This is a genomic window from Lignipirellula cremea (genome assembly GCF_056501455.1).
Window position 1 is genome coordinate 1,445,415 of sequence record NZ_CM151415.1, and the last position, 57,671, is coordinate 1,503,085.

Here is a 57,671-nt window from a genome sequence, read left to right on the forward strand (position 1 = left end):
GCCGACCAGGGCCTGCTGCTCGTGCTCGCGGAGACGGGGGAAGTCGCGCTGCTCGAAGCGAACGCGGAAGAACTGCTCGAACTGGCGAAGCTCCCCGCGCTCGCCGGCAAGACGTGGAACCATCCCGTCGTCGCGCACGGCCTGCTGCTGGTCCGCAACGGCGAAGAGATGGTCTGTTTCGAGCTGCCGGTCGAAGAGACTTCGGCCGTCTCCGTATCGAGCGAGGCGAACGGGCCGTAAGCTGCGACGAATCCGGTTCGTAGATACGAACGAAAAAGCGAGCGACGAATGATCTTCGTCGCTCGCTTCGTTTCTGCGTTACCTCCAACGTGCTTTACAGGCAGAGCAGAAACGCGACCAGGTCCTGCTTTTCTTCCTGGGTCAGCTTCACGCCGGTCACGACGTCGAAAAACTCGACGGTATCTTCGAGCGTCATCAGTCGCCCATCGTGCAGGTAGGGGGGCGAATCCTTGATCCCGCGGAGGGTGAAGGTCTTGATCGGCCCTTCGCCGACATCCCGGTGGCCCGCCACGAGCGTCGGCTCGTAGAACCGGTCGACCTGCAGGTCGTGCATCCGATCGTCCATATAATGCGGCGCCGGATGGCACTCCGCGCAGCGCGCCTTGCCGTGGAACAGCTTCTCGCCGCGAATCTCCTGCTCGGTCGCCTGGGCCGTATCGAGCTTGCCGAAGACGTCCAGCTTCGCGGGCGGGAAGTCGACGATGTTCTGCATCTGCGCCATCAGGGAAACCTGCTCCGTGCGATGCGGCAGATGAACCCCCTTCTTCATCGCGATCACGTGGTCGCCGTCGAAGTAAGCCGTGCGCTGCTCGAACTCCGTGAAGTCCTCCACCGAACGGAGCGACCGCTTCGAGCCGTGAATCTGCTGGTTGAACATGCCCCGCAGACTGGGCGTATCCAGACGGAAGCGATGCGTCTGCGGTCGCACGTCGGGCGTCAGGTGGAACGCGGCGTTCGTGTGGAAGTTCGTATGGCAGTCGAGGCACGTGACCCCCAGCGACGCCTCTTTCACCTTCCGGTCGCCCGTTTGATTGAACTGCTGCTGCGGGAAGGGGGTTAGCAACAGCCGCAGACCCTCCATCTGGACCGGCGTCAGCTTCCCCTTCATCAGCTCGAAGTAGTTCCGGATCGAAAGCGCCTGCCCCTGCGAAACGTCGCCAAGTTCGGGCCGCGTCGTCAGAAAGATCGGCGGAGGAAACTCCGGCGTGAGATGCTTCGGCAGATCGAACGTGACGTCGAAGCGCTTCAGGTCGCGCTGTTCGAGCTTGGCGATGTGATCGATCTGTTCCTGCGGAAAGACCTGGCCTCCCGTCGGATGCTTCGCATGCGGAAGGGGCCGGAAACCCTCGGGCCAGGCGTTCGCCTGCTTGATTTCGTCGGCGGTCATTTCCGCCAGCGAATCCCACGTAACGCCCTCCGGCAGGCGGACTCGCACGCCCTGCTGCACGGCCTTGCGACCGCCCGACATCATCACGTCGGAAGGCTGGTCAGCCAGATCGTAGCGACGTTCGAGGAGCTGCTGCTGGGCCCGCATCACCGCTTCGATCTGGGCCACGTCAGCCTCGAAGACCTCGGCGAAGTCCTTCTCGATCGCGACCGGCATGTAGGTCTCGTTATCGCCGCGATCGTCGGGCGGCGGCTGATCGGCGCCAGGGTTCGCTTTGGGAGGAGCGAGCGGTTCGTTCGCTCGCGGGCCGGGCCGATCCGGCTGGCGAGCAGGGGGCTGCGCCGGATTCCTTGCCGGAGAGCCCGGCTGTCTCGGCTGATTCGATCGCGCGTCTGACGATTCGGGACGCTGCTGCGCGAAGGATGCCGGGGACGGAAGGAACGTGAATGCGGCTGAAGCCGCGAGGAGGAGACCGGCGGTTCCTGGACCGACGGTAAGCGTTCGCCGCTGCATGAGCTGCCCCTTTGCTTTGCGGAGAGTGGCGACTGCGCGACCGGGTCGTCGCGATTCGGCACTCTAGCGAAGCAGACCTCCGGGACGAGCCCCGCCTGTTTCGAGGGTCGAACCTACGGCGCTTCGACCGCTTCCACGCGGATCGTCGCGACGCACGGAGCCGCCAACGGAAGCTCCAGCCGGATCGTCGGGCCGTTCGCAGTTCCCTCGGCGATCGGAAGCAGCGACCCCTTCGCATCGAGAAGGCTCGCGGTCCAACGATAGTCACGATCCGGCGCGAGGCCCGTGAGCTCGACCGCTTGCGTCAGCGCTTCCCCCTTCTGCAGCGTCAGAACGACAGTCGCTCGGGATCCTTCGGCGTCGATGCCCGCCATTGCGACGACGCCCTTCGCCCCGCCCTCCACGGCACGACGCTGCGGCGTTTCGAGCGCCGTCGCGAAGGCCTTCAGACCGAAGTAGGTCGTCGTCGGTCCGCCGAAATGGTCGAAGGCAGAGAAGCCGCCGATCTCGCCGCGGTAGAAGTTCGCCGCATCGACCGGCGCGTCCTGCAGGCGAATCAGCGCCGTCGCCGCGAAGGCAGCCCCTTCGACGCCGGTCGTTCGTTCATACCAGCGCTTCCGCGCCTCGCCCTGCCCCGGCAGCGTCACCGGCGTCCAGTCGCCGTCGGCAAGATAGTTCCACTCGTTGAGGTGGCTCTCCGTCTTCGCGAAGCCGCGCTCGTCGAGTTCACGCCGTATCCCTTTCGCCCGGACGACCAGTTCCTCCGGATCGGCGGCGTAGCAATGCCACGAGAAGAAATCGAGCGGCAGCTTATCCCGCCGGCAGGTATCGAGGAACTCGGCGACGAAGGGCGTCGGGCGGTACTCCCCGTTCTCGATCGTGCCCGTCGCGCCGACCGCGGGGCCGCCTATCTTCAAGTCCGGATACCGCTCCTTCAGCGTCCGCGAAGTGACCGCGTACAAGCGAAGGTAGTCCTCGTCCGTTCCCGACCACATCACGGGCCGGTTCTCGGGTTCGTTCCAGATTTCCCAGTACTGGATGTCGTGGCGAAACCCGTTCGCCCAGCCGTCGTTGTAATGCCGGACGATGCCCAGGCAGGTCGCCGCCCACTTCTCGGGATCGCGCGGCGGATGGACGTGTTCCTTCACGCGACCATGATCGATGCTCTCCCCCAGGCGGAAGACGATCCGGGCGCCGGTCGCCAGCGTCTCCGCGACGTACTGATCGGTCTTCGCGAAGCGATAGCTGGCGAGATCGTTCGGATCGGCGTCGAAGTCCGGAAAGATCGTATGAATGTCGACGACGTCGGGGATCGGCCAGTGGCAGTCATGCAGCCGCACCAGCGGCACGCGAAGCTCCTGATAGAACTTCGTCACGTCGACCATCCCGCCGTCGCAGACCGGTCCGCAGTTGATGCCGTGCAGAGGTCGGATCTCGCCCATCGGCTTCGCGAAGTCGATACGCAACGCCTCGTCGGCGTGCGACGCTGCCGTGCAGAACGCGAACGCCAGTCCGAACTTGATCGCCCATCGAGAGAGACCGCGGAACTTCATGAAAGGGCCGAGAGCAGGCGGACATTTCCGTCGCCCGTCGAATCGGGCGTGTCGCTCGATTATGATCGACGCGTCCCGCCCGGGGCGTCGCGTTCTGCGACCGCCCGACGATCACTCCTCCTCCAGAGAGTCCCTCGCCATGAAGTTCGCCTTTCGTTTCTCGCTCGCCGTCGCCCTCGGCTTCGCTGGCATCGCCGGTTCGGTCTCTGCCCAGGCGCCTGCCGCGCCCGCTGCTCCTGCCGCAGCCGCGACGGTCACTCCCGTGCCGCGCGACGGCAACTGGATGAACCGTCACGAGTCGATGAACGCCCGCGTGAAGCAGGGCGACGTCGATCTGGTCTTCATCGGCGATTCGATCACCGCGGGCTGGGAAGGCGCCGGCAAGGAGGTCTGGGCCAAGCACTACGGCCCCCGCAAGGCCGTCAACCTCGGCATCGGCGGCGACCGGACGCAGCACGTTCTGTGGCGCCTGCAGAACGGCAATCTGGAAGGGATCGAGCCCAAGCTGGCCGTGATCATGATCGGCACGAACAACTCGGGCAACGACTCGCCCGAGGACATCGCCGCCGGGGTCAAGGCGATCGTCGAACTGATCCGTCAGAAGACGCCCGACACCAAGATCCTGCTCCTCGCCACGTTCCCCCGCGGCGAGAAGCCCGAGGATCCGAAGCGCCTGACGAACGAGAAGAGCAACGCGATCGTGAAACAGCTCGCCGACGATCAGCACGTCTTCTTCCTGGACATCGGCGACAAGTTCCTGGAAGCGGACGGCACGCTTTCCAAGGAGATCATGCCCGACCTGCTCCACCTGAACGGCAAGAGCTACGCCATCTGGGCCGAGTCGATCGAGCCGACCGTCGCGAAGCTGATGGGCGAAGGCTGAGCGTCCGATTCTAGAAGCGGACGCTCCGTGCTCCGTAACCTGCTGGGCCTCGCTCGAACTTCTCGGGCGAGGCTCTTTCTTCAGACGTTTCTTTGAGCAAGGTAGAAGCTAGTGCAGCGTCACAGCTTGATTTTGGGGTAGAGAGATTTGAGTTTCGACCGGGCGTCGTCGAGTCTCATCTGCCAGTCGACGCCGCGCTGGGTCGCGTTGACGTCGGTCGACCAGGCGGCGGTTTCGCGGCTCAAGGTTTCGACGTCGGCGAAGCGACGACGCGCGACGCATTGCCGGGTCAGGGCGCTCAACTCGTTCTCCGCGACGTTGAGCCAGCTGCCGTGCTTCGGCGTCTGCCGAAACTCGATCCGGCGAACGATGGCTCTCGCCCTCGCCGGCTCGAACGTTTCGTAGAACGCTCCTTTCGTGTGCGTGCCGAGATTGTCGCAGACGAGCACGATCTTTTCGCAGGACGCGTAGCGTCCTTCCAGCAGCCGGGCGACCTCCGTCGCCCAGTCGACCTTCGTCTTGCGTTCTCGGACCGTCGCCTCGCGCCAGCCGGCCAGCGGCTCGCAGAACAGGAAGACGTTCGCCGTGCCCGCCCGTTCGTATTCGTAATCGACGCGTCGGGGACGCTTCGCCGTCGCGGGGATCGGCCGTCGCGTCTCCTTCAGCAGTTGCACGGGCTGCTCGTCCATACAGACGACCGGACGATTCGGATCGTACGGCTCGGCGTACGTCTCCAGCACGTCCTCCATGCAGGCGACGTATTCGGCGTCTGCGTCAGGCGGGATCACCCAGTACTCGATCTTGCGGTTCGTCATCCCGTTTTTTTCAGCGTGCGACGGAAGGTCTCGCGGCTGATCGAGTCGACGAGTTCCAGTTCCACGAACTTGCGGGCCAGCAGCCGCACCGACCAGTTCGCGTAGCCTGCCGGCGGAGGACCGAGTCGCATCGCGATCAGCTTCGCCTCCTGGGCGCCGTCGAGCAGTTTCTCCGTCGGCGGCTTCTCCCGTTTCGCCCCGTCGAGCGTCTCGCGAAAGCCCCGTTCGACGAGTCGCTGACGAATCCCTTCGACGGTCTGCACGCGACAACCGAAGGCTTCGGCGATCCGAGCGTCGGTCCACCGCGGCCCGTCGGCGTCGGCCTTGAGCAGGATCTGAGCCCGGCGGACCTTCTGACTCGTGCCCTTCAGCTTGCTGACCACCGAACGCAGTTCGTCGCGTTCCTCGTCGGTCAGCCGGACGACGTACTTCTTCTGCATGACGCACCTCCTTGCGCCAAGCAGTTTCCGCCCGCGATCAGAAAACCGCCAACCCCAATTCCTAACGGTGTCGATGCACTAGTAGTCGACCTGGCTTTATTCGTCAGGCGGAGGTTAACCTGATTTCGCGGAGGGAGTCGAGGGATCGTTTTCGATTTTCGCGGAGGCAGGGATGCCGGCAACGAACGAAAAGCTGGAAGTTCGTCTGACGCCTGAGACCCGGGCGGAGCTCGCGGCGTTCGTCCGCAAAGGGGACTCGCCGGCGGCGAAAGTTCGCCGGACGAGGATCCTGCTCCTGTCCGATCGCGAGCACGTCGACGGTCGTCGCACCGACGGCACGATCGCCGAGATCGTGGGGCTCTCCGAGCGGCAGGTCTGCCGGATTCGGCAAGCCTTCGTCCGCGAAGGAAACGTCGCCGCGGCGATCGAACGGAAGGCCCGCTCGGCTCCCGGCGTCCAGCCGATCTTCGACGGTCGCTCCGAAGCGAAGCTCGTTCTGCTGGCCTGCTCGACGCCGCCCGGCGGACGCAAGGCCTGGACGATGCAGCTTCTGGCCGACGAGGCGATGCGGCTGTCGATCGTGACGAAGGTCTCCGAAGAGACGGTTCGCCAGACGCTCAAAAAAACAGGCTGCAGCCCTGGCGGACGCGGCGCTTCTGCATCCCGGAGAAGGATCTCGCCCGCTTCGTCGCCCGCATGGAGAAGCTGCTCGACGTCTACGCCGAATCGTTCGACGACGAGCACGTGCTGATCTGCATGGACGAGGCGGCCAAGCAGATCCTGGCCGACGTCGAGCCGTCGCTGCCGATGACGCCGGGCCAGCCCCGCCGCGAGGACCATCACTACGAGCGCCGCGGCGTGCGGTCGATCTTCTTGTTCTTCGATCCCGTCGGCGGCTGGCGTCGCGTCTCCGGTCGCGACGGTCGAACGCGAGTCGACTGGGCCGAAGAAGTCGCCGAGCTGCTCGAGCGGGACTATCCCCGGGCCGAACTCGTCACGCTGGTCTGCGACAACCTCAACACGCACGACGTCGCGAGCCTGTACCATGCCTTCGACGCCGAGCGGGCGCATCGCCTGGCCCAGCGCCTGCGGATCGTCTACACGCCCAAGAACGGCAGCTGGCTCAACATGGCCGAGTTCGAGCTTTCCGTCCTGACGCGGCAGTGCGTCGGGCGACGCTTCGAAAGCGCGGCCGAGATGGACGAAGCGATGGCCGTCTGGCAGCGCGAACGCAACCGCCTGCGTCAGGCTGCGACCTGGCGCTTCACGACGGACGACGCTCGCGTCAAACTCAAACATCTCTACCCCAACGCCTGACGAATAAGGCTTGGTCGACTACTAGTGACGATTCCGCAGTTGTTCTCGTATGTCGGCTGGCCGGTCTTCACCTTTTCGTTAATCGCGCTCGTGCTGCACACGATCAACCTCCTGATCCCGGGCGTCGATTTCATTCTGCCTTCGAGCCGCATGCCGATCTGGCCCTACGCGGTCGGCGTCCCGCTGATGCTGCTGGGCCTGGTCGTCGGCGTGATCGGCTTCTTCTCCGAGAAGATCCACGAAGCTTGGATCGACCGCCTGGACAACCGCCGCTGAGGCATTGGAGCGAAGCGTCGGTTCTGGCGAACGACGCCGCGAACGGTTAAAAAGCGCTGCGTCTTCTCTCTCGACCCTCGCCCGCCGTCGGACTCTCCCGCCCATGCGTCCCGTCGTTCAGATCTCTCTCGACGTGGTCGAGATCGAGGAGGCGCTCGCCACCGCGGAGATGGCGCTCCGGGCGGGCGTCGACTGGCTGGAAGCGGGGACGCCGCTGATCATCGCTCACGGCATGCACGGCGTCAGGGCGCTGCGGGAACGCTTCCCCGACGTGCCGATCGTCGCCGACCTGAAGACCATGGACGGCGGCTATCTGGAAGCCGAACTGATGGCCGCCGCCGGCGCGACGCACGTCGTCGTCATGGCCCGCGCGCATGAAGAGACCATCCGCGTCGTCGCGAAGGCGGGGCGCGATCTCGGCATCCAGATCATGGGGGACAACCTCGGCTGCCCCGACATGGTGGCCGGAGCGAAGTTCCTCGAAGACCTCGGCTGCGACTACGTCATTCACCACATCGGCTACGACGAACGCCGCGGCATCGCCGCCCGCGGCGAACGGATGCCGAGCCCTCTCGATCAGCTTCGCGAAGTGGTCGCAGCGGTCAACGTGCCGGTCCAGGCCGTCGGCGGACTGACGCTGGAGCAGGCCGTGCGCACGCCGGAGTTCGGCGCGCCGCTGGTCGTGCTGGGCGCCCCGCTGACGATCGACGCCGACGCGTTCAAGACAGCCAGCGGCGACGTCGAAAGCTCCCTGCGGTTGATCTGCGAGAAGGTTCACGCCTACGGGGATGTAGCGGTCCGAAGCGAGAGCGGTCGCTGAGCTTCCCGCACAGCAGGCGCAAATTCGTAGGGCTGGCACCCTCGCCTGCCACGACGTAGGTACCAGCTATCCTGGCAGGCGAGGGCGCCAGCCCTACAGGTCACACTTTCATCTTCGACGGAACTATGTCCCAATCCGCGGTCGTCAACTTCGCGCCTGAAAAGCTCTCGGTCGATCTGCGCGAGGTGCCGACGCCGGACATCGGGCCCGACGACGTTCTGCTCGAAGTCGGCGCCGTCGGCGTCTGCGGATCGGACCTGCATCAATGGCAGTCGTGCCACTCCTGGCCGGTGAACTACCCGGTCGTGCTCGGTCATGAGTTCGCGGGCACGATCGCTGAACTCGGGTCGAACGTGAAGGGCTGGAAGGAAGGCGATCGCGTCGTGAGCGAAACCGCCGCGATCATCGATCCGACCAATCCGCTCAGCCGGCAGGGGCTCTACAACCTCGACCCGACTCGCAAGGGTTTCGGCTACGGCGTGAACGGCGCGATGACGCGGTTCGTGCGCGTGCCGTCGCGAATCCTGCATCGCGTGCCGGACAACCTGCCGCTGGAGATCGCCGCGCTCAGCGAGCCCTGCTGCGTCGCGTTCAGCGCCGTCGTCACCAACGCCCGGATCATGCCGGGCGATCGGATCGTGGTCTTCGGCCCCGGCCCGATCGGCCTCTTATGCGCGGCGATGGCCCGGCTCTGCGGAGCGGAGGTCGCCGTGGTCGGCCTCGAACGCGATCGCAAGCGGCTCGACATTGCCGAAAGCTACGGCTGCACCGCGATCGTGGACGGCCTCGTCGAGTGGTCGAAGGAGATCGACGGCCTGGGCGTCGACGGCGTCGTCGATGCGGCGGGCGTCTCCGCCACGCTCAAGAGCGCGCTCGCGATCGTGCGACCCAACGGCTGGATCAGCAAGGTCGGCTGGGGACCGCAGCCGCTCGACTTCTCGCTCGACCCGCTCGTGCAGAAGAACATCCGCCTGCAGGGAAGCTTCAGCCACAACTGGCCGATCTGGGAGCGCGTCATCCGCCTGCTCTCGACCGGCAAGCTGGACGTCCGTCCGATCGTCGGCGGCGTCTGGCCCCTCGCCGAGTGGCACGACGCGTTCGAGAAGATGCACTCCGGCGAGATCGTTAAAGCGCTGCTGCGCCCCTGATCGCGTCGACCGCCCGGCAGCGGTCAGCGAGGGAGCGCACGACAGACGATCCTGCCCGTGCGATCCTTGCAGAAGATCCGCCCGTCCGACAGCACGACATGCGGCCAGGCGTCGTCCTTGCCGAGTCGCTTGAGCGAGGCGACCTCCCGGTACTCCTTCGGCGAGCGCGTCGCTGCATCAATGAGCGTCAAGTCGCCGCGTCCTGACCAGACGACGATCCGATCGTCGTCCGTCGCGATGCACGATCCTGCGTCGCCGAAGTTTCCGCCCCGCCAGACGGTCTCGCCCGTCGCCAGGTCGAGGCAATGCATCCGTTGCCAGGCCCAGTAGACGTGGCCGTCGTGCACGACCGGCGTGCAGATTTTCGACGCTTCGTCCCGTTCCCAGATCGTCTCGACGCCGCCGAGCCGCACGCGCAGTCGCGCGATCCGCTGCTGATCGTAGGCCGACGTCAGGATAACGCTGTCCTCGTAGACGGCGACCGACGCGACGTTGTTGGCGAACGCGGTCACCCAGGGATACGTCGCGACCGTCTCGCCCGCACGGCCGTCATCCGTCCGCGTGACCAGCAGTCCGTCGAAGTTATGGACCGCGACGCACGGCACGCCTTCTACGGACATCGGAACGGGACCTCCCGTGTGACCGGCAGGCGAGTTCGCCGCAGAGGCCCACTTCTGCTTGCCCGTCCGCTTGTCGAAGGCGATCAGCGTCCCCTGCTTCGCGCCGACTTCGACGACGATCGCATCGCCCAGCACGAGCGGCGAGCCGACGAAGCCGTAGTCGCGATGTCCGCTTCGTTTCACCTGCGGACGCTGCTGGACGTCGAACGCCTCGTGCAGATCGAGGCGCCACAGAAGTTCTCCGTCCGCGGCCTTCCACGCGTGGAGCTGACCGTCGACGCCGAGCGTGAACAGCGAACCCGTCGCCGCGTCGTACCCGGGCGTCGACTGCGGGCCGGAGTAGAGCCCCTGATCGCCGAGCGAGTTCCGCCCGTACCGCGGACCGGCGTAAGCCTTCGACCAGATCGTCTCGCCCGACTTCGCGTCCAGGCAGACGACGCGGTCTTCGCCGTCGCGCCAGCCCATCGTGAAGAGTCGCCCGTCGATGACGATCGGCGACGACGATCCCTCGCCGACTTCGACCGTCCACGCTTCCTGCAGCGGCCATCGTCCGTCCGCGAAGCCGGAGGGCTCCTCGATGACGCCGTTCCGATTCGGGCCGCGAAAGTGGGGCCAGTCTTCGGCCAGCGCGGCGGAACCAAGGGCGCAGGCAAGCCAGCCGGCGATCGCGAGGCGCATCGCAATCCCTCCGATCGAGCGCGTCATCATTCGCCGTCCTCGGCCTGAAGCTTCTCGATCCCCGCGGCGTCGTGCAGCGCCTGCATCTCTTCCGCGGTCAGCGCCCGGTCGAAGACGGCCAGGCCGCCGAAGCGTCCGATCGTCGCTTCGCCCAGCATGGAGCCGACCGCGTACCGGGCGCCGACGGTGAAGTCCGACCCGCCGCACGGCTTCGTCGCGGCATGCTTTTCCGCGTCGTACTGGAAGATGCCGCGACCGTGATAGTAGGGGTTCATCCCCCGGTCGCCGCCGTCGGGTCCTTCGTTCGTGAAGTACCGATCGGTTCGCCTGTCGGCCTTCGGATCGAGCTCTCGCGGTTCCGCGACGCCGTTCACGTAGGCCGTGATCCATTTCGAATCATAAGTGAAACCGAGGGTGCACCATTCCTCTTCGGGAACTTCCGACACGCTGGCCGCATAGTCGCAGCACCAGGGAAAGGCCGAGCCGTCCGCGCGGCGGGTCACGCCCCCTTCGCTCGAAATGTGGGGGACCAGTTGCCGGTTGCCGCCGTACGTCGGCATGTTCATCAATAACGCGTACTGCCGCGTGCCGCTGTCGTCGTTGGCGCCTTTCCCTTCGGTCCACATCCCGGCGATCGTCCGGCTCTGCTTCAGGTTCACGATCCGCACGACGGCGAACATGCTGACCTGGGCCGTCGGTCCCGCGATGTTCAGATCGCCGGTTTCTGCGTACGGGATGCGGAAGTACTTCTTCCCGTCCAGTTCGGCGGAGAAGCCGGAGAAGGGACCGCCTTCGACGCGCGCGATCGAACCTCCGACCTCCTTCAGCGGATGGGACTCCTTCGTGCCGGTCGAGACGTGGGGCTGGCCCGGCTCTTCGGCGAACGTCCAGAATCCGACGAGGCCGGGCGTGCGCGTGACGACCTCCGCGTCGCCCGTCGGTTCGGCGCCGAAGCTGACGAGCGTCGGCAACAGGCCGGTCAGGAGAACAGCGGCCGACCTGAGCGCTTTCGAGAGAGACATCGGTTCGCTTTCGATCGATTCGAGAGGGTTATCGACGACCGACCAGCTTAGTCAAAACGGGATCGATCAGGTCGCGTCGCGCCAAGCCGTCGCGCCATTCCTGCGGGATGCCGCGCTCGCCCCAGTACGCTCCGGCGAGTTGTCCGCAGACGGCGCCGGTCGTGTCCGCGTCATCGCCTAAGTTCACCGCCCGCAGCACGGCCTCGCGGAAATCGGCGGCGTCGTGGAACGCCCAGAGCGCGGCCTCCAGACTGCGGACGACGTAGCCGCTGCCGACGATCTCAGGCGGGGACTTCCGGCGGAACGAACCGTTCGCGACTTCGTCGATCTCTTCGTCCAGCGGCTCGATCGCGCGCAAGCGCTGTAGCGGCTCCCAGTCAGGCGAAAGCACGGCCTCGCGCGGAATTCCCTGCATCAGTCCGGCCAGCACGACGGCGAAGTATCTGCACGCCGAAACGCACTGCGGACTCGCATGCGTCGGCAGACTCGATTCGCCCGCGCGCAGCGCCAGCGTTTCGAGATCCGCAGGAAAGTCGTCGACATACGCGATCGGCACGGGCGCAAGCCGCATGATCGAACCGTTGCCTGCCGAGCGTCGATCGGTTGCCCCGGACGATCGGGCGTCGCCGCTGACGGCGAAGCGTGAAAGCGCCGATGCCGTGGCGTTGCCGATGTCGAAGCAGCGCCCGTTGACGGAGTACCGACCCGTCCGGCGCCAGGCGAGATACCGCGCAGCCTGATCGTTCAAATCCCAGCCCGCCTCGACGATGCTGTCGGCGAGAGCGAGCGCCAGCGACGTATCGTCTGTCCATTCGCCCGGCGCCAGATCGTGCGGGCCGCCGTCGCGATAGTCGACCACCGGTTCGAAACGTCCCGGCTGCCGGAATTCCACCGCGGCCCCGAGCGCATCCCCTACGGCCAGACCCAGCAGGCAGCCGCGGCGCCGATCGAGCGTGTCGCTAATCGTTCTACTCCTCGATCCGATAGAGATGCTTCGTCGTCCTGACGATCAGCGCGTCGCCATGAACCGCAGGCGAGGCGAGGCAGCCGTTCTCCAGTTCGTTTCGCGAAAGAAGTTCGTACTCGTCCTTCGCGGCGACAACGAACGCCTGGCCTTCATGATTGAATAGGTAGAGCCTGCCGTCGGCGTAGAGGACGCTCGCGGAGAACTGACCCTCCAGGCGATCGGACCAGACCTCTTCGCCCGACTCGGCGTCCAGGCAGGAGACCACGCCGCCGTCCGAGACGTTGTAGATGCGATTTCCCACGAGGGCCTGCGACGGCTTCGACCCGACGTTCTTCTTCTGTTCCCAGAGAACCTTCGCCTTGCCCTCTTCAATCTGACTCGCGTCGACCTTGTGCAGTTCGGCCTTGCCGAAGCCCGTGTTGATGTAGATCGTTCCGTCGTCGTCCAGCAGGGCCTGCGCGGTCGCCGAGAAGCCGGAATAGATCACGCGCCACAACTCTTCGCCCGTGCGGGGATCGTAGGCGATCGTCGCGCGCGAGGTCGGGCTCACCATCTCCACCCGTCCATTGCGGGTCACGAAGATCGGCGTCGAAAAGGCTTTCTTGAAGTCGCCGTTCTCGTTGCCATAGTCGATCTCCCGATCCTTCTTCCAGACCGTCTCGCCCGTCTTCTTGTCGAAGGCGACGACGTACTGCAGATCGAACCCGTCGTAGGTGCAGATCAGCAGGTTCTCGAAGACGACCGGCGACGAACCGGGGCCGCGATAGTGATCGCAGGGGAGATCGTTCCGCTTCCACAGCACGTCGAACGTCTCGGTGTCGATCGCCGCCGTGCCGTACGAGCCGAAGTGGACGTAGACCCGGCCCTCCTCGACGACCGGCGTCGGCGAGGCGTAGCTGTTCATGGGATGGCAAAACGCCGGCTCGGCGACCTCGAACAGGTCGATCTTCTTGAGAAGCTCGCCTGTCTCGACGTCGACGCAGACGGCGTAGAATTTCTTCCCGTCCTCGTCGGCGGAACCGACCCAGACCTGATCGTTCCAGATCACGGGGCTCGACCAGCCCTTGCCGGGGATCGCCGTCTTCCAAGCGACGTTATCGCCTTCGCCCCACGCGAAGGGCAGCTTGGCGTCGTCCGCCCGGTTGTCCTGGTTCGGCCCGCGGAACTGCGGCCAGTTCACCGGCTCGGCAGCGAACGCGGGAAAGGCGGCGAGGGCGAAAGAGACCGCGGTCGCGAGCGCGACGGACGCGGGGTTCGATCGACGAAGAGACATCGGCGGGAACTGTCAGGCAGGAAGGCGGAGGAATAGACTGGGTCGCTTCGGTCGGGATCCTGAGGACCGGCGACCCGTTCGGCGACCGACTCATTCTACTCCTTCGACGCGCGGAGCGACCCTCCTTTCGCATGGCCGCGAATCTGACGCCCCAGTACCGCAAGGCCGAGGAGGCGTACCGCCGTGCGGAGTCGCCGCTCGACGAATTGCGGTGCCTGGAGGTCATGCTGCGGGAGATGCCCAAGCACAAGGGCACCGACCGGTTGCAGGCCGATCTGAAAACGAAGATCAGCCGCGCGCGGGCCGACGCGGAAGCTGCCGCGAAAGCGCCGAAGAAAACGACCGGCTTCCGCCTGCCGCGTCAGGGGGCGGGACGCGTCGTCCTGATCGGCGGACCGAACGGGGGCAAGAGCTCGCTGCTCGCCGCCCTCACCCGCGCGACGCCGGAGATCGCCCCCTATCCGTTCACGACCCGTCAGCCGCTGCCCGGCATGCTGGAGCATGACGACGTCCCGGTGCAGATCGTCGACACGCCGCCGGTGACGGAGGACGTCCTCGACGCCGACGTGGTGACGCTGGTCCGCGGCGCCGATCTGATCCTGTTCGTCGTCGGCCTGTTCGATGACGACGGAATCGACGCCGCCCTTGCCGCCCTCGCCCGCTTCGCGATCAGCAAGACCCGCCTCGCGATCGAGAGTCGGTTGGACGAGCACGACGTCGGCGTGACGTTCACGCGAGCGTTCCTCGTGCGCAACGGAATCGACGATCCGCAGTTCGCCTCGCGAGCTGAGGTCTTTGCGGAACTCTGTCCGACGACGTTCCGCAGCTTGGACGTCTCCGCATCGACCGGCGAGGGGCTGGAGGCGCTGAAGACGGCGATCGTCGAGTCGCTCGACGTCGTACGGGTCTACACGAAGTCGCCCGTTCGCAAGGAGCCCGATGCGAAGCCCGTCGTCGTCAAACGGGGCGGCACGCTGCTCGACGTCGCCGAAGCGCTCCACCATGACCTGGCCGCGAAACTCAAATCCGCCCGCGTCTGGAGCGCCACCCGTCCCGGCATGATGACCGTCGGCGCCGACTACCTCGTGGAAGATCGCGACGTGGTCGAACTGCATACGAAGGGGTAGCACGTTCAGCGCCGCTGCCGACGGCGTTCCTCATCACGGTCGTGCCGCTCAGTATTTCGGAGTTATAGGATCCTTGATGACCGCGTTTAGAATCGTTCTCGGTATCGTCGCCGCGCTCGCGACGGCGTTCGCCCTGTTGATCACGGTCGAGGGCTTCAGCGCCGTCGTGCATCCCTTGCCGTCGGACTTTCAGGGAACGACGGAGGAAGTCTGCGCACATGTGGCACGGTATCCCGCCTGGGTCCTGGCGACGGTCGTCCCGATGTGGGGCTTCACCGCGTTCGCCAGCGTCTGGGTCGCCGGACGCATCGGCAACCGCTGGGGCGGGCTCTTCGTCGGAGCGCTGTTGTTCGCGGGCGCGGTCTTCAACCTCGCGATGCTCCCCTACCCCCTCTGGTTCAAGGTCGTCATTCCGATCGCGCTGCTGGTCGCTGTCGCGCTCGGCGTCGTGGCGACCCCTCGTAAGAAACCGGTCGAGACTCCTTTACAATCGTCGACATGACTACCGCTGAAATCCTCGCAAGGCTCGAGTCGCTCGGCGACCCAGCCCGCCGGGCGCACAACGCGAAGGCGGGCGCCCCGGACAATCAGTTCGGCGTGAAGCTAGGCGACCTTCGCACGATCGCCAAGGAGATCAAGTCGGACCACGCGCTCGCGCTCGAGCTCTGGGCGACCGGCAACGTCGAAGCCCAGCTTCTCGCCACGCTGATCGCCAAGCCCCAGGCGCTCTCGGCGGACGAACTCGACCGGCTGACCCGTTCCACCACCTGTACTCAGGTCGCCGACTGGTTGAACGCTTACGTCGTCGCGCAGCACCCTGACAAGGAAGCGCTGCGCGGGAAGTGGATGAAGGCGAAGGATCGATGGGCCGCACGAGCAGGCTGGAACCTGACCGCCAGCCGCATCAACAAGGGCGTCGTCGACGATCTCGACCTGCCGGCGCTGCTCGACCGCATCGAGCAGGAGATGCCCAAGGCCAAGCCGGAGGTCCAATGGACGATGAACAACACCCTCGCCGCGATCGGAATCCACCACGCCGACCTTCGCGCACGCGCCGTCGCGATCGGCGAGCGAATCGGCCTCTATCGCGACTGGCCCGTCTCCAAAGGGTGCATCATCCCCTTCGTGCCGGTATGGGTCGAAGCCATGGTGAAACGGCAGGGGTGAGACGCACCGCGAGTCGCGCGAATCACGTCGTCGCCGCACCCTGCTTCGCCTCGATGATCTTGTCGAGCTCTTCGCGAAGCTTGGGGAGGATGGCGTCGTAGGGGTAGGCGCCGAGGGAGGCTTCGCCCTTCTTCAGGTTTACGAAGTTGGGCCCGCACCAGAGGCCCAGGTCGGCGTCGTCGGTCTCGCCCGGGCCGTTCACCCGGCAGCCCATCACGGCGATGGTGATCGCGTAGTCGGAGGCGTACCGCGTCATCTCCTTGACCGCCTGGGCCAGGTCGACGAAGGCTTCGTTCTCGACCCGCGAGCAACTGGGGCAGGAGATGATGTTCAGCGTCGACAGGCCGTAGTCGACGACCGAACGAACGCGGCCTTCGCGCACGTCTTCGAGGATCTTGCGACCCGCCTCGATCTCTTCGGGCTTGCGAGGATTGGGGACCGTCAGCGAGACGCGAATCGTGTCGCCGATCCCCCGGCTGATCAGTTGCTCGAACGCGATGCGGGTCTTGATGATCCCGTCGGGCGGCATGCCCGCTTCCGTGACGCCCAGGTGCAGCGGCACGTCGGGACGGACCTCGGCGAAGCGACGATTGACCTCGACGACTTTCCGCGGGTCGGAGTCCTTCAGGCTGACGGCGAATCGCGTGAAGCCGAGCGAATCGAGCAGATCGCAGTGCTCCCAGGCGCTCTCCAGCATGGGGCTGATCGAGTCGTCGTGGTCGAACTTCTCCTTTTTCGCCGGATCGACGCTGCCGCAGTTCACGCCGACGCGGATCGCACAGTCGTGCTCCGCCGCGACGCCGGCGAGGTACCGGACCTTCTCCTGCCAGGGCTTCTCGCGCTCATGGTGATAAAGGTGGCCGGGGTTGTAGCGGATCTTGTCGACGTGCGGCGCGACGAGCTCCGCCAGGCGATAGTTCTCCTGCAGATCGACGGAGAGGTTGGCCTTCGTCCGCTTGCGGATCTCGGCCAGCGCCTGGGCGTCCTTCTTGCTGTCGACGGCCACGCGGACCACGTCAGCGCCGGCGGCATGCAGGGCCTCGATCTGGCCGACCGTCGCGTCGACGTCCTGCGTATGCGTCGCCGTCATGCTCTGCACGGCGATCGGATGGGCCGCCCCGATCGAGATCGAGCCGATGCGAACGGAACGGGTCGGATTGCGACGGATTTCCACAGAGCTTTCCTGAGCGCGGCCAGATCGAAAGAGCGCTTCCAAGGATCGTGGCAAAACAGGCGAATAGTACAGCGATGCGCCAAAATCGGTGACATCAGCGGGGTGCCACTGGCTCCGCCAGTGCCGGACCTGGCGTCCCGGTCGGCCATGTTGGACGATCGATCCAGATTCGGCACTGGCGGAGCCAGTGGCACCCGAACCTCTCCAGCAACCCGCACACCTTGCAGGTCCGTGTTGTAACAGGAACGGGTCGCCTCCATTTTCAGTCACCGCAGCCTCAGGGGCAACGTCACTGTCGCGGCGGAGCGGGAGGCGCGGCGGTCGGTCGCAGGGCGGGCGTTCCCGGCGGAGGAGCCGCGCCGGCGGAACCGCCGAAGTTACCGGAGGACATCGCGAGATAGTTCCAGAGGCCGCGCACGACCTCTACCGTGTTCTGGGGCGGGCCGTCCGGCGCGAACGCCGCCTGGGAGTAGACGTTCGCGAAGGGCACGACCGACGCGTGCGTCGCCGGCTCGCGAAGCGCCAGGCGGGAGGCGAATTCGCCCGGAGTTTCTCCCTGGCCGCGAGGAAACTGTCGCTCGCGCGACCAGGCGTCGAGCGCCTCCAGCGAATAGGCCAGCAGGTCGCGGAGATTCCACTGCGCTGCGGCGCCTGAGCGGAACGGATCGACGTATGCCGAGAAAGGTCGAGCGGGCCGAGCGGCGACTGCGCCCGGGCCATCTGAGGCCAGCGCCGCCGGATCGCCCCATCGCAGGACGCGGGCGAACCACTCCTGAAGTTGCCGCCACCACTGCTCGAGCCCGGCGAAGATCATCTCGCGGTAGCGCCAGACCAGGTAGGCAGCGCCCAGGAACGCCGCGATCCAGATCACGAACATCAGCAGCCAGCGCAGCGTCGCGAAGAACTTCTCCCACGTCACGGTCTGGAGAAAACGATCCTGCTGCTCCTGCTGAGCCTCGGCGTAATCGCGAAAAACCTTGGAGTAGGGATCGCCCTGCTCGGCAGGCGGCGCCGCGGCAGCGCCGTCCGGAGAAGGTTCCGCCGGGGAAGCTTCTCCCGACTCCGAACGTTCGCCGGAAGAGCCGCTCTCGGGCGACGCGGGGTCCGCCTGCGATCCCGCGGCGGACCCCGGGCGCTGGGGTTCCGATGGCTGACCGTTCGAGTCGCCGCCTCCTGATTCGCTGCCCTCGGAACCGCCCGAGGTCGATCCGGAGGAGCCGCTTTGCGTGCCTGCTCCTCCGCTCCCCTCGCCTTGTCGCCCGGGGGTCGTTCCGCCTGGAGCGCCGCCCCCTTCGCCTTTCTCGGCAGGTTGGCCTTCGCCCGAGGAATTGCCCGCGGCAGAATCCTCGGAACTCTGGCCGCCCTGCCCTTCAATATCCTGCGGATCCTGCTCGCCTCCGGAGGATCGTGAATCGGCTTCGCCCCTGGTTCCGTCCCACGGCATGGCCCAGTCGGAGGGGTCGAGCCAATCGCTCCCCGCGGCGAACAGTTCGCTCCGCAGCGGTTCGACCAGTCCCGGACGCGGCAGGATCATCGCGACGAGCAATACGCCGACGAGCATCAGCGTGGCGCTCGTGACCCAGACGCCGCTCATCCGCTCCGGCATCTGGATCATCCGCTGCCGCAGGTAGCGGCGCAGATTCAGAAACGTCGCCGTCGCGAGCAACGTCAGTGCGCAGCCCAAGTGCAGGGCCAGCAGAAAGTGGGCGTAGGTCCGGCTCTCCGGCGGCAGAAACCAGGACGACAGGCCCATCGCCATCAGCGTGAAGGGCGTCGCGTACAGGATCGACAGCCCGGGCGTCTCGTCCACCCGTTTGCCGCGAATCCGTGCCATCAAGCGCGAGAACGGCGTCGCCGGCCCCTCGTTTTCCGCATCGATCGCCGCCTGCACGGAGGCGTTCGCGGCAGCTTCGCTGGATTCGCCAGCGCCGTCCGCCCTGCGTGCCTTCGCGTCGCGCTGCTTCTGCGTCGTCCCGGCGAAGATCCGCCCGACGAGGCCCATCGCGCTCGCCTCGTCACGGTCGTCGAGAATGGTCGTGTTCTTCGCCAGACGAAAGGCCAGAAACGCCATCACGAAAATCAGCAGAAACGCGAACGGCGATCCGGAGAGCAAGCCGACGACGACCATCGTCGACGCGATGAGCGGAATCGCGAGATACTCCGCCGCGCTTGCTCCCTCGATCAGCGAGATCCGTGCGCAGGCGACGATGCCCATGTTGTAGAAGGCGAACGCCCAGAGCAGGCGGAGCTTGTGTTCGCCGTCGTAATGGGCCTCCAGCAGGTAGAACGTGAACGAATCGAGCAGCAGCATGATCAACGCCGGGTTGATCAGCCAAAACACGTAATCGGTCAGGGTGGTCGGAAGCCGGCGGTTCATCGCATCGCGCATGCGGGCCAGGAGCGGCGAAGATCAAGATTCAGAAATCCTGCTCTCAAGATACAGCGTTTCGCGGCGAAATTATTTATGCTTCGAGAGTGATCTGCCCCCCATTCGGGAGAGGGACCCCCGTGGACATGGAAATCGCCTGCGGTAAGTGTTCTCGTCGGATGGTCTACCGTGGCGGGCCGGGAAAGAAAACGAAGCCCTGCCCTGCGTGCGGCTCCGCGATCGAATTCGTGGTCGAAGAAGATAGCCCCGTCCTGCTGGAGGCCGGGCCTTCCCCGCGACCTTCGACGTCCATCGCAATCGATTCCCGTGCGAGCGCGACGCCGGTCGAGACCAAGCCGCCGTTTCCCGAGCCCCCTGCGACTCGGGGAAAGTCTTCGTCCGCATTTTGGGTGATCGTCCCTGCGGTCGCCGCCGTGATCGCGGCGGGAGGTTTGTTGACGTGCGGCGGCCTGCTCTTCGTCCTGTCGTCCGGCGGCGACTCCGGAGCCGACGAGTACGGCCCCGCCTATAACTCCTTCTCGTCGACGAGCGATCCGTACGGTTCCTCTTTCGGGTCCGACTACAGCTCGGCGAGCTATTCGACGCCGATCGACACCTACTCCGCGCCCGAGCCTTACGTCCCGACGTCCTATTCGCCGGACCCGTACGCGGTCGCTCCCACTTACGTCGAACCGACGTATACGGACCCGACGTACACCGAACCGACCTACGTCGAGCCGGCGACTGCCGAAACGGAGGCGCCCTCGTTCGACACGCCGTTGTGGAATTTCGCGGATCCGGCTTCGGAGCTCGTCGCCGCCATCGAGCGAGACGAGGAGCAACTGGTCGAGATCGACGCCGCGATTCTAGGATGCCGCGTCGGCAGAGGAATCGGCAACGTCGAAGCTCAGGGCGGAGAGACCCCCGGCAATCAGTTGCTCGGCATCCTCTTCTCAGTCGGCGCCGAGGCGGCGGAACAACAACTTCTCACGGAGCGTGCGGCCGTCCAGGCTCGCATCGACTCCAATCGCGCGGAGCTCGTGCGAATTCGGGGCTACTGAACACGAGACGAAGCGGGAGAGCGGGCGATATCCGGCTATTGCAACTAAGTCTCAACTGACTTAGATTGCGGCATTCGTCCGATATCGCCCTTAGCATCCGCTCCGTGACCTCCCCCCCTCCCGCCACGCTCGCTGATCTGCCTCGAGACGCCACGGCTCGCATCGCCGGCGTCGAAGGCAACGACGCGGTGTCCCGTCGCCTGCGCGATATGGGACTTCTCGCGGGGCAGATCGTCCGCCGGGCAGGAACGGCGCCCCTCGGCGATCCTTCGATCTACTTCGTTCGCGGATTCCGGCTCGCCCTTCGTCGCACCGAGGCCTGCCGGGTGCTTCTGGAGCCGGACTCGTCCGAGTCCGATCTCGCCGATCGCGCAGTTCAGCGAGCGCACGATCCGCGAGAAGCCGCGGCCTCCTGAACGCGAACGAAGGCCTCTCGCTGCCTGCTTCCGGCGGACTTCCCCCACCTGCCTGCCATGTCTCTCGCCGCCGAGCCATCTTCTCCGTTGCGCGAGCGCAAGGGGAGCGTTCGCATCGCCGTGGTCGGCAATCCGAACACGGGCAAGAGTACGCTCTTCAACGCTCTGGCCGGAATGAACGCGAGGGTCGGGAACTACCCCGGCGTCACCGTCGAGAAGAAGATCGGCTACGCCCGCTGGGACGACCTCCGCGTCGAGCTGGTCGATCTGCCCGGCACCTATAGCCTGTCGCCGCGATCGAAGGACGAACTGATCGCGGTCGAGGTCCTGCTCGGCATGCTGCCGGGCGAAGGGGACGTCGATCTGGCGCTTTGCGTCGCGGACGCCAGCAATCTCGAACGCCACCTGTTTCTGTTCAGCCAGATTCTGGACACCGGCAAGCCGGCGATCCTGATCCTGAACATGGCGGACAGCGCCGAAGCAGCCGGCATCAGCATCGACGCCAAGGCGCTGGAGGGCGCGGTCGGAGCGCCCGTCGTCTTCACCTCCGCGAATACCGGGCGGGGTCTGGACGACCTGCAGCAGGCCGTGCGGCGAACGCTGACCGAGCGCCGCATTGCCGCGCCTTCGGCCCTGCCCCGGCAGATCGTGGAAGAGACCGAGCGCCTGCGCGCCGCACAATCTGAATCGAATCGGGCCGAATCGAATCGGGCCGAATCGAATCGGGCCGACACGCCGTACTATCTGTTCGAGCGGGCGATCCTCGACGAAAAGGGCGAGACCGAACGCTTCCTCGCCTCGCGCCTCGGCGCCCCGTTCGAGGAGGACCTGCGCGCCGCCCGAGCGCGACTGACGCAGGCGGGCTTCGACCTCGGATCGATCGAGGCCCAGTCGCGCTACGCCTGGGCACAGAAGATCGTCGCGCAGGTCGTGTCCCGCGACGAACGCCCCGCGAGCAGGCTGACCGATCGTCTCGACGGGTTGTTGACCCATTGGCTGATCGGGCCGGTCGTGTTTCTGGTCACGATGTTCGTCGTGTTCCAGACGATCTTCAGTTGGGCTTCGCCGCTGATCGCGCTCTTCGAGGAAGTGCAGGGAATCGCGGGCGAGTTCGTCGGCGGATTTCTGCCGGCCGGCGCGGTGCAGAGTCTGGTCGTCGACGGGATCATCGGCGGCGTGGGGAGCGTGCTCGTCTTCCTGCCGCAGATCGCGCTGCTGTTCCTGTTCATCGCCATTCTGGAGGACTCCGGCTACATGCCGAGGGCGGCCTACATGATGGACCGCCTGATGTCCGCGGTGGGGCTCTCCGGCAAGTCGTTCCTGCCGCTGATGTCGTCGTTCGCGTGCGCGATCCCGGGCGTCATGGCGACGCGGACGATCGATTCGTACCGCGACCGGATGCTGACGATTCTCATCGCGCCGCTGATGAGTTGCTCGGCCAGACTGCCGGTCTATATCCTGTTCGTCGAGGCGTTCGTGCCCGACCGTCGGTATCTGGAGATCGACGTCTTCGGGATGAGCTGGACCCTGCTCGGCCTGCAGGGAATCGTCATGTTCGCGATGATCTGCGTCGGCGCCGTGGTCGCGGTGCCAGTCGCGGCGATCCTGCGCTGGACCATCTTCCGCGGATTCTCGGCGCCTTTCGTGATGGAGTTGCCCGAGTACCGCCTTCCCTCCTGGCGGGTCGTGCTGGGCCGGGTCTACGAACAGTGCCAGGCGTTCGTCGTCCGCGCGGGAACGCTGATCTTCGCGACCACGATCGTTATCTGGGCGCTCGGATACTTTCCGGGCGATCGCTCGGGCCTGCTGGCCCTCGAAAGGCGCATCAGCCAGATCGACGCCGAGATCGAGGCGGCCACCGTCGCCGAAGAAACACGGCTGGTTCAGTCAGGCGAGAAGGTTCTCGCGCCGGTCGAAGGCGAAGAGCCGGTCCGTCCGACGACGCCCGAGATCGACGCCAGGACAGCCGAACGGGAGGCTCTGGCGCTGAACGCGAACCGGTTCCGGGGCGAACTGCTGGAGAAGAGCTTCCTCGGGCGGATGGGACACTTCATCGAGCCTGCGGTCGAACCGCTCGGCTGGGACTGGCGCATCGGCGTCGCGACGATCGCCTCGTTCCCTGCCCGGGAGGTCGTCATCGGTACGCTCGGGACGATTTTCAGCCTGGGGGGCGACGTCGACGAGAACGATACGTCGCTGCGGGCGGAACTCGATCGGGCGAAACATGACGACGGAAGAAAACTGGTGACGCTGCCCGTGGCGCTGTCGATCATGGTCTTTTTCGCTCTTTGTGCGCAGTGCGGCGCGACCCTGATGGTGGTCTACCGCGAGACGGGAAGCTGGCGCTGGCCCGTCTTTTGCTTTGCGTACATGACGGCGCTCGCATACGTTGGAGCGTTGGTGACCTATCAGATCGGCAGCCGCCTGCTCGGCTGACGGTTCGCCCCTGTTCGCGCCCGCGTTCGACGTAAACGCCGGCTCGCCGCGGGGCTAGAGCCGGTCAGGCTGCGACCGCTTCCCCTCTCTGCGGGACGCGTTCTATGACTAAGAATCGATTCGCCTTCGGCGCCGTCGCGTACGGCATCGGCGTCGTCGCGCTCTGGCTCACGACGACCTCTACGCTTCTTGCGCAGGTTCAGCAGTTCGTCAGCCCGATCGGCGGCGTCGCCGGACGCGACTGGGCGATCGTCGAGTACTTCGATCTCGACAGCGGACCCGGCATCGCCGATTACCGCGGCGGCCTGTTCACCAGCGACGGCAAGCAGGGCCTCGACTTCCTGATCCGGAACTTCCTGGCCCAGGACGAGGGCGTGCCCGTCTATGCCGTAATGGACGGCGTCGTGCTCGACGCGGTCGACGGCTTCCCCGATCGCATAACCGATCCTGCGGACGCCGTCGATGACGGCAATTACGTCGTCATCGAACATCTCGGCGGCATCACCACCGGCTATTACCATCTTCGCGAGGATTCAGTCACCGTCGCCCCGGGCGACCTCGTACTCGCAGGTCAGCGGATCGGGTTCGTCGGCAGTTCGGGCCCCTCGTACTGGCCGCACCTCTACTTCGAAGTGACCGAGAACGGCGTCCCGATCGAGACGCTGCTCCAGGCGGGCCGCTTCTGGGCGACGGTCCCGGAATACACGGGCGACGCGCTGGGCGTTCTCGACTTCGGCGTTTCCGACCGGAGGCTCCGCGACGAGGACTACGTCGAGGGCGTCGAAGACGACGCGATCATCTATCTCGGCGACGGCGACGGTCGCAAGCTTCCCACGGCCTACTTCTGGGCCATGGTGACCGGGCTCGCGGAAGGGCAGAACGTCGAATACCGGCTCTTTCGTCCCGACGGAACGCAGTTCTTCGTCGGTTCGTTCGCTTCCCGGCGCCTGAACTGGGGATTCCTCGACTTCAACCGACCGCTGCCGCGCAATGCGCCGGTCGGTCGCTGGCGAGTCGAGCTGCGCGTCGCGGGCCAGTTGATCGCGGACGATTCGTTCCGCGTCGCGAGCGGAGTCGATCCGGATCCTGACCCCGACCCGGACCCCGATCCGGATCCCGACCCAGACCCGGATCCCGACCCAGACCCGGATCCCGATCCGGACCCCGACCCCGATCCGCGTCCCGATCCGCGGCCGCCTCGCCCCTCGGACCCGCGCGTGATCGATGCTAGACCGCTCGGTCCGACCACGTCCTATCTCACCAGCGCCGCTTGGACGAACACGGTCGACTGGTACGGAAAGCAGCCGAACGATGCGTACGCGGCCTACTCGTACGCGTGGGCCTACTACGCGATCTACCTGGACGCCTACGCCCAGTCGATCCGCTACGACCGCAACTTCCAAAGGCAGCTCGGCCCCTACCTGACGTATCGCAGCTACCAGACGCTCTACAGCTACTACGCGCAGTATTACGCGTGGGAGGCCTACGGCATGACGGGCGACTACGACGCCTACGAAGCGGCGGCCTACTCGTACTACGCGTACGTCTACGGGACCTACGACTCGCAGCGGGGTAAACGCAAACGCCGCTGATCGGGCCGTCCGGGACGGCCTGCCGCTGGTCGAGCCAGGAGGAGGTCAACTTGTGGCCCCTCCGGTCCCTGATTAGAATTCCGCGCTTTCCGCGGACGGCGCCGGCTGCACGTCCGCTGTCGGCGAACCCTGCGCGACCGGTGCGGGGGCGACTCGCCTCCCCTCCCGTGGTCATGCAAGGTTAGCGCTAGTGAGCGACACGCTGAAAATCGCCGTACTCGGCGGCGACGGTACCGGCCCCGAGGTCACTGCCGAGGCGCTGAAGGTTCTCGACGCCGTTTCGAAGCTCGAATCGTTCAAGTACGAGCTCAACCACCTCGACTGGGGCGGCGAAAAGTTTCTGAAGACCGGCGTGATCCTGCCCGAGGACGGCGTCGAAACGCTCAAGAAGCATGACGCCATCTTCCTCGGAGCCGTCGGTCATCCCGACGTGAAGCCGGGCGTGCTGGAAAAGGGGCTGCTCCTTGCCCTCCGCTTCGCGCTTGACCAGTACATCAACCTTCGCCCGGTGAAGCTCTATCCCGGCGTCGAGTCGCCGCTGGCGAACAAGAAGCCGGAAGACATCGACTTCGTCGTCGTCCGCGAGAACACCGAGGACATGTACGCCGGAATCGGCGGCTTCCTTAAGAAGTTCACGGCGGACGAGGTCGCCACGCAGACGGCCATCTACACCCGCAAGGGCTGCGAGCGGGCGATCCGCTGGGCGTTCGAATTCACCCGCAAGCGGAACAACCCGAAGGGAAAGATGTTGACGCTCGTCGCCAAGACGAACGTCCTGACCTTCGGGCATGACTTGTGGTGGCGGACCTTCCAGGACGTCGCCAAGGAGTATCCCGACGTCAAGGCCGACTACAACCACGTCGACGCCTGCTGCATGTGGATGGTGAAGAACCCCGAGTATTACGACGTGATCGTCACGACGAACATGTTCGGGGACATCATCACCGACCTCGGCGCCATGATTCAGGGCGGCATGGGCGTCGCCGCCGGCGGGAACATCAATCCCGACAAGGGCGGCGTCAGCATGTTTGAACCGATGGGCGGTTCGGCGCCGAAGTACACCGGCCAGAACGTCATCAACCCCATCGCCGCGATCGCCGCGATGGAGATGCTGCTCGAACAGTCGGGTCAGCCGAAGGCTGCCGCCCGGATCAACCAGGCGATCCGCACGGTGACCGGGACGAAGATGAAGTCCCAGGCCGCCGGCAGGATGGGCCACGGCACGAAGGAAGTCGGCGACCTGGTCTGCGAGAATTTGTAGCGCTGCCGCTCCGCGCCGCGTGGCTGGCGTTCCGGTTCTTCGCCGGCTTCGTCGGGCTGATCGTCATCGGCGTGACGCAGATCCTCTACGGCTGGGCAGGCGACGCGCTCTGGCTGCGGGTTCTTTATCCCGCAGCCTGCTTCGTCATGTCGATCGTCTGTCTCGGCATCTCGGCGTGGATCGTGCGCCGGCTTGTTCGCGGCGACTACCTGCGCGAGGAAGAGTAGTCGCCCGCGACGAAAGAAAAGTGTCGCCTTCTCAGGTGGACAGCGCCTATCGTTCATCTGGCGGGGATAATCGCCGGCCCAGGCGTCGCAGTCGAAATCCTAGGCTCCTCGACTCGTGACAGGCCCACGACGACCGCGCGCCCCCGCCAGGCGACGTCGCCCTTTTTCGAACACCCAGGTACGAGGTTTCTCGAAGTAAGTCAGCGATCGGAACAGCATCGATCGCGAAGCCGTTCGTCATGGTTCGCTCGCCATCAGGTCGAGCGGGATCCGATGCACCAGCGGCTCTCCCGAGTCGCCTGTTCCGCCGCATCGCCCGCGGTCGAAGTAAGTCACGACCAGCGTCGTCAGGATCGGCCGCTTCGGCCAGAGTCGCTGCACGGTCGCCGTCGGACGCGAAGAGTCGAGCAGGTCGAACTTGATCGAGCCGATCCGGTTCGCTTCCGACGATGGATCGTCGAATACGAGCCGCCGCCGCGGGGCGACGTTCGCCTCGGCGTCGAGCAGCCAGCGCTGGGCGGTGAGAACTTCCTCCGTCGGATCCGCGAGTTCCCAAACCTCTCCCGTCAGCGACAAGCAAGTCGCACGGGACGGGGATCGGTCGTTTGTTTCCGACGGCTGCGCATCTTCGTCGGCTGCCGGAATCAGCCATTGGGCATGCGATTCGACGGCCCGCTCGAATGCGACGATGGCCTCGCTGCAGGCTTGCATTCCCGCAGTCTCGCCCGTCACGTCGATCAGGGCTCCGTCCAGATGCGACGGGAAGGCTTCGGTCGTCGCGAAAGGCTCCATCGACTGGCGAAAGCCAGTGTCGCGATCGTTCCGCTTCGCGTCGACGGCAGGGGCGGGAGTCGCCATCTGACCGGGAATCAGTTTCGAGAGGAACGCGGCGTCCAGTTCGACGAACGATTCGGGCTGAACCGCCGGACGAGGCTGCCAGTCGAAGGCGAAATCCTGCCAGTAGAGCGGCGGAGGAGGCGTGTATCCTCGGCAGCATGCCAGAACGGCCCCGGGACAAGCGAAAAAGAAGCCCGTCGCGGCCCATCGCCCTCGGAACATCCTGACCATCGATCTCCTTTCGGACCTTGGGACCGATTCCGAACCGGCGCTTCTTGAGTTCGCCGCCGGTCGTCCAGCTTCCCGTACGAAGCTGCCAGCGAATCGGTTCACAGAGATCGCTGATCGGTCTGCCGGCACGGCCATGCGGCGGGCGACCGATCGCAGGAATCGCTAGTGACGCCGGTCGTTCTTATCGCGTAGACTCCCCGCCGATTGCCCGAGATTCTTCGTGCGCCTGCGGAATGGAGTCCGCCTCGTCATGCCGACGATCCATCTGATCGATCCGTCGCTTTCCTACGTCGGCGACCACCATTTCGATTTCGCGAGCCACGTCCTGAGCGTCGCCGCGGAGCAGGACTTCCAGATCCGGCTGGCGACGAATCGCAAGTTCCGCGATCTGGGCGCCGTGCCGGAAGGATGGACCGTTCATCCCTGCTTCCGCCATCACGCCTATAACCGCCATTCGCTCCATCACGGCGGGGAGAAACTGCTGGCGCGACTCGGCTGTTCGAAGCCGAAGCGATCGCTGAAGAGCCTCCTGAAGACGCCCGCCCGCCTGGCGTCGAACGCCTGGTATCGCCGCCGCCGCGACGTCCGGCTCGATCGCTTCGCGTCGGAGATCGCCGCCTATTGGCGGAGCGTCTCCCCGCAACCGGGCGATCAGATGATCCTGCCGACGGTCAGCGAGTTCGAGGTCATCTCGCTCTCACGCGTGCTGCCTGAACTGTCCGGCGCGGTTTCCGTCGACTGGCATCTGCTGTTCCACTTCAACATTCTGGAAGGTCCGGAGACGGAGCTTCCCGCACAGCGAGCGCTGTTCGACTGGATGGCCGCGACGATGGGCGACGCCTGTCGCACGCTCCGGAATCATTCGCTGAACTTCTACGCCTCGAACGAGACGCTTCAGCGGCAGTACGAGATGCTGGGCGTCGCGCCGTTCCAGGCGCTCGCCTATCCCATGAACCCGGAACTCGCTCCGCCCCGGCTGACGCAGACGGCGGGGCCGAAGCGAATTCTCATGGGAGGCGGCATTCGTCGCGAAAAGGGTCAGTCCCGGCTGGATCGCATCGCCGCCGATCTCTGGACCGACTGTCTCGAACAGGGCACCGCGCAGCTCGTCGTGCAGAGCGGCAAGCTCGGCTTCTCCGTCGCGCTGCCCGCCCAGCCTGCCGCGAATGTCCAGCCCGTCGTCTACCCGCCCCATCCGCTGCCGATGGAGGGTTATCGCGACCTGATCGCCGGCGCGCACGTCGGCCTGTTCCTGCACGACCGCCGGCGGTACTACGCGCGGCGATCGGGCGTGCTGACCGACTACCTTTGCACGGGGCTGCCCGTGATCGTGCCGGCAGGCTGCTGGCTTTCGGAACAGGTGCAGCCCTCGATCGATCAGCGGGCGCGACAGATCCTGGCCCGGCATCCGCAGCGGGATCTGGTTCCCCACGAATGGCTCACCCCCAGCGGTTCCGACCGCCTGGAGTGCGGCGGAAGCGCTTCGCCCGCGACGCGCACCCTGCCCGTCGCCGGCGAGGCGGATCTGGCGGCGGTCACGTTCGACTGGCCGGCCTGCGAGACGGGAACCTACGTCACGGTCGAGCTGGCCGCGTTCGACGAAGCGGGCGAGAGCCTGAGCGTGCAGCGATCCTGCGGCAGTCGACCGAAGGATGCCGACGAAGCGATCGCCCTGTTCAGAATTCCCCGAACGACGAAGTCGGTCCGGCTGACCTGGCACAACGCGTTCGACGACGCGAAGCTGCTTATTCGTCCGAGCGAGGTTTCGACGTTCGCAGCCGACGGCGAGGCGCTGCCCCTCGGAACGTTCGGTCTGATCGCCGCCGATGACGACCAGATCGGGCGACTCGTTCGCGAGATGCTCGCGAATTACGACCATTACCGCGGCGAGGCCGTCGCGTTCGCCGACGAATGGCGCCGGCGACATCACCCCGCGCGAACGCTGGAGCAGTTCCTCGCTTCGGCGAAGAAGCTTCCGCGGCAGACCTACGTTCGCCGAAGCGCAGCGTAGATCAGACTCCGGTAACCGTCACAGGGGGTACGTGCTTCGGCTGGGGGAGCGGAGCCAGTTGCGGCTCCAGCACGCCTCGCGCCCTCGGAAACACGAGCAGTCCCTCGACGATCATCCAGATCTGGAGGGCCGTGATGCAGATGCCGAAGCCGAAGAGGAGGTAGTTTCCCTTCGCCAGGAAGCCGGTCTCCGGATCGAAGAGCTGCACCGCGAGCGCCCATGCCGGAATCACCAGCATCAGCGCCATCGGGATCGCGACGAAGGCGATCGGCTTGTTGCGACGCCAGAGATAGAACGCCACGACCATGAAGGCGAGGCCCGCCAGAAGCTGATTGGTGGCTCCGAACAGGCCCCACAGCAGAAGCCCGCCCGTGCCGTACGCGGCCAGGGTTCCGTCCGCCGCGTTCGGTCCCCGCATGAGCGCGATCGACAGGGCGAGCCCCACCGCGATCGCCGTCGCGACGTACTTGTTGCCCAACGGCTTCAATCCGACGGTCTCGCCGATTTCGTGGATCACGTAACGCTGGAGACGGGTCGCCGAATCGAGCGTCGTCGCGGCGAAGCAGGCGACCAGCGTCGCGACGATCCCGATCGCGAAGGGAAGGTCGATACCGATCGCCGTCAGAAAGTTCGCCCCTCCCTTGATGAAGACGCCGGTCGCTTTCGATGGCGCGATCATGGCCGAGCCGTCACCGTACTGCGACGCCCAGGCTTCATGCCCGACCAGCTTCACTCCGTCGGCGCCGGTCACGCCCATGCCGATGCCGGCACAGCACGCGAGGATCACGATCACCGCCAGAGCGCCTTCCATCAGCATCGATCCGTACCCGATCGGCTGGGCGTCGGGCTCCCTGGCGATCTGCTTGCTGGACGTGCCCGAACTGACCAGGCAGTGAAATCCGCTGCAGGCTCCGCAGGCGATCGTGATGAACAGGAAGGGCAACAGCGCCGTCTGCCCGCCGGAGAGGAGGTTCCCTTCGATCGCGACGACCGGCGCAGTGCCGACCAGTTCGGCTCCGCCGACGAGGCCCGCGACGGCGATGCCGACCACCATGGCCGCGAGGGCGACGTAAAGCTGGAAGCTGTTGACGTAGTCGCGGGGCTGCAGGAGCAACCAGACCGGCAGGACCGACGCCGCGAAGCAGTAGACCATCAGGATCATGGTCCAGATCACGGTCGGATTCAGGAACGCGTTCGGATCCGTGTCGATCTTGATCGGCAGGTGATACACGCCGACGTAGATCGCCCCGTACAGCAGGATCAGCGCGCCGACCGACGGGATCAGCAGGTTGCCCTTCAACTTGTGAACCCAGATTCCGACGCCGATCGCGATCGGCATGGCGATCCAGACCGAGAGCACGCTCTCGGGATAGTCTCGGAAGATGCCTGCGATCACGAGCCCGAAGATCGCCAGCACCACCGTCAGGGCGAAAAACAGAATTAACAGGAACAGCAACTTCGCCCGCGGCGAAATCAGGCGACCCGCGATCTCGCCGACGGTCTGCCCCCGGTTGCGCATCGAGATCACCAGCGACCCGAAATCATGGACGGCGCCGATCAGGATCGATCCGAACACCACCCACAGCAGCGCCGGCAGCCAGCCCCAGAAGACGGCGAGCGCCGGCCCGACGATCGGGCCCGTTCCCGCGATGCTGGTGAAATGGTGCCCGAAGACGACGCTTTTCCGCGTCGGAACGTAGTCGACGCCGTCGTCGAGCGCTTCGCTCGGCGTGACGGCGTTCGGATCGAGCGCGAACACCTTCCGCGCGATCCAGCGTCCGTACGTGTAGTAGGCGACCAGGAAGCCGACGAACGACAGAACCGCGACGATCAACGTGCTCATGAGGGAAGGGCGCCGGCGGCAACGCGGCAGATTTCGCTGAGGAGAGAAGGGGCGTGGGAGACGCAGGGCTTATCTTAACGAGCGACCGCATCGAATGCTGCCTCGGCGTATCAGCGAAAGCGGATCGACAGGCCGGCGCCGGCGAAGAAGTCCTCCGCCGCTTCGTTCACGCCGACGCCCGCGCGAACGTCCCACTGGATGTCGTCGGTAATGAGGTAGGTGAAGCCGCCGTCGAAGTAATGCTCCGGCTTCGCGTCGATCGCCCCGCTCGGAAAAAAGGCGAACCACTCGGTATAAGCGCCCAGCCGTTCGGTCAGGGAGTATCCGACCGTCCAGGACTGGGCGAACTCGGCGTACCCTTCCCCCGAATCGTCGATCGCTCGATTGATCTGGGAGCTGCCGCCGGTCGAGATCGTCTCCGACAAATCCCAGCCGTACAGCCAGTTCACGCCGGGAAGAACTTCGCCCGCCGTGAAGGCGTCGGATCCCGTCGGCAGGGTCATCTGCGGCATGAGCGCCATCTCAGGGAAGAACCCGTCCTGCGGCGTCAGTCCGAGGTTCGCCCCCACGTAGAGATCTTCGCTGCCTGAGACCGTCGTTCCGCCTGCGGTGGCATGCGCCTGATTGCAGGCGACGCGCGCTTCGAGCCAGTCGGCCAGCAACCCGACTCGCAGCAGCGTCTCAGGATACGAATGCGTTTCCGATTTGCCGCCGTCGTCGTCCCAGCCGTACGTGTAGCCGAATTCGAGCTGCGCGACGCCCCGTCCGACGGTCGAACTGGCCCCCGTGAAGTCGGGTCGATCGGTGACGAGCGGCTCGTCGAGATTTGGCCCTCCCTCTTCGCCCGACCCGCCGCTCCATTGGAACAGCGTTCCAGGCGTCTCTTCGTAGTCGCGCCACTGCGCATGGACGGAGCCGGCTGCCAGCGCAGCGGTCAGCAGCAGCGCGCCCGAAACGATCAGCCGGTTCCCTAACATGCACGCTCTCGCTCAACTCGTCCATCGGTCGTTTCCCAGGCGAGCGTCAGCGGCGGTTCGCGCGTCGGAAATGTAGCGCTGGCTACAAGCGGACTCGGCATGATCGTTCCGGTTCTTGACGCGATCTCCGTCCGCCGTCGCGGCTTCGGGCGAAGTCGGGGCGTCCCGACTCGCCGTCAGCGGATAGAATTCCCGGTTACCTCGGCAAGGATCCAGCGGCTCAGGCGTCGGACGGAGCGGAATGAGTCAGGCGGCGGAGCGGCTATCGGGCGAGATCGAACGGGTCGCGTTTCACGCGCCCGAGACGGGCTTCTGCGTGCTGAAGTGTCGCGTGCCGAAGCAGGCGGACCTCGTCACCGTCAAGGGTCGTCTGGCTCGCGTCGACGTCGGCGAGACCTTCGACGCCGAGGGCCGCTGGGTCGAGCATCCGCAGTTCGGCAGGCAGTTCGAAGCGAAAACGCTCAACGCCTATCCGCCCAAATCCGCCAGCGGCATCGAAAAGTATCTCGCCGGCGGAGGCGTTCGCGGCATCGGGCCCCAACTGGCCAAGCGACTCGTCGCGAAATTCGGCGACCAGACGCTGGAGGTGCTCGACACGTCGCCCGACTTCCTGCTCCACATGAAGGGCGTGGGGAAGGAGACCGTCAAACGGATCGTCGACAGTTGGAACGAACAGCGGGGCGTCCGCGACCTGCGGCTGTTCCTGGCCGAAATCGGCATAGGCGGAGCCGGTCGCGCGGCGAAGATTCTGAAGACCCTCGGATCGGGCGCCGTCGCCAAGATCCGCGACAACCCGTATCTGCTGGCGGAAGAGGTCCGCGGCGTCGGCTTCAAGACGGCGGACGCCGCGGCCCAGAAGCTGGGCATCGCACGCGACGCGCCGCAGCGACTTCGCGCGGGGCTGATGCATGTCCTCTCCGACTGGGCGTCGAGCGGTCACTGCGCGGCGCCGCGGCCCGAGCTGCTCGACTCCGCCGCGCGGATGCTGGAGGCGGACGAGGCGAAGATCGACGCGGCGCTCGCCGATCTGAAGCAGGCAGGTAAGCTGGTCGTCGAGGCGGCGGAGGGCGACGAGTGGGTCTATCTCACCGAGCTATATGAAGCCGAGTGCGTGCTCGCGGAGGACGTCGCCCGGCTGCTGACGTCGGGTCGACTGCCGCTAAAGAAGGGCAAGACGGCCGAGCGCGTCGCCGCGGTGCAGGAGCGTTTCGGTCTGGAATTGGCCGAGGCGCAGGTCGAGGCCCTACGCGTCGCGGCGACGCAGAAGCTGCTGATCGTCACCGGCGGGCCGGGCGTCGGAAAGACCACGCTCGTGAAGTGCGTGATCGACCTGTTCGAGCGTGAGGGGTGCGCGATCGCCCTCGCCGCTCCGACCGGCCGCGCGGCGAAGCGCCTGACGGAGACGACCGGCAAACCGGCGAAGACGCTTCATCGCCTGCTCGAATTCGATCCCCGACAGGGCGTCTTTCTCCGCGGGCCGAACTATCCGCTCGAAGGCGATCTGTTCGTCATCGATGAATGCTCGATGCTCGACGTCGAACTGGCCGGGAGGCTCTTCGCGGCGCTGCCGGAGCGGAGTTGCATCGTGCTCGTCGGCGACGTCGATCAGCTCCCGTCCGTCGGACCGGGGCTGGTGCTCTCCGACCTGATCGAGTCGGAACAGATCCCCTGCGTCCGGCTGACGCGAGTCTTTCGCCAGGCGTCCGGCAGCCGCATCGTGCAGGCAGCGCATGCCGTGCTGCACGGCGAATTCCCCGAGCCTTCGCCGAGCGGCGAGCTGTCGGACTTCTACTTCGTGGAAGAGGACGATCCGCAGGGTTCGCTCGACAAGATCGTCCGGCTGGTCCGCGATCGCATACCCGAACGGTTTCAGCTCGACCCGCTCGAAGACGTGCAGGTCCTGTCGCCCATGAACAAGTCGCTGCTCGGCGTGAAGAACCTCAACGCCGAGTTGCAGAAGGCGCTCAATCCGCCCGAGGCCGCCGCTGAGGACGGTCCTTCCGCAGGGCTGGCGTCCTCCTCTGCCGCGGGCGAGTCCGATGACACGTTGACGCTGAACGCTCCCAAAGCGGCGGGAGAGTTCGAACGCCTCGGCGTGACGTTCCGCCTGGGCGACCGGGTGATTCAGACGGTCAACAATTACGATCGCGAAGTCTTCAACGGCGATCTCGGACGCATCGTCGGCGTCGATCGGGTGCAGCAGCGACTGGTCGTTCGCTTCGACGGTCGCGACGTAGCGTACGACTTCGCGTCGCTGGACGAGATCTCGCTCGCCTACGCGATCAGCGTGCACAAGAGCCAGGGTTCGGAATTCCCCTGCGTCGTGCTCCCGTGGAGTTCGCAGCACTTCGTGATGCTCGAGCGGAACCTCCTTTACACCGCGATCACCCGCGGCAAACAATTGACCGTCGTCGTCGGCAGTCGCCGGGCGTGGGATATCGCCATGTCCCGCACCGATCGCGGCAAGCGCTACAGTCGCCTGAAGGCGCGGATCCGCGCCGCCGTCGCCGCCGTTCCTCCCAAGCCGGCAAAGTCTTCTGCGAAAGCGACGGCGAAGTCCGTCGACACGACGAAGCCGGCCGATCCGGCGGAAACGCCGATCGCGAAGAAGTCCGCTTCCAAGTCTGCGAAGCCTGGTTTTCGCCGAGATGACCTGTGATCGAACCGCGCCGCTCCAGCCATTGCTGCTCCAGCCACCGTTCAGCCTGATGCCCGACCCTGCTTCCGATGCTTCGTCCGGCGCCGCCTCCGGCAGTTCCGCCGGTCTTTCGCCTGACTGCGAATCGTCGCTGGACGCGATCGTCGCGCACGTGCAGCGGCATATCGGGCCGATCGCCTACGTCTGGCACGAGAAGGCGTCGACGATCGTGCATGTCGACGTGCATGTCGTCTTCCCGACGGAGGAGCGGCCCTTCTACACCCTCGTCACGTCGGGCATGAGCGATCTGCCGATGACCGTCCCGCCCGACGTCGATACGCCGCCGTACGCGGAGCTGCTGATCCGACTGCCGGCGGAGTGGAATCTCGACTACGAGACGCTGAACGACGAACGAAATTATTGGCCCATCCGGCTGCTCCAGTCGCTCGCGCGGTTTCCGCATGCGACGGAGGGATGGCTGGACGTCGGCGATGCGCTGCCCAACGGACTGCCCCCGCGACCGTTCGCGCCGGAGACCGAACTCTGCGCCGCGATGACGGCGTTTCCTTACGTGGAGGGCGAAGCCTTTCACGTCCTGGAAGCGCGGCTGGGCAAGACCATTCGCTTCTTCGCCGTCATGCCGCTCCACGCCAGCGAGATGCGATTCCTCCGCGAGCAGGGTCCGGAGGAACTCGAAAAGCGCTTCGAGCAGGCCGAGACGTCGCTGATCCTCGACCCGCAGCGCTCGCCGGCGGTCTGACTACCGACGCATCGCGAATTCGCCGCTGTTGAGCAAGGCCCAGAGCAGATCGCTGCTGGCGGCGGCGTTCGCCTCGGGCGACTGGCTCTCTTCGTAGAACGCGAGCGCCAGATCGCGCTCCTCCGGCGTCGGGAATCGCGAGAGCGTCGCGACGTAGAGGGCCTCGACCCGTTCTTCGTTCGTGAAGAGTGGCGCCGAGAGCGAGCCGACGATGCGGCTCGATTCAGGCGCCGTGGCGGCTCGCAGCGCTCCGCCGTTCAGGAACATCAGCGCCTGCGGGATGCCCCCCTGGTACTCCGTCGCGGGCCGGTCGAGGAACGCCATCCGGGCGGCGAACGCCGCGCGACCCATGTCGCCCTGCGGGATGCCGTTGATCAAGTTCGCCGGGCTGTCTCCGCCGCCGACGGTCGTGATCGAGTCGTAGAGCTGCTCCGGGGTCAACGCCTTGACCGGCATGTAGGCCCACAGCCGCAGTTCGGGCAGCTTGCCTTCGTAGCGACTGCTCCGGGCGTAAGCCTTCGTCATTGCCAGCGTGCGGTAGAGCTCCTTCAGGTCGTAGCCCGTCTCGACGAACCAGTCGGCCAGCGCCTCCAGAATTTCCGGATGGCTCGGCGGGTTCCGCGCGCTCAGGTCGTCGACCGGTTCGACGATCCCCTGGCCGAAGAGCTGCGACCAGACTCGATTGACCGCGGCCTTGGCCAGGTAGGGATTGTCGCGCGACGTCATCCAGATGGCGAGCTGCGTCCTCCGTCCGCCGAACTCTTCGACCGGCGTTTCGCTGCCTGGGAAGCGGGGCGGAACGACCTCGTCCGTCTCGGGCAGCATGACCTCGCCCTCTTCCTGCTCGATGAGCGACCGCGACTCCATGTTCTGCATGCCCGGATCGCGGACGCCCGCGAAGAACGCGGCGAGCGACCAGAAGTCCTTCTGGCTCCACTGGTCGAACGGGTGATCGTGGCACTGGGCACAGTCGAGCTGCATGCCCAGGAAGATCCGCGACGTCGACGCGGCGAGCTTCTCCGGCTTGAACTCCTGACGACGGTAGTAGACGCTCGGTCCCGTCGTGCGCCCGCCGCTGGCCGAAATGAACTCCGCGACCAAGCGGTCGTAGCGGTAGTTCTCGCGGAACTTCGTGCGGAACCAGCGTCGCAGTTCTTCCCGGTCGGCGATCGCCTCCAGCGAATTCGGATCGGCCAGCATCCGCGCCGACCAGAGATCGGCCTGATGCGTCGCGAAGCGGGGCGAGCGGAGCAACTCCTCGACCAGCGCCTGGCGCTTTTGCGGCTCCTCGGAGGTCAGGTATTCCCGCGCCCGCGAAGCCGAAGGAATGACGCCCGACAGGTCGAGCGACGCCCGGCGAAGGAACTCGTCGCCGCTGGCGGCATCGGCGGGCGCGATTCCTTCCCGTTCAAGTTTCGCGTCGATGATCGAGTCGATCAGTTCGACGACCTGGGCCCTTCGCTCGGCGCGCGACGCCTCCGGTTCGTCGGAGCGAACGATCGGCATCAGAGAGACGGCAACGGCTGCGAAACCTGCCAGAACGGCGAAGCGAAGATTCATCGCGGTTCCCTCATTCCGTTCTCTCGAAAAGAAGCAGGCGATCGCATCCGTTCCAACAGATAACCCCGTTCTGCCTTCATGGTATCCCATGCGGACCGCCCGTTCACCAGAGAAAGGGCGACGCCGGAGCGCCGTTCGCGTTTCGTCGCCTGTTCGCCGTTTCCGTCCGCCAGTTCGCCTGCTGGCAGGGAATCTTGAACGGCCCGACCCTCCGCGGCGTTTTTTCTTCGTCCCCGGGAGGGTACGCTAAGCGGACGTCCGCACGTTACGCCTCGCCCCTGGAGCCGCCTCCGATGCCCCGTCTTGCCGCCGCCCTCGCCGGAATCTCTCTCGCCTTTCTCCTTTGCGGACCCGCGCTCATGGCTGCCGACAAGGCGACGCCCGCCTCGCTCGATTTCGAGATGAAGACGCTCGACGGCAAGGCGCTCGACCTGGGCCAGTACGCCGGCAAGACGGTTCTGGTCGTGAACGTCGCCAGCAAGTGCGGCTACACCGGCCAGTACGAAGGCATGCAGGCCCTCTACGAGAAGTACAAGGACAAGGGCCTCGTCGTGCTGGGCGTTCCGAGCAATCAGTTCGGCGGCCAGGAGCCCGGTACCGCAGCAGAGATCGCGCAGTTCTGCTCGGCGAAGTACGACGTCAGCTTCCCGATGACCGCGAAGGTCGACGTGAAGGGCAAGACCGCGACGCCCTTCTACCAGTACCTCACCAAGCAGGAGACCTCGCCCAAGGGCGCCGGCGACGTGAGCTGGAACTTCGAGAAGTTCCTGATCGGCAAGGACGGCACGATCCTCGGACGCTACGCCTCCTCGGTCGAACCGGAAGACGAAGTCCTCGTCGCGACGATCGAGAAGGACCTGGCGAAGTAGTCGTGCGATACTTCGACTCGCACGAGTTGGAAGGCTTGCGCTACAACGCCACGGCGTCGATGATCGTCGCGGTGTATTGCTTCGCGAACTACCTGCTGATGTTGCAGTTTGCGCGAGGAGCCTTCGGGTACATTCCGTTCGGCGAGTTGTCGGCGATCTTCCTGCTTCTGGGCGCGGTCAGCGTTTCCGGCGCGATCGCGATGGTCTTGGCCTGCGCGACGTTCCGACGTCGTCGATTGCATATCGCCGTCGCGTCGATTAGCGCGGCGGCGCTGGTCGGTGTCGGAGTCTTCGACCTGTACTGTATCTATCTGGCTGGCCTTGCGGCCTAAGCGCCTTCCGCTTCGGTCGCTTCTCATACGCCGAAGCTTCGCCGCGGGACGGATTTCGCACGACTATGACGTTTCGACTGATCTTGGACGAGTGCCGCGAGCGGTTCGGTTCGGCGCCGCGGACGCTCTCGGAGGCGGACCTCGCCTCGTTCCGCTTCGAGATTCCGTTCTCGAAGAAGCTCTTCTTCTGGATGGGCCATCCGCTCGCCAAATTGCAGGGCGAAAGCCGAGACCTGGCCGAGCGGGGCCGACTCGTGTGGGGCTACGTCGTCGCGGCGGAGGAGAAGCTGCGATCGAGTTCCCAGGGGCAGTCCCAGACGGCGATCGTGCTCTACGGCGCTAGCGAAGAACTGGACGATCGTCCAGATCTGCTGGAGCGAATCGGCGATCGGCTCGCGACCGCCCGCAACGACGCTGACGTCGCCGCCGATCTCTCGCTGGCCAAGCCGCCCCTGGCGAAGGCGCTGCCCGCCGGACGCAGCGAGGGGGCTTCGCTGCTGCTGTCGGGGACGATGATCACTCCGTCGTCTCTGCCGCTCGATCGGCTGGAGCGGAACCTCCTGCCGCTGCTGATCGCGCCGGAGAAGACGAAGCACGTCCTGCCGCTGCCGAAGCGCTGGTGGTCGGAAGCGCTGATCGCTTACTGGACCGAGCGACCGGAGTAGCGCCGGGCGGCCCGCCCTTCGGGGGGCCCTTCTTCGAGCGGAAGAATCTCGACGGAAACCGTCGCCAAGAGCGAACGGATCGATAAACTATTGGAGCGCCTGCGCGGTCGATTCTTCCCGCGTTCGTCGCGTTCCGTCGATATCTCATCCAGCGACGGATCGCCCCTCCCCGCGGTGTCTTCTCGCTATTTCTTCGGAGCCCAGGTCATGCCTTCCCGCCGCACGGGTTTCACGCTCGTGGAGTTGCTCGTCGTGATCGCGATCATCGGCGTGCTGGTCGCGCTGTTGCTGCCGGCCGTTCAGGCGGCCCGCGAAGCGGCGAACCGGACGCAGTGCGCCAACAACCTGAAGCAGCTCGGCATCGCGCTGCACAACTACCACGACACGTACAAGATCCTGCCCCCCGGCGCGTTCTGGCAACTGGCCGCGAACAACGGCAACTTCCGCGGTTCGGGGCTGGTTCATATCCTGCCGTTCATCGAGCAGGGCCCGCTCTACGATCAAATCGACTTCGTAAATCCGGCGGGCCTCGACAACTTCGTTCTGCCGAGCGGTCAGGCCTTGAGATCGGTCAAGATCGACGCATATCGGTGCCCCAGCGATGCGAACGAAACCGATCCCCTGACCCGAAGCAGTAACTACACGCTTTCCGCCGGGTCGTGCAAAGTCGGAAACAACGGATCGGGAAGCTGCCCCGAGCACTCCGTCTGGTCTGCGTACTCGACGGTCGGACACGACCAGGCGACGGAGAAGATGTTCAACCGCGTAAGTTACTGCCACCCTTTCGCGGCGTGCACCGACGGTCTCTCGAATACGATCTTCGCGGGCGAGTCTCGTCGCGGCTGCTCGGCCCACGTCGAAGGAGGCTGGTCCAGATCCAATAACGGCCAGGGTCTGGTCAGCACGGTCATCCCGATCAACTACGACACGTGCCAGACGACGCTCGGCGACCCCTGCAAGTGGTTCGCGAACTGGTCGACGGAGTTCGGCTTCCGCTCGCGCCACCCGGGCGGCGCCCAGTTCGTGTTCGGCGACGGCTCGGTGCGCTATCTCGCCGAAACGATCGATCACCTGAACTATCAGGCCCTCGGCCATCCGTCCGACGGCAAGGTCGCTTCGACGCCGTAGCGGGCGTCGCGACAAGCCTTTCAGCAGCCAACTGATCAACGAAACAGGGGCATGGTCCGCACGACCATGCCCCTCGTTCGTTAACGAAGCGTTCTTTCGTCGCAGACGAATCCGCTCAGCGCTTGGCGTCTTCTTCCGGCTTCAGCTTGTCGGCGAAGAGCTTCTCCAGCTTCTTGTACTTCGGGCCGATCGTCATGCGGCAGTATCGGTCCTGCGGGTTCTTGGCGAAGTAGTTCTGGTGGTAGTCTTCCGCCGGATAGAACTGCGATGCCGCGGAGATTTCCGTCACGATCGGCTTGTCGAAAACCTCCGACTCGTCGAGCTTCTTCTTCCACTGCTCCGCCAGGTTCTTCTGCTCAGGCGTGTGATAGAAGACGACCGATCGATACTGCGTGCCGATGTCGTAGCCCTGACGGTTGAGCGTCGTCGGGTCATGCGTCTTCCAGAAGATCTCCAGCAGTTCTTCGTAGCCGACCTTGTTCTCGTCGTAGGTCACCTGGATGCATTCGGCGTGGCCGGTCAGACCCGTCAGGACGTCCTGGTAGGTGGGGTTCTTCAGTTGGCCGCCCATGTAGCCGGAGACGACCTTCTCCACGCCGTCGAGACGCAGAAACACCGCCTCGGTGCACCAGAAGCACCCTCCGCCGAACGTCGCCGTCGCCATTTTCGGGGTTCTCGTCTCAGGCTCTGCGGCAGACGCCGCAGGTGAAGGATCGGACACGGGATCGGCGACCGCGGACTTCGTCGGTTCGCATCCGAGGAAGACCAGCAGCGCCGCGACCAGGGCCGCAGCGACTGTTCGACTCGATCCGAAACGAGTCCGACGCATCGGCGGCGCATGGAGCTGAAAGACGGACATGCAGGCGTCTCCGCACGAATTCGAAGGAAGGTGGACCGCGCCAGGAGGGAGAGGCGCTTCGACGATTGCCCGTAGCGTATTGTACGAAACCGAAGGCCCCGCCGTACAGGCGCGCCTCGCTCCGCAGGTCGCGTCGCACGGAGGACCGGAGCCGCGTAGAATGCGAAAACTTCCTCGTCCCGCTTCTCGCCTGCCGTCCGCTGCGGCGCCCTGCATACGCAACCTAATCGTCGACCGCGAGCCTCCCGATTCGGATAACGAGCCTCGCGTTCCTGACGTCACTCCCAAGAGGCTCGCTGGTGATTCGACGTTCTCTCCCGCCGATTCCTGACGCGCGACGTTCCGGATTTCTCCGCGGCGTTCGGATGACGGTCGCCGCCTCGTGCGCCGCGGCCGCCCTTTTCGCCGGGTCCGCGACCGCGCTGGCCCAGCGGGAACTGACCGACATTCCGGCTCCCGATCCTGACCAGGAAAAGGAGTCGTTCGTCGCGGACGACGGAATCGAGATCACGCTCTACGCATCCGATCCGCAGATTTCCAAGCCGATCCAGATGAATTTCGACGAGCGGGGCCGACTCTGGGTCGCCAGCAGCTCGACCTATCCGCAGATCAAGCCGGGTCAGAAGCCGGAAGACAAGATCATCGTCCTGGAAGACGAGGACGGCGACGGCCGCGCGGAGAAGTCGACCGTCTTCGCGGACGGCCTACTGATCCCGACCGGCGTCCTGCCCGGCGACGGCGGCGTCTACGTCGCGGAGAGCACGGCCCTGCTGCACCTTTCCGATACCGACGGCGACGGCAAGGCCGACCAGAAGCGGGTCGTGCTTACCGGCTTCGGCACCGAGGATACGCACCACCTGCTGCACACCTTGCGGTGGGGCGTCGACGGCCGGCTCTACATGAACCAGTCGATCTACATCCATAGCCACGTCGAGACGCCGTTCGGGGTGAAGCGTCTCAACGGCGGCGGCATCTGGCGCCTGCAACCCGATACGCTCGACCTGGAGGTGGTCTGCTACGGCTTCGTGAATCCCTGGGGCCATCAGTTCGATCAGTTCGGCCAGCAATTCGCGACCGACGGCGCCTACGGCGAAGGGATCAATCCGATCATCCGCGGGGCCGAGTACGTCACCGCGCCCGGCGTCGAGCGACGCTTCGAGGGGCTCAATCCGGGCAGCCCCAAGCACTGCGGGCTGGAGATCGTCTCGGGCGGTCACGTGCCCGAGGACTGGCGCGGCACGATGATCACCAACGACTTCCGCGGCCACCGCGTCAGTCGCTTCCGCGTGGATGATGCAGGCGCCGGCTACACCTCGACGCAGCAGGCGGACGTCCTGCTCACGCCGCACGTCGCCTTTCGCCCGATCGACGTGGCGATGGGACCCGACGGCGCCATCTACATCGCCGACTGGTACAACCCGATCATCCAGCATGGCGAAGTCGACTTCCGCGACGACCGCCGCGACCACACGCACGGACGCATCTGGCGCCTGACGTTCAAGGGTCGCGACCTGCTCACGCCCAAGGACTACGCCGCCGCCTCGATCGAGGAACTGCTGGCGATGCTCTCGGCGGAAGAGAGCTGGGTCCGCATCTTCGCCAAGCGGGAACTGAAGAACCGCGACGCCGACGAGGTCTTCGCCGCCGTCCACGCCTGGCAGGCGAACTTCGTCGAAAGCGACGCCGGGAAAGCCGGAGAACCGTCGGAGCGGGAACGCTCCCGGCTGGAAGCGCTCTGGACGATCGAAACCATCGGGAGGACGGACCTCGCCCTGCTCGACGCCGCGCTGACTTCGACCGATCCGCATGTCCGCGCGAGCGCCGTCCGCATCGCCTGGCACTGGCGCGAACTCCATCCCGAAATCTTCGAACGGCTGGTCGCCGCCGCGCGGGACGAGCATCCCCGCGTGCAACTCGAAGCGGTGCGGGCCCTCGCCTCGATCCCGCGGCCCGAATCGGTCGAAGCCATCGCGCCGCTCGCCGCCGTGCCGCAGGATAAGTTCCTCGACTACGCGCTCTGGAAGTCGATGCGGGAGCTGGCGCCGGTCTGGCTCCCCTCGCTGAAGACTGATCGCCCGCTGCTGACCGATCGGCCCGAAGCTCTGGTCTTCGCGCTCAAGAGCGTGCAGTCGCAGGAAGCGGTCGACTCGATCGTCACGTTTCTTGCGGTAGCGAAGCTCGCGCCGTCCGCTTCGGGACCGCTTTACGAAACGATCGGTCGCGTAGGGACCGCCGAACAGATCGCCCGCGCGGCGAAGGATCTGCTCGCGAGGCCCGCAGAGAATCCTGCCGCCCAGGCGTCCGATCTGGCCCGTCTGGCGAAGGCCAGCGCCTCCCGGCAGCTTCGCCCCGTGCTCGACGAATCGGCGCTGAAACCGTGGATGACAGCGCAAGACTCCGCATCGCAGGGGGCGGCCTTCGAGGCCGCGGCGGCGTGGCGGCTCAGCGGCTATCGCGATCCGATCGTGCGAACGCTGAACGATCCGAACGTGGACGTCGCGACGCGCCGTCAGGCTGCCGCGGCGGCGGTTTCGCTGGAGCCTTCGGAAGCCGCGACGCTGCTCGCCGATCTGGTCCCCCAAGCGGAGCCTGCGCTCGCCACGACCGCCGTCGAGACTCTCGCCTCGCTCGACCTGCCTCGCGCCGCGACGGTCGTCGCGACATCTGCTTCCGGCGAATCATCCGAGGCTCCTGTCGAAGCCTTCGTCTCCGCGATCGTGTCGCGTGACGGAGGCGCTGAAGCTCTTTCCGCGGCGCTCGACGGCAGGACGATTGGCGGCGACGTCGGCAAGCGAATGCTGCGTGCTGCCCAAGCGGCTCCGAAGCCGTCCGACGTGCTGATCGAGAAGATTCGCGCGACCGCGAACCTCGCCGACGCCGGCTGGAAGTGGTCGCCTGAGTTCGCCGCCGAGATCGTCGCCGCCGTGAAGACCGACGGCGATCCCCACCGGGGCGAGGCCATTTATCGCCGCGAAGCATTGCAATGCATCAAGTGCCACGCGATCGCCGGCGCGGGTCTGCCGGTCGGACCGGACCTCGTCAGCGTCGGCGCCAGCGCCCAGGCGGACTACCTGCTGGAATCGCTGATCGTGCCGATCGCCAAGGTAAAGGAAGGCTACCACGCCCAGCTCGTCCTCGACGAGGATGGCAAGGTGACGACCGGCGTGCCGACGCAGGAGACCGAGACGGAAATCGTCCTCCGCACCGCCGAGAATCAGCTCGTCCGGATCGACAAGCAGCAGATCGCCGATCGCCGCGACAGCCGGTCGCTCATGCCCGACGGCCTCGTCGACGTCCTCACGCGGGACGAACTGGTCGACCTGGTGGCGTTCCTGTCGCAACTCGGCAAGGTCGGCGAATTCGCCGTGCCGATGGGCGACTTCGCCCGGACGTGGGAGTATCTCCCCTGGTCGCAGCCCGCGTTCCGGCAGTTCAACCGCAACAGCTTCGACGCGATCGTGAAGGAGACGCCCGACTTCGAGTGGAAGCCGACCTTCAGCCTGGTCTCGGGCCGGATGCCGGTTCAGGACCTGCCGGTCTTCTCCCCCTTCAACGACATCGCCCCGACCGCTTTCCTTCGCACGCGACTCGAGGCGACGACGGCAGGTCCGGTGACGCTGAAGTTCGGCGACGCGACGGGTCTTCAGATCTGGCTTGACGATCAGCGGCTCGAACCAGCGCCGACAGTCGAAATCGACCTGGAGCCCGGCGTTCATCGCCTGTTCGTCGGCGTCAGCCAGAAGGCCCGGACCGAACCGATCCGCATCGAGATCGCCCCCCCGGCGACCGGCGCCCCGACGGCGAAGTGGGCAGCGCCGTGATCGGCAGGACCGAATGATTCCTCCGCGCGCCGAAGGCGAGAATTCGCGAACCTCGGCGCCGCTAAACGGGTCGATTCTGTCGAACTCTCCCGGTCCCACCGACGGCGAAGCGGGGAATCGCCTTTCGACGCCCTCGTTTTCCGCATGCCGGCCTTGATCGAAGCGCCGTCGGCTACTAAATTTCTCTCGATACCCACTCCCCTGTAGCTCAGTTGGTAGAGCAGCGGACTGTTAATCCGCTTGTCCCAGGTTCGAGCCCTGGCGGGGGAGCCTCGCGGATTGCCCTTAAATCCGCCTGTTAACTGGTTAACGCCCGGCGTCTCTCGCAGATGCCGGGCGTTTTCCGTTTAACCACCGCTGCCGCCTAGCTTTGCGGCGACGCCTCTCGCTCGGGCCGATGTCTCTGGTTCGTACCCGTCTTGATCGGGGTGCGCTCCTGACCCTCAAGGTCGCGAGCGAACCCCGAAGATTCGGCCTCGAACTCTCTCGATCTCCAGTTAACAGGCAGAACGAGTTAACAGCCCAGATTGCCGGAACTGGGGAGATGGAGAAGGACGAGAGAGGGCGCGACCGTCCGCTCTGACTAATGCCGGACGAGGTTCGCATCGGGACAGGACGTTTCGGTGACCGCGATGCCGGAGAGGCGCTCGCCGCTTCGGATCATCAGACGCAGCTTTTCGATGATGGACTGCGTCAGGGGTCTGCCGCGACAGATGAGGACTTTTCCGCCTTCGCCGGTCACGTCGTCGAACAGCGTCATTCCTTCGCGAAGCTCGTCCACGGCCAGGTAGACCGGTTGAACGTCGTCGAAGAGATCGGTCTGAGGAGCCAGGGCCTCGGCGACGGCGGTCGGCAGCCGCGGCATCGCCCGATAGAGATCCGGGACGGCCGTCGATACGGCCATGCGACAGCGCATCATCGCGGTCCAGTGGATCGCTGCGCGGATCAGCGTGGCGCCGGCGACTGACGGAAACAGGGCCGTCGAATCTTTCCATAACTCGCCCGTGGCATGGGGCACGATGCGCAGGATCTCCGCCACGGGACCGAGCCGCGGAATCCGCTCGGTCAGTCGAACTGTGGCGCCGCAGATCGCTTCCAGAACGCGCTCGGACTCCGGTTCCGACGGCGGCGTTCGGAGAAATCGCGCGGCTTCCTCCTCCGGCATAAGGGCCAGGCCCAGAAGGGACACTCGGGCGGCGATTCGATATTCCCAGCGTAGCGGCACGTCGGCGGCGCCGGCGAGCGAGACCATAATCGATTCGACGAGTTCGCTTTGGGCGCTCACGCCCGGTCGACTGACGTCGATGACGTCGGTCATCAGTCCGATGGCTCCGACGAAGGTTTTGTGCAGCAGCTCCTTCTCTGCCGTGACGAGTTCGTACTGCCGCAGGCCGGCGCGCAGCGCGGCGCCGACGGCGCCCATTTCGCAAGGCTTGGTGAGAAAGCGAAAGACCCGTCCCTCGTTCACCGCCTGCATGGCGGTGCTGAGATCCTGGTTTCCGGTAAGCATCATGAAGACCGTATCGGGCGTGATCTCGCGCGCTTTCTGGATGAACGCGATGCCGTCCATCCCCGGCATGCGCATGTCGACGAGCGCGACGGAGAAGGGTCCTTCGCGTCGGATCGATTCGAGCGCTTCGCCTCCCGATTCGGCGGTGCGCAGTTCGAAGTCGAACGAAAAGTTTCTGGTCAGACTGTTGAGCAGGGCGCGGTCGTCATCGACGAGGAGAATCGGCGGGTTCATCGCGTATGCAACCTGTAAGCGAGAGGGTAGAAGGCTGGGCGGCGGCTCGATCAGACGGGAACGTCAGCGACTTCGTCGTTCGCAACCGAGGCCTCGGGAAACGCGACGACGAGGTCGTCGGCCAGGCGGGGAGGCTCTGCGAACCTCGAACGCAACGGGAGCCGCACCGAAAAGCGCGAGCCCACGCCGAGTTCGCTCTTCACTTCGATTCGCCCTCCGTGCTTGTTCACGACGACGTCGTAGCAGAGCGCCAGTCCCTGTCCCGTCCCCTTGCCCACGTCCTTCGTCGTGAAAAACGGCTCGAAGAGGCGGTAAAGATGTTCGTCGCGGATGCCGCAGCCGTCGTCGATGACGTCGAGCACTGCGTCGTCGCCATCGACTGACGTACGGACGATGATTTTTCCCGCTTGTAGCGGCGCCTCTCCCAGCCGCTCGGCGATCGCGTCGGCCGCGTTGACGAGGAGATTGAGCACGACCTGGCTCAGTTCGGCGGGAAGCGCGGGCACCTCCGGAAGATCGGTCGCGAGATCCAGTTCCAGCGACGCCAGATACTTCCAGCGGTTGCGAGTCAGAATCGCGGCGCTCGCGAGAAGACGTCTAAGATCTGTCGGGACCTTCTCCGCCGTGCCCGGGTGACAGAAGGTCTGCATCGCCCTGACGATGTCGATGACGCGTTGAACGCCTTCAGCAGCCTCCTCGATGGCCGCGGGGGCCTCCGATCGAATGTGCCGGAAACGGGTCTGCTCGATGAGTTGCTCGGTCTCTCGTCGTCGCTTATCCCAATCCGCGGCGGGCGCATTCATGCACTCGCCGTACTTGTCGACGACCGCGAAGAGACGCTCGTAGCAGTTCTTCAGGAACTCGACGTTGCCGCTGACGTACTGCATCGGCGTGTTGATTTCGTGCGCGATGCCCGCGGCCATTTCGCCCAGCGATTCCAGCTTTTGCGCCTGAGCGAACTGGCGTTCTTGCTCTTCCCGCTTCGTGAGGTCCGTCGCGAGCGCCAGATAGACGGCGCGCTCTTCCATCGTGCTTCGGCTGAGGCAGATATGAACCGGGTAGACGCTGCCGTCCTTGCGTCGAAATCGGGCGTCGTACTCGAGGCGTCGGTCAGGACGGCGTTCCACCTCTTCGAGTCGTCGTCGGAAGATGACCTCGTCGCAGTCCGGGTTGACGTCGAACGGACGAAGCCCGATGAGATCGTGCTTCTCGTGTCCGAGGTTCTGGCAGGCTCCTCGATTCACCTCGATGAACTGAAGCGTCTCCCCATCGATGAGGTAGACCTCCGCGGGAGACTCGTCGATGACCCGCGCGAAGGCGGCTGCGCGAGACTGGACGCGATGCCGCTCTGTGACGTCGTGAAGAATGCAGGTGTAGTACCGATGGTCCTCGTCCTCGAACGCGCTTACCGAGAGCTCGACCGCGAATCGACGCCCGCCGGCGTCGACCGCCTCGACCTCCCGGCGAAATCGAAGTTCCGCTCCGCGATCGGTTTTCGCCGCGTCCGAACGGACGGCATCCATCACGCCGGGCAGGAAACTCTCGACGCACTGTCCCAGAAGTTTCTCGGAGGGAAGGGCGAACAATGCTTCCGAAGAGTCGTTCGCCTCGACGATCGTGCCAGAGGAGTGCAGCACCAGGATCGCGTCGGCAGCCGAGCGGAAAACCGACCGGACGCGTTCCTCCGCCTCCCGGGCAGCTCGCTCCGCGTGCTTGAGCGGCGTGACGTCTTGAATGATCCCGAGCACGCCCCTCAGGGCGCCCGTAGCGTCCACGAGCGGGGTCTTACTCGTGAGGAGATGTTGAAGTCGCCCGCCCGCGCATCGCTGCATCTCTTCGCGTCCGATCAGCGGCTGGCCGGTCTCCATCACCTCCCGGTCGTCAGCGCGGTAGCCATCCGACTGGTCCTTTCGCCACGGCAAGTCGGCATCTTCCAAGCCGACGACCGCAGACGGCGAAGCGAGACCGGCATCCCTGGCGAAGGCCTCGTTGCAACCGAGATACCGGAAGTCACGGTCTTTCCAGAAGATCGATGCGGGTACGCTGGCGAGCACGGTTTGCAGAAGCGCGTGCTCGGCCTCCCGCCTTTCGGTCGCGATCATTTCCTCATGCACGTCCTGGACGGTGCCGGCCATCAGCTTCGGCTCGCCCTCCGGCGTTCGTTCGAGGACGCCGCCGCGGGATCGCACCCAGCGATACGAGCCATCCTTGTGTCGTATGCGGAACGTGCATTCGTAAGTCGCGGCTTCGCCTTTCCCGCAGGCTTCGAGAGCCGCGTCGACCCTAGCGCTGTCGAGGGGATGCAGCAGAGAGGCGAACGTCGCGTAGCCGGTGGGAAGTTCGTCGTCGTATCCGAGCATGGAAAGCCAGCGGTCGGAACGAGAGCCCTCGCCGGTTATGGGGTTCAGTTGCCACAGGGCCAGGTCGGCTCCGCGAACGGCGAGATCCAGCAACTGCTGACTTCGCTCGACGTCGCGAGCGAGATCGCGCGCCTGGAGAGCCGCTGCGCGAAGCTGCGATTCCTTATCCCGCATCGCCGTGATGTCCGATTCGATCGCGATGAATCGTACGACCTCGCCTGCCGCGTCTAGGACAGGCCTGACTTCGATGTTGAGCCAGTACTGCCGCCCCGACTTGGCGTAGTTCAGGATCTGCACGTCGAACCCCTCGCGCCGATGGAGGGCTTCTCGCATCACGTGGACCGTTCTCAGATCGGTCGCCGGTCCCTGAAGAAACGAACCCGGAGTCTTTCCGATCACTTCCTGGAGTTCGTACTCGGTGATGCGAGTGAAGCCCGCGTTCACCCATTCGATTCGTCCGTCAGCATCCGTGATGATGACGGCGTTGTCGGTGAGCCGGGCCACGAGCGCAAGCATCTCTCGCTCTGCGAGAGCGCCGTCAGACGAGGGCTTGGCGAAGGCGCGCCGTTCGAGAATGGCACGCACGGGACCTGACGGCAGACGCCTGACGAAGAGTTCCTCGTCCGCTGTCGAAGATTCCGTCGCTACCGCGAACGCGTCGATCTCGCCTGCCAGGACCAGTTCGACGGCGTCCGCGAATTGCAACGCCCGTTCTCGATGACGGGTCGTCGCGCGGAGGGCCTGGACGTAGCGATCGCCGATCCGCAGCGGTCGGTCATCGAACAGCAGGCCGGGAACTTCGTCGGCCGACACGGAGACGACCGTTCCCTCGACGTCCAGCGCTACGAGCCGCGCGGGCGGACCTCCGCGATCGAAAGCGGCGATCGGCCCGAGAAGGGCGGGCGAAAGGGTCGGTTTGAAATCGATGAGATCGCACTTCGAAGCGTCCAACGGCTCTGCCCCCTAATGCACGCGGCATCGAATTCGGGCAGCCGAACTGCTTGAACGTCACGAACGCAAATTGGAGTAGTGACGTTTCGAAGCTCGAAACGCAGTGCGGCGGCTGCCCGAACGCCGCACAGACTCGAGTACGGAGCAATGGTGCAGCGCTAAGCTGGACCAAAAAGTTTCCTGAGGCTTGGCAGCGCCAATCCTTTACCAGCCTTGCTCGGTGGAGTCGGAATATTCCGACTCTTCACACCCGTCAAAGCATGCAGCGGCCTCTTCGCCTCTACGTATGCCCTGATTTCCAGCTTGCATCGCGGTCTAGAACCTTTAGCGGAAGCGCGAGCTACTTTTTGAATCCATTCGCTCATCCGCGAATCGGTAATGCTCTTTGCGGCTGGCTCGAGCGAAGCGTGAGCAAACGCAATTCTGGATGCGGATGCACGTTTATGACGAGGGGGCGTCGCTTCCGTCACTTCTCCTTCCTTCCGTGTAACTCCTTTCTGAGCCCTCTGCTCCTGGCAGCCACCGCTTGCACCGCGTTGGATGCGTTCGAGCAGCGGCTCAGGTCGGCACCTACCCGGCGCGCACCAAGTGGCGGTAACGCAGGTTGAGCAGCACATAGCAGATCATCGTCGCCGTGATGCCCACCAGCATGGCCTCGAGCCCAAGCGGCAACAGCAGCACGAGCGCTGTCAGCGCGAACGCGGCAGCGGTGTTGGACAGCAGGTATGGTCGCAGCTCGGGGACCTCTATGTAGTAGCCGTACTGCTTGCCCAGGAAGAACAGCACGGTGCCGACGGCGGCCAGTAGACGGAAGTCAATCGGGTCAAGGTCGCTCAGGATCGCATGATGGATCAGCGAGGCCAGGACGGCCAGGCCGACGAACAGGAAGAAGTGCGAGTAGAGGATCGAGTACCCGGTCGTGAGTTTGCGATGTTCCAGCAGGGGGAAGCTGTCGTAGTAGATCCACCAGATGGCCGACACCATGACGAATCCGCTGACGGCGGCAATGACGTTGGACTGGTTCCATGAGATGTCCGCCAGCGCCGCGGAGATGCTGATCACCGATTCGCCCAGCATGATGATGGTCAGCAGGCCGACCCGCTCGACCAGGTGCGACGTGTGCGCCGGCACGACATGCAGCCGCCGTTTCAACAGCACCAGGGCGGCCATGTCGAACACGATCCCGGCATAGAAGACCAGGTAGCTCCAAGGCGGCGCGAGCAGGATCGAGGAAAGGCTGATCGTCGCGCCGACGGCGAATACGATGCCCACCTGCGTCGCGAAGCCACCCCGGTCGTGATGCTTGCGCCGGGAGACGAAGTACATCCCGGCGATGATCAGCCGCGCCCCGCAGTAGCCGGCCACGGCCAGCGCGTAACCGTAAGGTTCCTGGATGCCGGCCGAGATCTGCGCCGAGATCACGATCAGCAGGAACATGATCAGCAGGGTCGACAGCCGGTGCTGGCGGCTGTCGGTGTCGAAGCGATTGGCGTAGATCGTGTGTCCCACCCAGATCCACCACAGGGGCAGGAACACCAGCACGAAGTGCAGGAACTGCTGCGGGGCGATGTGGCCGTCGTGCGTTTCGATCAGGATCTCGCCGGCGTCACGCAGGGCGACGACGAAAATCAGGTCAAAGAACAGCTCTAGCCAGGTCGCGTGCCGGTGCGTGTCAAAATACTTCAGGTCCTTCATGCGGCCATGGTAGGTCTTCGAGCCCGGCCATGCGATCACAAACACGCGTCCATGGCTTTCTATTCCGCCTCATTCGCCGAGAAGCTAGCTTGGATCGGCGTGTCCACAACGGCGGGATTCTGCGAGGAACTGGTGTATCGAGGCGCCGCAATACCGAGACTGCAGGGACGCGGCTTCGGGGCTTGGCAAGTGGTCGCTATCGTATCGGCGTCCTACTCGCTAATGCTCGGTCCCACCGGAACGATTCTGTTCCCCGTCTTCTTCGCGTTCGCGCTGCTGTTCTAGGCTCTGTTCCTTTGGAAGAGACGCCTCGCACCCGTCATGTACCTGCGTCCACTCGTCGCCGTAATGGCTGTTCTCGCGTTTGACGACGGATGTCACGACGGAAAGACGAACACTTTTCCTCGTCACTTCTCCCTCCTCCCGTGTAACTACCTCTTGAGCCTTCTGCTCCTGGCAGCCTCCGGTCGTCCAACGTAGGTCGCTGCGGTTCTCCTTCTGGAGGTCCGCCCATGCGATCCACCGACGACCCTGCTTCGCTGTCCCCTGACGAACGCCTATCTGAGCTGGCTGGCATTTTTGCCGCCGGCGTTCTGAGACTTCGCCGTCAAGTTCTGCCGGACGTGCCGACCGCGCCGCCAGTCTGCTCCGAGGCTGACGTCACATCGCCGCCATCACCGCTTGAGGTCGTTTCCGAAACCGTGCTCAGTGTGCGTGCGAGTTAACGGTTCCGCTCTCTGGAGACGTCCGAAATGAACGTGAAGAAGGAGGTCGCCGCGCTGGAGCGGCTGACCGTGAACGACCTGCGCGAGAAGTACGCCGAGGTCTATGGCGAACTCACCAACGGGCGCCACAAGCAGTGGCTGGTCCGCCGGATCGTCTGGCGGATGCAGGCGCTGGAAGAGGGCGACCTGTCGGAACGGGCCAGACGGCGTGCCCGTGAGATCGCCAACGACGCCGACGTGCGGGTAGTCGCTCCCAAGGCTCGCCCAGAGCCAGAACTGATCCTCTCCGCCGATCGCGTCCCCATCCCCGGCTCGACGATCGTCCGCCGCTACAAGGGCCGCCAGTTGGAGGTCCGCGTGCTCGACGGCGGCTTCGAGTTCGAGGGCGAACGGTTCGGCACCCTTTCCGCCGTCGCCAAGTCCATCACCGGGTCGCACTGCAGCGGCTACCGGTTCTTCGGCCTGCCTCAGGAGAAAGCGAAATGACGAAACCACGACCGCGGCAAACTGCCCCCACGATCCGCTGTGCCATCTACACTCGGAAGTCCACGGATGAAGGCCTCGACCTCGACTTCAACAGCCTCGACGCCCAGCGGGAATCGGGCGAGGCCTACATCAAGAGCCAGGCGCAGGAAGGCTGGGTCTGCCTGCCAGACCGCTACGACGACGGCGGCTTCACCGGCTGGAACATGGACCGCCCGGCGCTCAGACGCCTGCTGGCCGACATCGAGGCCGGCAAGGTGGACTGCGTGGTCGTCTACAAGGTCGACCGGCTTTCAAGGTCCCTGCTCGACTTCTCGAAGATCATGGAAACCTTCGACAGCCAGAAGGTCTCCTTCGTCAGTGTGACCCAGCTCATCAACAGCGGGAACAGCATGGGCCGACTCATGCTGAACGTGCTCCTCTCCTTCGCCCAGTTCGAGCGGGAGATCTTCAGCGAACGAACAAGGGACAAGATCGCGGCAGCGAGGCGGAAAGGGAAATGGTCGGGCGGTCCGCCGATCCTGGGCTACGACGTGGCGCCGGAAGGACGCCGGCTGGTGGTGAACGACCTGGAGGCCCTTCAGGTCCGGCAGATCTTCGAGCTCTACCTGGAACGCGAATCGATTCTGGCGACCGTCGCCGACCTCGACGCCCGTGGCTGGAAGAACAAGCGATACGTCACCAAGAAAGGCCAGACCAAAGGCGGGCTGCCATTTACTAAGGCCAGCCTGCACGGCCTCCTGACGAACGTCCTCTACCTCGGGAAGCTTCGGCACCGCGACGACGTCTACGACGGCGAGCATGAGCGGATCGTCGATCCCGAGGTCTGGCGGCGGGTGCAGGTCCTGCTCAGCCGCAACGGCAAGGCAGGCGGATCTGCCGCCAAGAACAAGTTCGGCGCCCTGCTGAAGGGCCTGATCCGCTGCACGCCCTGCGACTGCAGCATGGTCCCGAACCACACCACAAGACCCGGCGGCAAACGCTACCGCTACTACACCTGCTCGAAGGCGCAGAAGCGGGGCTGGAAGAACTGTCCCTCGCCCTCGGTGCCAGCGGGCGAGATCGAGCGGTTCGTGGTCGAACAGATCCGGGCGATCGGCAGAGACCCGAACCTGCTGGGCGAAACGATCGACCGGGCGAGGGCACAGACGAAGGAACGAATGGCGGTCCTCGGCGCCGAGAGAACGGCCCTGTCGCGGGAACTGGCGAAACGGCACGCGGAGGTCGACCGGATCGTGCAGGACGCGCCTGACGCGAACGTGGACGGCCACGCGACGGCACGGCTCGCCGATCTTCAGGATTGGATCCGGTCCGCGGAAAACAGGCTGGTCGAGATCCGTCAGGAACACGCCGGGCTGGGTAAAGAACTGCTGGACCGACGCTCGGTGGAACAGGCGCTCGCCGCTTTCGACCCGGTGTGGGACGCCCTCTCGACCAGGGAGCAGGCCCGGGTCCTGGAACTCCTGATCGAGAACATCGACTACGACGGCGGCTGCGGGAAGGTGGCGATCACCTACCGGCCCAGCGGGATCGAGACCTTCGCGGCCAAGTACGCACAGGAGACGACATGCACGGCGTAACGATCGAGAGCACGTTCCACGTCAGGAACGGGCGCAAGGGGCGGAAAACGCTGCGGAGCGGGAGCGGTCCCGAACGTGTGGCTGGACGAGTTCCGAGAGTGTCGAGACTCATGGCACTGGCGCTTCGGTTCGAGGAACTGCTGGCAACGGGAGAAATCGCGGACCAGGCGGACCTCGCGCGGCTGGCTCAGGTCACGCGGGCGCGGGTCACGCAGATCATGAACCTGCGGCTGCTCGCGCCGGACATCCAGGAGGAAGTGCTGTACCTGCCGGCGATCGAGAAGGGACGGGCGCCGCTGACGGTGATGCAGCTGCAGCCGATCGCGGGGGAGCCGGACTGGAAGCGGCAGAGATCGATGTGGGAGGAACTACTGCGTTAAACTGTGTAGATCCAAACAAGCCTTGACGTTGATTGTCGACCGTTAGGAAGGTGCATTCTCTGATGTCTGCTGATTCCTCCGGAGGCGCTCGCTACAAAGCACTCATCAGCTATTCGCACGCGGACTCGGCGATCGCTCAGCGTGTGCATAAAGCGCTGGAACGGTTTTCCCCGCCAAGGTCAATCGGACGAAACTACGCGAAACGAATGGGGCTCCCGAAGTCTTGAGCTCCCATCTTTCTCGATCGAGAAGAGTTCGCGAGCGCGGCGAAGTTGGACGATGCGATTCAGGCAGCGCTCTCCAAATCGGCATGCATCATCGTCTTATGTTCGCCGTCGTCGTCGACTTCCCCGTACGTGAACGAAGAGATACGCCGCTTCAAAGCGATGGGGCGAGGCTCCAAGGTTTTCGCCCTGCTCCTTCGCGGCGAACCTAACGCTGAAAAGCGGGGCTTCGACGCGCGACTGGAATGTTTCCCGCCTGCTCTTGTTACTGAGTTCGATTCGAACGGCCTAGCAGCCCGTTGATTTTCGCCCTGCCTGCGCTATCCTCGCGTGATCTCGACGCGGGGAGAAATCGCGATGGGCCTGGGTAAACGCAAGCGTGAGACGCAGGGGACGTTCTGGGTTGCGACGGACAAGCTGGGGAGCGGTCCGCGAAACGTCTTCTACGATCGGCTGAACGGGCTGCTGGCCGAGATCGACTTCGACGGGCGGCTGGAAGCGGCCGCGGCGCCCTACTACGAGACGACCGGACGAAAGGGTCTCGCGCCGGGCGTCTACTTCCGGATGCTGTTCATCGGCTACTTCGAGGGGATCGACAGCCAGCGCGGCATCGCCTGGCGCTGCGACGACAGTCGCTCGCTGGCCCGCTTCCTGGGCTACGGCCCTGGCGAAGAGACGCCGGACCATTCGACGCTCACGCTGACGCGGAACCGTCTGCCGCTGGATATCCACCAGCTCGCGTTCGAACTGGTCCTCGCCCTTTGTCACGAGAAGGGACTGCTGAAGGGCAAGACGCTCGGCGTCGACGCCAGCGATCTCGAAGCGAACGCTGCGATGAAGTCGATCGTCCGGCGCGACTCCGGCGACGACTGGCGGGAGTACGTTCGCAAGCTGTACGAAGCCCAGACGGGCGTGAGCGACCCGGACGACGAGGAGCTTCGTCGCTTCGACAAGAAGCGGACGGACAAGAAGGTCTCCAACGACGACTGGGTCAACCCGCACGATCCCGACGCCCGCATCGGGAAGATGAAGGACGGGCGGACGCATCTGAAGTACAAGGTCGAGCACGCCGTCGATCTGGAGACCGACGTGATCGTCGCGGCGGAGGTCTACGAAGGGACCGCGGGCGACTGCCAGACCATCGAGGACACCGTGAACGCGGCGCGGACGAACCTGCGCGAAGCGGGCACGGGCTGCGACGTGGAAGAGGTGGCGGCGGACAAGGGCTATCACAGCGAAGAGTCGCTCGACCGGCTGCAGCACGAGACGCACGTGCGGACGTATATTCCGCAGCCGAAGCGAGCGAAGTCTCGGAAGCGAAAACGCAAGCCGCCTCGTCGTCAGGCGGCCTATCGTCGCAATCGCCGGAACGCGCGCGGGCGCCGCGGTCGCAGGCTGCAGCGTCTACGAAGCGAGAAGGTCGAGCGGACGTTCGCGCACGTGCTCGAGACCGGCGGATCGCGTCGGACCTGGCTTCGCGGGCTCGCGAAGATCCGCAAGCGCTATCTCGTCGCCGCCGTCGCCTACAACCTCGGACGGATCCTGCGGCGACTGCTCGGAGCGGGCAAGCCGAAACAGTTCGGAGACCTGTGCGAGGCGCTTTCTGCCACTTTTCGACTCTCCAGCTTCGCCCATTTCGCCGCCAGATCGCATCGAGCGATCCTCAGCATCTCGATCGCCGTCCGGCTCCCGCTCCTGATGCCTCGACGCTCAGCGACCTTTTGAACGCTCAAGCTCTCGCGACCAGGGAAATCAACGGACTGCTAGCGACCGGCTCCAGTGCGGAACCTCTAGCGGCGGACCTTCGCGAGGGAGGCGACGGCTGGCAGCTGGCCATTCAGAAGCTGATCGCAGCGACTTTGGGAGTCGAACTCGACCTGCTGAGACATCGATTGCAGCGGCAGGCACGGCGACGCATCCTGCGGACGATCGCCGCGGCTGGAGCGCTGATGGCGTCGCTGGTCCTAGAGCCTGTTATGAACTTTCAGGCAGGTGTTCGGCGAGTCGTCGGAGCAGGATCGCGGTCATGGCGAGCCAATGCCAGCCGGCGACGACTTCGGCGAGTCGTTCGTAGTCGCGGGCCAGTCGCCGTGAGCGACCGAGCCAGGCGAACGTTCGCTCGACGACCCATCGTCTAGGCAACAGCACGAACCCCCGTTTCGCGGTCGCATGCTTCACGACTTCCAGTTCGATTCCTTTCGCCGCCGCGGCGTCGCGGGCGGCTTCGCCCGTGTAGCCCTGGTCGACGTAGGCCAGAGTCACCGTTTCGCCGGTTGCGGCCTGCACCTGCTCGGCCAAAGCGGCGACTTGCTGCCGTTCCTGTTCGTTCGCGGACGTGACCGTGAGAGCCAGCAGATGGCCGAGCGTATCGACCGCTGCATGAACCTTCGAGCCGTTCTTCCGCTTGGCGCCGTCGTAGCCCGCGCGACCGCCGCT

The 57,671-nt window shown here is 65.2% G+C and carries 47 protein-coding genes, 1 tRNA gene and 1 pseudogene (2 of these 49 cut by a window edge); 30 read left to right on the forward strand and 19 right to left on the reverse strand.

Features of this window, described 5'->3' with window-relative positions; genetic code table 11:
• On the forward strand, nt 1–240 hold the 3' end of the coding sequence (locus tag SH602x_RS05645) for a PQQ-binding-like beta-propeller repeat protein (protein ID WP_479475861.1). The gene continues 1,602 nt to the left of window position 1, outside the view; the window shows 240 of its 1,842 coding nt (coding positions 1,603–1,842); its start codon lies off the left edge, out of view; the stop codon is at nt 238–240.
• A 94-nt stretch (nt 241–334) separates the two neighbouring features.
• Here the strand turns inward: SH602x_RS05645 and SH602x_RS05650 are convergent, their stop codons facing one another.
• Together SH602x_RS05650 and SH602x_RS05655 are read right to left on the reverse strand one after the other, a co-directional pair.
• A complete protein-coding gene (locus SH602x_RS05650) occupies nt 335–1,624 on the reverse strand; it encodes a cytochrome B6 (RefSeq protein ID WP_479475862.1) in 1,290 nt (429 codons plus the stop codon).
• Between the two features lie 410 nt (nt 1,625–2,034).
• Nucleotides 2,035–3,474 (reverse strand): GH39 family glycosyl hydrolase, encoded by a 1,440-nt coding sequence (locus SH602x_RS05655; protein WP_479475863.1) that lies wholly within the window; start codon nt 3,472–3,474, stop codon nt 2,035–2,037.
• Nucleotides 3,475–3,613: 139 nt separating this feature from the next.
• Between SH602x_RS05655 and SH602x_RS05660 the strand changes: the two genes are divergently transcribed.
• Entirely contained in the window at nt 3,614–4,357 is a 744-nt protein-coding gene (locus SH602x_RS05660) for a platelet-activating factor acetylhydrolase IB subunit (RefSeq protein WP_479475864.1), read from the forward strand.
• A gap of 119 nt (nt 4,358–4,476) precedes the next feature.
• On the opposite strand, the gene SH602x_RS05665 is transcribed toward SH602x_RS05660, so the two are convergent.
• Nucleotides 4,477–5,172 (reverse strand): IS630 family transposase, encoded by a 696-nt coding sequence (locus tag SH602x_RS05665; protein WP_479475865.1) that lies wholly within the window; start codon nt 5,170–5,172, stop codon nt 4,477–4,479.
• A complete protein-coding gene (locus SH602x_RS05670) occupies nt 5,169–5,612 on the reverse strand; it encodes a helix-turn-helix domain-containing protein (protein WP_479475866.1) in 444 nt (147 codons plus the stop codon). Before SH602x_RS05670 ends, SH602x_RS05665 begins: the two co-directional genes overlap by 4 nt.
• Nucleotides 5,613–5,784: 172 nt before the next feature.
• Here SH602x_RS05670 and SH602x_RS05675 point away from each other — a divergent pair.
• From SH602x_RS05675 to SH602x_RS05690, 4 genes are all read left to right on the forward strand, one after another.
• Nucleotides 5,785–6,929, forward strand: a protein-coding gene (locus SH602x_RS05675) for an IS630 family transposase (protein WP_479472857.1) whose coding sequence is annotated in 2 segments (ribosomal slippage) — nt 5,785–6,232 and nt 6,232–6,929 — 1,146 coding nt in all. Because the reading frame shifts where the segments join, the coding sequence is not laid out codon by codon here.
• A 39-nt stretch (nt 6,930–6,968) separates the two neighbouring features.
• Nucleotides 6,969–7,205 (forward strand): hypothetical protein, encoded by a 237-nt coding sequence (locus SH602x_RS05680; protein WP_479475867.1) that lies wholly within the window; start codon nt 6,969–6,971, stop codon nt 7,203–7,205.
• Between the two features lie 103 nt (nt 7,206–7,308).
• Nucleotides 7,309–8,025 carry an orotidine 5'-phosphate decarboxylase / HUMPS family protein gene (locus SH602x_RS05685; protein WP_479475868.1) on the forward strand — a complete coding sequence of 239 codons (717 nt, stop codon included), beginning with the start codon at nt 7,309–7,311 and terminating at the stop codon, nt 8,023–8,025.
• Between the two features lie 125 nt (nt 8,026–8,150).
• Nucleotides 8,151–9,173, forward strand: a complete 1,023-nt coding sequence (locus SH602x_RS05690) for a zinc-binding dehydrogenase (protein WP_479475869.1) — start codon at nt 8,151–8,153, stop codon at nt 9,171–9,173.
• Between the two features lie 23 nt (nt 9,174–9,196).
• Here SH602x_RS05690 and SH602x_RS05695 read toward each other — a convergent pair whose 3' ends face one another.
• Genes SH602x_RS05695 through SH602x_RS05710 form a run of 4 tightly spaced genes read right to left on the reverse strand, consistent with a single transcriptional unit; the run spans nt 9,197 to nt 13,733 of the window.
• Nucleotides 9,197–10,471 (reverse strand): PQQ-binding-like beta-propeller repeat protein, encoded by a 1,275-nt coding sequence (locus SH602x_RS05695; protein WP_479475870.1) that lies wholly within the window; start codon nt 10,469–10,471, stop codon nt 9,197–9,199.
• A gap of 26 nt (nt 10,472–10,497) precedes the next feature.
• Complete coding sequence (locus tag SH602x_RS05700; protein WP_479475871.1) at nt 10,498–11,493, reverse strand: hypothetical protein; 996 nt, start codon at nt 11,491–11,493, stop codon at nt 10,498–10,500.
• Between the two features lie 28 nt (nt 11,494–11,521).
• Nucleotides 11,522–12,484 carry an ADP-ribosylglycohydrolase family protein gene (locus tag SH602x_RS05705; protein WP_479477096.1) on the reverse strand — a complete coding sequence of 321 codons (963 nt, stop codon included), beginning with the start codon at nt 12,482–12,484 and terminating at the stop codon, nt 11,522–11,524.
• A complete protein-coding gene (locus tag SH602x_RS05710) occupies nt 12,462–13,733 on the reverse strand; it encodes an outer membrane protein assembly factor BamB family protein (protein ID WP_479475872.1) in 1,272 nt (423 codons plus the stop codon). Before SH602x_RS05710 ends, SH602x_RS05705 begins: the two co-directional genes overlap by 23 nt.
• A 131-nt stretch (nt 13,734–13,864) precedes the next feature.
• On the opposite strand from SH602x_RS05710, the gene SH602x_RS05715 reads away from it, so the two are divergent.
• The 3 genes from SH602x_RS05715 (at nt 13,865) to SH602x_RS05725 (ending at nt 16,027) form a co-directional block, all read left to right on the forward strand.
• On the forward strand, nt 13,865–14,860 hold the full coding sequence (locus SH602x_RS05715; RefSeq protein ID WP_479475873.1) for a GTPase: 996 nt from the start codon (nt 13,865–13,867) through the stop codon (nt 14,858–14,860).
• A 76-nt stretch (nt 14,861–14,936) separates the two neighbouring features.
• Nucleotides 14,937–15,362, forward strand: a complete 426-nt coding sequence (locus SH602x_RS05720; protein WP_479475874.1) for a hypothetical protein — start codon at nt 14,937–14,939, stop codon at nt 15,360–15,362.
• Nucleotides 15,359–16,027: a DNA alkylation repair protein gene (locus tag SH602x_RS05725; RefSeq protein ID WP_479475875.1), complete on the forward strand. Its 669-nt coding sequence runs from the start codon at nt 15,359–15,361 to the stop codon at nt 16,025–16,027. The genes SH602x_RS05720 and SH602x_RS05725 overlap by 4 nt, the downstream gene beginning before the upstream one ends.
• 22 nt (nt 16,028–16,049) lie before the next feature.
• On the opposite strand, the gene ispG is transcribed toward SH602x_RS05725, so the two are convergent.
• Both ispG and SH602x_RS05735 read right to left on the reverse strand, forming a co-directional pair.
• A complete protein-coding gene (gene ispG, locus SH602x_RS05730; protein WP_479475876.1) occupies nt 16,050–17,201 on the reverse strand; it encodes a (E)-4-hydroxy-3-methylbut-2-enyl-diphosphate synthase in 1,152 nt (383 codons plus the stop codon).
• 289 nt (nt 17,202–17,490) lie between these two features.
• On the reverse strand, nt 17,491–19,578 hold the full coding sequence (locus SH602x_RS05735; RefSeq protein ID WP_479475877.1) for a DUF4129 domain-containing protein: 2,088 nt from the start codon (nt 19,576–19,578) through the stop codon (nt 17,491–17,493).
• A gap of 401 nt (nt 19,579–19,979) precedes the next feature.
• Between SH602x_RS05735 and SH602x_RS05740 the strand changes: the two genes are divergently transcribed.
• The 6 genes from SH602x_RS05740 to SH602x_RS05765 all read left to right on the forward strand — a co-directional run bounded on the left by SH602x_RS05740 (nt 19,980) and on the right by SH602x_RS05765 (nt 26,562).
• Entirely contained in the window at nt 19,980–20,630 is a 651-nt protein-coding gene (locus SH602x_RS05740) for a hypothetical protein (protein WP_479475878.1), read from the forward strand.
• 104 nt (nt 20,631–20,734) lie between these two features.
• On the forward strand, nt 20,735–21,046 hold the full coding sequence (locus tag SH602x_RS05745; RefSeq protein ID WP_479475879.1) for a FeoA family protein: 312 nt from the start codon (nt 20,735–20,737) through the stop codon (nt 21,044–21,046).
• Between the two features lie 57 nt (nt 21,047–21,103).
• A complete protein-coding gene (gene feoB, locus SH602x_RS05750) occupies nt 21,104–23,482 on the forward strand; it encodes a ferrous iron transport protein B (RefSeq protein WP_479475880.1) in 2,379 nt (792 codons plus the stop codon).
• A gap of 104 nt (nt 23,483–23,586) precedes the next feature.
• Entirely contained in the window at nt 23,587–25,074 is a 1,488-nt protein-coding gene (locus tag SH602x_RS05755; protein WP_479475881.1) for a M23 family metallopeptidase, read from the forward strand.
• Nucleotides 25,075–25,264: 190 nt separating this feature from the next.
• Nucleotides 25,265–26,335, forward strand: a complete 1,071-nt coding sequence (locus SH602x_RS05760; protein ID WP_479475882.1) for a 3-isopropylmalate dehydrogenase — start codon at nt 25,265–25,267, stop codon at nt 26,333–26,335.
• A 71-nt stretch (nt 26,336–26,406) separates the two neighbouring features.
• A complete protein-coding gene (locus SH602x_RS05765; RefSeq protein ID WP_479475883.1) occupies nt 26,407–26,562 on the forward strand; it encodes a hypothetical protein in 156 nt (51 codons plus the stop codon).
• 237 nt (nt 26,563–26,799) lie between these two features.
• On the opposite strand, the gene SH602x_RS05770 is transcribed toward SH602x_RS05765, so the two are convergent.
• Entirely contained in the window at nt 26,800–27,621 is an 822-nt protein-coding gene (locus tag SH602x_RS05770) for a hypothetical protein (protein WP_479475884.1), read from the reverse strand.
• A 259-nt stretch (nt 27,622–27,880) separates the two neighbouring features.
• Between SH602x_RS05770 and SH602x_RS05775 the strand changes: the two genes are divergently transcribed.
• Nucleotides 27,881–29,641 carry a hypothetical protein gene (locus tag SH602x_RS05775; protein ID WP_479475885.1) on the forward strand — a complete coding sequence of 587 codons (1,761 nt, stop codon included), beginning with the start codon at nt 27,881–27,883 and terminating at the stop codon, nt 29,639–29,641.
• A gap of 1 nt (nt 29,642) precedes the next feature.
• Here the strand turns inward: SH602x_RS05775 and SH602x_RS05780 are convergent, their stop codons facing one another.
• Both SH602x_RS05780 and SH602x_RS05785 read right to left on the reverse strand, forming a co-directional pair.
• Complete coding sequence (locus SH602x_RS05780; protein WP_479475886.1) at nt 29,643–31,484, reverse strand: carbon starvation CstA family protein; 1,842 nt, start codon at nt 31,482–31,484, stop codon at nt 29,643–29,645.
• Between the two features lie 110 nt (nt 31,485–31,594).
• Entirely contained in the window at nt 31,595–32,461 is an 867-nt protein-coding gene (locus tag SH602x_RS05785; protein ID WP_479475887.1) for a transporter, read from the reverse strand.
• A 241-nt stretch (nt 32,462–32,702) separates the two neighbouring features.
• Between SH602x_RS05785 and recD2 the strand changes: the two genes are divergently transcribed.
• Together recD2 and SH602x_RS05795 are read left to right on the forward strand one after the other, a co-directional pair.
• Nucleotides 32,703–35,120: an SF1B family DNA helicase RecD2 gene (gene recD2, locus SH602x_RS05790; RefSeq protein ID WP_479475888.1), complete on the forward strand. Its 2,418-nt coding sequence runs from the start codon at nt 32,703–32,705 to the stop codon at nt 35,118–35,120.
• Nucleotides 35,121–35,169: 49 nt separating this feature from the next.
• The gene (locus SH602x_RS05795; RefSeq protein WP_479475889.1) at nt 35,170–35,859 is read left to right on the forward strand and encodes a suppressor of fused domain protein; all 690 of its coding nucleotides are present in this window, start codon (nt 35,170–35,172) and stop codon (nt 35,857–35,859) included.
• On the opposite strand, the gene SH602x_RS05800 is transcribed toward SH602x_RS05795, so the two are convergent.
• On the reverse strand, nt 35,860–37,419 hold the full coding sequence (locus SH602x_RS05800) for a DUF1549 and DUF1553 domain-containing protein (RefSeq protein WP_479475890.1): 1,560 nt from the start codon (nt 37,417–37,419) through the stop codon (nt 35,860–35,862).
• Nucleotides 37,420–37,712: 293 nt separating this feature from the next.
• Between SH602x_RS05800 and SH602x_RS05805 the strand changes: the two genes are divergently transcribed.
• The 4 genes from SH602x_RS05805 (at nt 37,713) to SH602x_RS05820 (ending at nt 40,413) form a co-directional block, all read left to right on the forward strand.
• Nucleotides 37,713–38,288, forward strand: coding sequence for a glutathione peroxidase (locus SH602x_RS05805; RefSeq protein WP_479475891.1), 576 nt, complete (start codon nt 37,713–37,715; stop codon nt 38,286–38,288).
• A 2-nt stretch (nt 38,289–38,290) separates the two neighbouring features.
• On the forward strand, nt 38,291–38,620 hold the full coding sequence (locus SH602x_RS05810) for a hypothetical protein (protein ID WP_479475892.1): 330 nt from the start codon (nt 38,291–38,293) through the stop codon (nt 38,618–38,620).
• 65 nt (nt 38,621–38,685) lie between these two features.
• Nucleotides 38,686–39,285 carry a hypothetical protein gene (locus tag SH602x_RS05815; RefSeq protein ID WP_479475893.1) on the forward strand — a complete coding sequence of 200 codons (600 nt, stop codon included), beginning with the start codon at nt 38,686–38,688 and terminating at the stop codon, nt 39,283–39,285.
• Between the two features lie 207 nt (nt 39,286–39,492).
• A complete protein-coding gene (locus SH602x_RS05820; RefSeq protein ID WP_479475894.1) occupies nt 39,493–40,413 on the forward strand; it encodes a DUF1559 family PulG-like putative transporter in 921 nt (306 codons plus the stop codon).
• Nucleotides 40,414–40,528: 115 nt separating this feature from the next.
• Here SH602x_RS05820 and msrA read toward each other — a convergent pair whose 3' ends face one another.
• A complete protein-coding gene (gene msrA / locus SH602x_RS05825) occupies nt 40,529–41,272 on the reverse strand; it encodes a peptide-methionine (S)-S-oxide reductase MsrA (protein ID WP_479475895.1) in 744 nt (247 codons plus the stop codon).
• Between the two features lie 365 nt (nt 41,273–41,637).
• Between msrA and SH602x_RS05830 the strand changes: the two genes are divergently transcribed.
• Both SH602x_RS05830 and SH602x_RS05835 read left to right on the forward strand, forming a co-directional pair.
• Nucleotides 41,638–45,093, forward strand: coding sequence for a PVC-type heme-binding CxxCH protein (locus tag SH602x_RS05830; protein WP_479475896.1), 3,456 nt, complete (start codon nt 41,638–41,640; stop codon nt 45,091–45,093).
• 197 nt (nt 45,094–45,290) lie between these two features.
• Nucleotides 45,291–45,363, forward strand: a tRNA-Asn gene (locus SH602x_RS05835).
• Between the two features lie 313 nt (nt 45,364–45,676).
• Here the strand turns inward: SH602x_RS05835 and SH602x_RS05840 are convergent.
• From SH602x_RS05840 to SH602x_RS05850, 3 genes are all read right to left on the reverse strand, one after another.
• Entirely contained in the window at nt 45,677–46,837 is a 1,161-nt protein-coding gene (locus SH602x_RS05840; RefSeq protein ID WP_479475897.1) for a response regulator, read from the reverse strand.
• A gap of 50 nt (nt 46,838–46,887) precedes the next feature.
• The gene (locus SH602x_RS05845; protein WP_479475898.1) at nt 46,888–50,148 is read right to left on the reverse strand and encodes a PAS domain-containing sensor histidine kinase; all 3,261 of its coding nucleotides are present in this window, start codon (nt 50,146–50,148) and stop codon (nt 46,888–46,890) included.
• A gap of 570 nt (nt 50,149–50,718) precedes the next feature.
• The gene (locus SH602x_RS05850) at nt 50,719–51,843 is read right to left on the reverse strand and encodes a low temperature requirement protein A (RefSeq protein WP_479475899.1); all 1,125 of its coding nucleotides are present in this window, start codon (nt 51,841–51,843) and stop codon (nt 50,719–50,721) included.
• A gap of 51 nt (nt 51,844–51,894) precedes the next feature.
• On the opposite strand from SH602x_RS05850, the gene SH602x_RS05855 reads away from it, so the two are divergent.
• The 6 genes from SH602x_RS05855 (at nt 51,895) to SH602x_RS05880 (ending at nt 56,960) form a co-directional block, all read left to right on the forward strand.
• Nucleotides 51,895–52,128 carry a CPBP family glutamic-type intramembrane protease gene (locus SH602x_RS05855; RefSeq protein WP_479475900.1) on the forward strand — a complete coding sequence of 78 codons (234 nt, stop codon included), beginning with the start codon at nt 51,895–51,897 and terminating at the stop codon, nt 52,126–52,128.
• Between the two features lie 467 nt (nt 52,129–52,595).
• The gene (locus SH602x_RS05860) at nt 52,596–53,054 is read left to right on the forward strand and encodes a DUF2924 domain-containing protein (RefSeq protein ID WP_479475901.1); all 459 of its coding nucleotides are present in this window, start codon (nt 52,596–52,598) and stop codon (nt 53,052–53,054) included.
• Entirely contained in the window at nt 53,051–54,631 is a 1,581-nt protein-coding gene (locus tag SH602x_RS05865) for a recombinase family protein (protein WP_479475902.1), read from the forward strand. Before SH602x_RS05860 ends, SH602x_RS05865 begins: the two co-directional genes overlap by 4 nt.
• 110 nt (nt 54,632–54,741) lie before the next feature.
• A complete protein-coding gene (locus SH602x_RS05870; RefSeq protein WP_479475903.1) occupies nt 54,742–55,011 on the forward strand; it encodes a hypothetical protein in 270 nt (89 codons plus the stop codon).
• 233 nt (nt 55,012–55,244) lie between these two features.
• On the forward strand, nt 55,245–55,538 hold the full coding sequence (locus SH602x_RS05875) for a toll/interleukin-1 receptor domain-containing protein (RefSeq protein WP_479477097.1): 294 nt from the start codon (nt 55,245–55,247) through the stop codon (nt 55,536–55,538).
• A gap of 54 nt (nt 55,539–55,592) precedes the next feature.
• Nucleotides 55,593–56,960 carry a transposase gene (locus SH602x_RS05880; protein ID WP_479472927.1) on the forward strand — a complete coding sequence of 456 codons (1,368 nt, stop codon included), beginning with the start codon at nt 55,593–55,595 and terminating at the stop codon, nt 56,958–56,960.
• A 249-nt stretch (nt 56,961–57,209) separates the two neighbouring features.
• On the opposite strand, the pseudogene SH602x_RS05885 reads toward SH602x_RS05880, so the two are convergent.
• Nucleotides 57,210–57,671, reverse strand: a pseudogene (locus tag SH602x_RS05885) (IS5 family transposase); its annotated part runs 219 nt beyond the window's last position; the annotation flags it as partial.

What these genes read in the sequence shown, in the direction of transcription:
- SH602x_RS05650 (WP_479475862.1), bottom strand. Translation starts at nt 1,624, where the DNA reads ATGCCGGTCGCGATCGAGAAGGACTTCGCCGAGGTCTTCGAGGCTGAC.
- SH602x_RS05655 (WP_479475863.1), bottom strand. Translation starts at nt 3,474, where the DNA reads ATGAAGTTCCGCGGTCTCTCTCGATGGGCGATCAAGTTCGGACTGGCG.
- SH602x_RS05660 (WP_479475864.1), top strand. Translation starts at nt 3,614, where the DNA reads ATGAAGTTCGCCTTTCGTTTCTCGCTCGCCGTCGCCCTCGGCTTCGCT.
- SH602x_RS05665 (WP_479475865.1), bottom strand. Translation starts at nt 5,172, where the DNA reads ATGACGAACCGCAAGATCGAGTACTGGGTGATCCCGCCTGACGCAGAC.
- SH602x_RS05670 (WP_479475866.1), bottom strand. Translation starts at nt 5,612, where the DNA reads ATGCAGAAGAAGTACGTCGTCCGGCTGACCGACGAGGAACGCGACGAA.
- SH602x_RS05685 (WP_479475868.1), top strand. Translation starts at nt 7,309, where the DNA reads ATGCGTCCCGTCGTTCAGATCTCTCTCGACGTGGTCGAGATCGAGGAG.
- SH602x_RS05690 (WP_479475869.1), top strand. Translation starts at nt 8,151, where the DNA reads ATGTCCCAATCCGCGGTCGTCAACTTCGCGCCTGAAAAGCTCTCGGTC.
- SH602x_RS05695 (WP_479475870.1), bottom strand. Translation starts at nt 10,471, where the DNA reads ATGCGCCTCGCGATCGCCGGCTGGCTTGCCTGCGCCCTTGGTTCCGCC.
- SH602x_RS05700 (WP_479475871.1), bottom strand. Translation starts at nt 11,493, where the DNA reads ATGTCTCTCTCGAAAGCGCTCAGGTCGGCCGCTGTTCTCCTGACCGGC.
- SH602x_RS05710 (WP_479475872.1), bottom strand. Translation starts at nt 13,733, where the DNA reads ATGTCTCTTCGTCGATCGAACCCCGCGTCCGTCGCGCTCGCGACCGCG.
- SH602x_RS05715 (WP_479475873.1), top strand. Translation starts at nt 13,865, where the DNA reads ATGGCCGCGAATCTGACGCCCCAGTACCGCAAGGCCGAGGAGGCGTAC.
- SH602x_RS05720 (WP_479475874.1), top strand. Translation starts at nt 14,937, where the DNA reads ATGACCGCGTTTAGAATCGTTCTCGGTATCGTCGCCGCGCTCGCGACG.
- SH602x_RS05725 (WP_479475875.1), top strand. Translation starts at nt 15,359, where the DNA reads ATGACTACCGCTGAAATCCTCGCAAGGCTCGAGTCGCTCGGCGACCCA.
- SH602x_RS05735 (WP_479475877.1), bottom strand. Translation starts at nt 19,578, where the DNA reads ATGAACCGCCGGCTTCCGACCACCCTGACCGATTACGTGTTTTGGCTG.
- feoB (WP_479475880.1), top strand. Translation starts at nt 21,104, where the DNA reads ATGTCTCTCGCCGCCGAGCCATCTTCTCCGTTGCGCGAGCGCAAGGGG.
- SH602x_RS05755 (WP_479475881.1), top strand. Translation starts at nt 23,587, where the DNA reads ATGACTAAGAATCGATTCGCCTTCGGCGCCGTCGCGTACGGCATCGGC.
- SH602x_RS05770 (WP_479475884.1), bottom strand. Translation starts at nt 27,621, where the DNA reads ATGTTCCGAGGGCGATGGGCCGCGACGGGCTTCTTTTTCGCTTGTCCC.
- SH602x_RS05775 (WP_479475885.1), top strand. Translation starts at nt 27,881, where the DNA reads ATGCCGACGATCCATCTGATCGATCCGTCGCTTTCCTACGTCGGCGAC.
- SH602x_RS05780 (WP_479475886.1), bottom strand. Translation starts at nt 31,484, where the DNA reads ATGAGCACGTTGATCGTCGCGGTTCTGTCGTTCGTCGGCTTCCTGGTC.
- SH602x_RS05785 (WP_479475887.1), bottom strand. Translation starts at nt 32,461, where the DNA reads ATGTTAGGGAACCGGCTGATCGTTTCGGGCGCGCTGCTGCTGACCGCT.
- recD2 (WP_479475888.1), top strand. Translation starts at nt 32,703, where the DNA reads ATGAGTCAGGCGGCGGAGCGGCTATCGGGCGAGATCGAACGGGTCGCG.
- SH602x_RS05795 (WP_479475889.1), top strand. Translation starts at nt 35,170, where the DNA reads ATGCCCGACCCTGCTTCCGATGCTTCGTCCGGCGCCGCCTCCGGCAGT.
- SH602x_RS05800 (WP_479475890.1), bottom strand. Translation starts at nt 37,419, where the DNA reads ATGAATCTTCGCTTCGCCGTTCTGGCAGGTTTCGCAGCCGTTGCCGTC.
- SH602x_RS05805 (WP_479475891.1), top strand. Translation starts at nt 37,713, where the DNA reads ATGCCCCGTCTTGCCGCCGCCCTCGCCGGAATCTCTCTCGCCTTTCTC.
- SH602x_RS05815 (WP_479475893.1), top strand. Translation starts at nt 38,686, where the DNA reads ATGACGTTTCGACTGATCTTGGACGAGTGCCGCGAGCGGTTCGGTTCG.
- SH602x_RS05820 (WP_479475894.1), top strand. Translation starts at nt 39,493, where the DNA reads ATGCCTTCCCGCCGCACGGGTTTCACGCTCGTGGAGTTGCTCGTCGTG.
- msrA (WP_479475895.1), bottom strand. Translation starts at nt 41,272, where the DNA reads ATGTCCGTCTTTCAGCTCCATGCGCCGCCGATGCGTCGGACTCGTTTC.
- SH602x_RS05830 (WP_479475896.1), top strand. Translation starts at nt 41,638, where the DNA reads ATGACGGTCGCCGCCTCGTGCGCCGCGGCCGCCCTTTTCGCCGGGTCC.
- SH602x_RS05840 (WP_479475897.1), bottom strand. Translation starts at nt 46,837, where the DNA reads ATGAACCCGCCGATTCTCCTCGTCGATGACGACCGCGCCCTGCTCAAC.
- SH602x_RS05850 (WP_479475899.1), bottom strand. Translation starts at nt 51,843, where the DNA reads ATGAAGGACCTGAAGTATTTTGACACGCACCGGCACGCGACCTGGCTA.
- SH602x_RS05855 (WP_479475900.1), top strand. Translation starts at nt 51,895, where the DNA reads ATGGCTTTCTATTCCGCCTCATTCGCCGAGAAGCTAGCTTGGATCGGC.
- SH602x_RS05860 (WP_479475901.1), top strand. Translation starts at nt 52,596, where the DNA reads ATGAACGTGAAGAAGGAGGTCGCCGCGCTGGAGCGGCTGACCGTGAAC.
- SH602x_RS05865 (WP_479475902.1), top strand. Translation starts at nt 53,051, where the DNA reads ATGACGAAACCACGACCGCGGCAAACTGCCCCCACGATCCGCTGTGCC.
- SH602x_RS05870 (WP_479475903.1), top strand. Translation starts at nt 54,742, where the DNA reads ATGGCACTGGCGCTTCGGTTCGAGGAACTGCTGGCAACGGGAGAAATC.
- SH602x_RS05880 (WP_479472927.1), top strand. Translation starts at nt 55,593, where the DNA reads ATGGGCCTGGGTAAACGCAAGCGTGAGACGCAGGGGACGTTCTGGGTT.